At 43.5% G+C, this 57,671-nt stretch carries 56 protein-coding genes and 1 tRNA gene (2 of these 57 cut by a window edge); 18 read left to right on the forward strand and 39 right to left on the reverse strand.

Annotation, left to right across the window (positions count from 1 at the left end; genetic code table 11):
- Positions 1 to 310, reverse strand: the 5' portion of a protein-coding gene (locus G460_RS0112985) for a PhoH family protein (RefSeq protein WP_026955764.1). 680 nt of this gene lie to the left of the window's left edge; only the first 310 of its 990 coding nucleotides appear in the window; its start codon is at positions 308 to 310; its stop codon lies beyond the left edge, outside the window.
- A gap of 103 nt (positions 311 to 413) precedes the next feature.
- On the opposite strand from G460_RS0112985, the gene G460_RS0112990 reads away from it, so the two are divergent.
- The 3 genes from G460_RS0112990 (at position 414) to G460_RS0113000 (ending at position 1,653) form a co-directional block, all read left to right on the forward strand.
- Complete coding sequence (locus G460_RS0112990) at positions 414 to 1,184, forward strand: SAM hydrolase/SAM-dependent halogenase family protein (protein ID WP_026955765.1); 771 nt, start codon at positions 414 to 416, stop codon at positions 1,182 to 1,184.
- A gap of 3 nt (positions 1,185 to 1,187) precedes the next feature.
- The gene (locus tag G460_RS0112995) at positions 1,188 to 1,484 is read left to right on the forward strand and encodes a putative quinol monooxygenase (RefSeq protein ID WP_026955766.1); all 297 of its coding nucleotides are present in this window, start codon (positions 1,188 to 1,190) and stop codon (positions 1,482 to 1,484) included.
- 87 nt (positions 1,485 to 1,571) lie between these two features.
- Positions 1,572 to 1,653: transfer RNA gene (locus G460_RS0113000), tRNA-Leu, on the forward strand.
- Between the two features lie 95 nt (positions 1,654 to 1,748).
- Here G460_RS0113000 and G460_RS0113005 read toward each other — a convergent pair.
- Together G460_RS0113005 and G460_RS0113010 are read right to left on the reverse strand one after the other, a co-directional pair.
- Positions 1,749 to 2,444, reverse strand: coding sequence for an ABC transporter ATP-binding protein (locus G460_RS0113005; RefSeq protein WP_026955767.1), 696 nt, complete (start codon positions 2,442 to 2,444; stop codon positions 1,749 to 1,751).
- The gene (locus G460_RS0113010; RefSeq protein WP_026955768.1) at positions 2,441 to 3,928 is read right to left on the reverse strand and encodes a DUF5687 family protein; all 1,488 of its coding nucleotides are present in this window, start codon (positions 3,926 to 3,928) and stop codon (positions 2,441 to 2,443) included. Before G460_RS0113010 ends, G460_RS0113005 begins: the two co-directional genes overlap by 4 nt.
- 74 nt (positions 3,929 to 4,002) lie before the next feature.
- Between G460_RS0113010 and G460_RS0113015 the strand changes: the two genes are divergently transcribed.
- On the forward strand, positions 4,003 to 4,734 hold the full coding sequence (locus G460_RS0113015) for a nitroreductase family protein (protein ID WP_026955769.1): 732 nt from the start codon (positions 4,003 to 4,005) through the stop codon (positions 4,732 to 4,734).
- A 29-nt stretch (positions 4,735 to 4,763) separates the two neighbouring features.
- On the opposite strand, the gene G460_RS0113020 is transcribed toward G460_RS0113015, so the two are convergent.
- From G460_RS0113020 to truA, 4 genes are all read right to left on the reverse strand, one after another.
- A complete protein-coding gene (locus tag G460_RS0113020; RefSeq protein WP_026955770.1) occupies positions 4,764 to 5,759 on the reverse strand; it encodes an adenosine kinase in 996 nt (331 codons plus the stop codon).
- Between the two features lie 167 nt (positions 5,760 to 5,926).
- On the reverse strand, positions 5,927 to 7,090 hold the full coding sequence (locus tag G460_RS0113025; RefSeq protein WP_026955771.1) for a hypothetical protein: 1,164 nt from the start codon (positions 7,088 to 7,090) through the stop codon (positions 5,927 to 5,929).
- A gap of 124 nt (positions 7,091 to 7,214) precedes the next feature.
- Positions 7,215 to 8,528: a 30S ribosomal protein S12 methylthiotransferase RimO gene (gene rimO, locus G460_RS0113030; RefSeq protein ID WP_026955772.1), complete on the reverse strand. Its 1,314-nt coding sequence runs from the start codon at positions 8,526 to 8,528 to the stop codon at positions 7,215 to 7,217.
- A 171-nt stretch (positions 8,529 to 8,699) separates the two neighbouring features.
- A complete protein-coding gene (gene truA / locus G460_RS0113035; protein ID WP_084421301.1) occupies positions 8,700 to 9,605 on the reverse strand; it encodes a tRNA pseudouridine(38-40) synthase TruA in 906 nt (301 codons plus the stop codon).
- On the opposite strand from truA, the gene G460_RS0113040 reads away from it, so the two are divergent.
- The 3 genes from G460_RS0113040 to G460_RS0113050 are packed head-to-tail and all read left to right on the forward strand — an operon-like array spanning position 9,586 to position 10,977.
- Positions 9,586 to 10,170: a hypothetical protein gene (locus G460_RS0113040; RefSeq protein WP_026955774.1), complete on the forward strand. Its 585-nt coding sequence runs from the start codon at positions 9,586 to 9,588 to the stop codon at positions 10,168 to 10,170. The genes truA and G460_RS0113040 overlap by 20 nt on opposite strands.
- A gap of 37 nt (positions 10,171 to 10,207) precedes the next feature.
- Positions 10,208 to 10,423, forward strand: a complete 216-nt coding sequence (locus G460_RS0113045) for a DUF2442 domain-containing protein (RefSeq protein WP_026955775.1) — start codon at positions 10,208 to 10,210, stop codon at positions 10,421 to 10,423.
- 35 nt (positions 10,424 to 10,458) lie between these two features.
- On the forward strand, positions 10,459 to 10,977 hold the full coding sequence (locus G460_RS0113050) for a hypothetical protein (RefSeq protein WP_157366927.1): 519 nt from the start codon (positions 10,459 to 10,461) through the stop codon (positions 10,975 to 10,977).
- Positions 10,978 to 11,066: 89 nt separating this feature from the next.
- Here the strand turns inward: G460_RS0113050 and leuB are convergent, their stop codons facing one another.
- Genes leuB through ilvD form a run of 9 tightly spaced genes read right to left on the reverse strand, consistent with a single transcriptional unit; the run spans position 11,067 to position 22,248 of the window.
- Positions 11,067 to 12,134 carry a 3-isopropylmalate dehydrogenase gene (leuB, locus tag G460_RS0113055; protein ID WP_026955777.1) on the reverse strand — a complete coding sequence of 356 codons (1,068 nt, stop codon included), beginning with the start codon at positions 12,132 to 12,134 and terminating at the stop codon, positions 11,067 to 11,069.
- Entirely contained in the window at positions 12,103 to 13,689 is a 1,587-nt protein-coding gene (locus G460_RS0113060; protein ID WP_026955778.1) for an alpha-isopropylmalate synthase regulatory domain-containing protein, read from the reverse strand. Before G460_RS0113060 ends, leuB begins: the two co-directional genes overlap by 32 nt.
- A gap of 20 nt (positions 13,690 to 13,709) precedes the next feature.
- Positions 13,710 to 14,300, reverse strand: coding sequence for a 3-isopropylmalate dehydratase small subunit (gene leuD, locus G460_RS0113065; RefSeq protein WP_026955779.1), 591 nt, complete (start codon positions 14,298 to 14,300; stop codon positions 13,710 to 13,712).
- A gap of 43 nt (positions 14,301 to 14,343) precedes the next feature.
- Entirely contained in the window at positions 14,344 to 15,750 is a 1,407-nt protein-coding gene (gene leuC / locus G460_RS0113070) for a 3-isopropylmalate dehydratase large subunit (RefSeq protein WP_026955780.1), read from the reverse strand.
- A gap of 2 nt (positions 15,751 to 15,752) precedes the next feature.
- Positions 15,753 to 17,261: a 2-isopropylmalate synthase gene (locus tag G460_RS0113075; RefSeq protein ID WP_026955781.1), complete on the reverse strand. Its 1,509-nt coding sequence runs from the start codon at positions 17,259 to 17,261 to the stop codon at positions 15,753 to 15,755.
- Between the two features lie 18 nt (positions 17,262 to 17,279).
- Positions 17,280 to 18,323 (reverse strand): ketol-acid reductoisomerase, encoded by a 1,044-nt coding sequence (ilvC, locus tag G460_RS0113080; RefSeq protein ID WP_026955782.1) that lies wholly within the window; start codon positions 18,321 to 18,323, stop codon positions 17,280 to 17,282.
- Positions 18,324 to 18,362: 39 nt separating this feature from the next.
- The gene (gene ilvN, locus G460_RS0113085) at positions 18,363 to 18,863 is read right to left on the reverse strand and encodes an acetolactate synthase small subunit (protein ID WP_026955783.1); all 501 of its coding nucleotides are present in this window, start codon (positions 18,861 to 18,863) and stop codon (positions 18,363 to 18,365) included.
- Between the two features lie 6 nt (positions 18,864 to 18,869).
- Complete coding sequence (gene ilvB / locus G460_RS0113090) at positions 18,870 to 20,564, reverse strand: biosynthetic-type acetolactate synthase large subunit (protein ID WP_026955784.1); 1,695 nt, start codon at positions 20,562 to 20,564, stop codon at positions 18,870 to 18,872.
- Between the two features lie 4 nt (positions 20,565 to 20,568).
- A complete protein-coding gene (ilvD, locus tag G460_RS0113095) occupies positions 20,569 to 22,248 on the reverse strand; it encodes a dihydroxy-acid dehydratase (protein WP_026955785.1) in 1,680 nt (559 codons plus the stop codon).
- 530 nt (positions 22,249 to 22,778) lie between these two features.
- Between ilvD and ispE the strand changes: the two genes are divergently transcribed.
- The 3 genes from ispE to G460_RS0113115 all read left to right on the forward strand — a co-directional run bounded on the left by ispE (position 22,779) and on the right by G460_RS0113115 (position 24,215).
- On the forward strand, positions 22,779 to 23,585 hold the full coding sequence (gene ispE / locus G460_RS0113105; protein WP_026955786.1) for a 4-(cytidine 5'-diphospho)-2-C-methyl-D-erythritol kinase: 807 nt from the start codon (positions 22,779 to 22,781) through the stop codon (positions 23,583 to 23,585).
- A gap of 69 nt (positions 23,586 to 23,654) precedes the next feature.
- Complete coding sequence (locus G460_RS21860; RefSeq protein WP_245578733.1) at positions 23,655 to 23,858, forward strand: ribbon-helix-helix domain-containing protein; 204 nt, start codon at positions 23,655 to 23,657, stop codon at positions 23,856 to 23,858.
- Positions 23,859 to 23,882: 24 nt separating this feature from the next.
- Positions 23,883 to 24,215, forward strand: a complete 333-nt coding sequence (locus tag G460_RS0113115; RefSeq protein WP_026955787.1) for a type II toxin-antitoxin system PemK/MazF family toxin — start codon at positions 23,883 to 23,885, stop codon at positions 24,213 to 24,215.
- A 4-nt stretch (positions 24,216 to 24,219) separates the two neighbouring features.
- On the opposite strand, the gene G460_RS0113120 is transcribed toward G460_RS0113115, so the two are convergent.
- From G460_RS0113120 to tgt, 3 genes are read right to left on the reverse strand one after another with little or no spacing between them, the layout of a single operon-like run.
- On the reverse strand, positions 24,220 to 25,137 hold the full coding sequence (locus G460_RS0113120; protein ID WP_026955788.1) for a DMT family transporter: 918 nt from the start codon (positions 25,135 to 25,137) through the stop codon (positions 24,220 to 24,222).
- Entirely contained in the window at positions 25,138 to 26,211 is a 1,074-nt protein-coding gene (locus G460_RS0113125) for an LptF/LptG family permease (protein WP_026955789.1), read from the reverse strand. It lies immediately after the preceding gene.
- 2 nt (positions 26,212 to 26,213) lie between these two features.
- Positions 26,214 to 27,344, reverse strand: a complete 1,131-nt coding sequence (tgt, locus tag G460_RS0113130; RefSeq protein ID WP_026955790.1) for a tRNA guanosine(34) transglycosylase Tgt — start codon at positions 27,342 to 27,344, stop codon at positions 26,214 to 26,216.
- A gap of 77 nt (positions 27,345 to 27,421) precedes the next feature.
- On the opposite strand from tgt, the gene G460_RS0113135 reads away from it, so the two are divergent.
- The 5 genes from G460_RS0113135 to trxA all read left to right on the forward strand — a co-directional run bounded on the left by G460_RS0113135 (position 27,422) and on the right by trxA (position 34,948).
- Complete coding sequence (locus G460_RS0113135) at positions 27,422 to 28,603, forward strand: glycosyltransferase (protein ID WP_245578734.1); 1,182 nt, start codon at positions 27,422 to 27,424, stop codon at positions 28,601 to 28,603.
- Entirely contained in the window at positions 28,594 to 29,205 is a 612-nt protein-coding gene (locus G460_RS0113140; RefSeq protein WP_026955792.1) for an RNA polymerase sigma factor, read from the forward strand. Before G460_RS0113135 ends, G460_RS0113140 begins: the two co-directional genes overlap by 10 nt.
- Positions 29,205 to 29,849 (forward strand): 16S rRNA (guanine(527)-N(7))-methyltransferase RsmG, encoded by a 645-nt coding sequence (gene rsmG, locus G460_RS0113145; protein ID WP_026955793.1) that lies wholly within the window; start codon positions 29,205 to 29,207, stop codon positions 29,847 to 29,849. Before G460_RS0113140 ends, rsmG begins: the two co-directional genes overlap by 1 nt.
- A gap of 214 nt (positions 29,850 to 30,063) precedes the next feature.
- Positions 30,064 to 34,350: a DNA polymerase III subunit alpha gene (dnaE, locus tag G460_RS0113150; RefSeq protein ID WP_026955794.1), complete on the forward strand. Its 4,287-nt coding sequence runs from the start codon at positions 30,064 to 30,066 to the stop codon at positions 34,348 to 34,350.
- A gap of 277 nt (positions 34,351 to 34,627) precedes the next feature.
- Positions 34,628 to 34,948, forward strand: coding sequence for a thioredoxin (trxA, locus tag G460_RS0113160; RefSeq protein ID WP_026955796.1), 321 nt, complete (start codon positions 34,628 to 34,630; stop codon positions 34,946 to 34,948).
- 62 nt (positions 34,949 to 35,010) lie between these two features.
- Here the strand turns inward: trxA and G460_RS0113165 are convergent, their stop codons facing one another.
- Entirely contained in the window at positions 35,011 to 35,574 is a 564-nt protein-coding gene (locus G460_RS0113165) for a DUF502 domain-containing protein (RefSeq protein WP_026955797.1), read from the reverse strand.
- Positions 35,575 to 35,785: 211 nt separating this feature from the next.
- On the opposite strand from G460_RS0113165, the gene G460_RS0113170 reads away from it, so the two are divergent.
- Positions 35,786 to 37,441, forward strand: a complete 1,656-nt coding sequence (locus G460_RS0113170; RefSeq protein ID WP_026955798.1) for a hypothetical protein — start codon at positions 35,786 to 35,788, stop codon at positions 37,439 to 37,441.
- Positions 37,442 to 37,495: 54 nt separating this feature from the next.
- Here the strand turns inward: G460_RS0113170 and G460_RS0113175 are convergent, their stop codons facing one another.
- The 8 genes from G460_RS0113175 to cmk form a co-directional block, all read right to left on the reverse strand.
- Positions 37,496 to 38,122: a 3-keto-disaccharide hydrolase gene (locus G460_RS0113175; protein ID WP_026955799.1), complete on the reverse strand. Its 627-nt coding sequence runs from the start codon at positions 38,120 to 38,122 to the stop codon at positions 37,496 to 37,498.
- A 120-nt stretch (positions 38,123 to 38,242) separates the two neighbouring features.
- Entirely contained in the window at positions 38,243 to 38,854 is a 612-nt protein-coding gene (gene nqrE, locus G460_RS0113180; RefSeq protein WP_026955800.1) for an NADH:ubiquinone reductase (Na(+)-transporting) subunit E, read from the reverse strand.
- A 13-nt stretch (positions 38,855 to 38,867) separates the two neighbouring features.
- Positions 38,868 to 39,551, reverse strand: a complete 684-nt coding sequence (locus tag G460_RS0113185) for an NADH:ubiquinone reductase (Na(+)-transporting) subunit D (RefSeq protein ID WP_026955801.1) — start codon at positions 39,549 to 39,551, stop codon at positions 38,868 to 38,870.
- A 29-nt stretch (positions 39,552 to 39,580) separates the two neighbouring features.
- On the reverse strand, positions 39,581 to 40,345 hold the full coding sequence (gene nqrC, locus G460_RS0113190) for an NADH:ubiquinone reductase (Na(+)-transporting) subunit C (protein WP_026955802.1): 765 nt from the start codon (positions 40,343 to 40,345) through the stop codon (positions 39,581 to 39,583).
- Positions 40,332 to 41,531: an NADH:ubiquinone reductase (Na(+)-transporting) subunit B gene (locus tag G460_RS0113195; RefSeq protein WP_026955803.1), complete on the reverse strand. Its 1,200-nt coding sequence runs from the start codon at positions 41,529 to 41,531 to the stop codon at positions 40,332 to 40,334. Before G460_RS0113195 ends, nqrC begins: the two co-directional genes overlap by 14 nt.
- Positions 41,532 to 41,534: 3 nt before the next feature.
- Positions 41,535 to 42,887: a Na(+)-translocating NADH-quinone reductase subunit A gene (locus G460_RS0113200; RefSeq protein ID WP_026955804.1), complete on the reverse strand. Its 1,353-nt coding sequence runs from the start codon at positions 42,885 to 42,887 to the stop codon at positions 41,535 to 41,537.
- Positions 42,888 to 43,024: 137 nt separating this feature from the next.
- Entirely contained in the window at positions 43,025 to 43,924 is a 900-nt protein-coding gene (locus tag G460_RS0113205; protein ID WP_026955805.1) for a 4-hydroxy-3-methylbut-2-enyl diphosphate reductase, read from the reverse strand.
- Entirely contained in the window at positions 43,908 to 44,612 is a 705-nt protein-coding gene (gene cmk, locus G460_RS0113210; RefSeq protein ID WP_026955806.1) for a (d)CMP kinase, read from the reverse strand. Before cmk ends, G460_RS0113205 begins: the two co-directional genes overlap by 17 nt.
- 132 nt (positions 44,613 to 44,744) lie before the next feature.
- Here cmk and ade point away from each other — a divergent pair, with 132 nt between their 5' ends.
- A complete protein-coding gene (gene ade, locus G460_RS0113220; protein ID WP_026955807.1) occupies positions 44,745 to 46,367 on the forward strand; it encodes an adenine deaminase in 1,623 nt (540 codons plus the stop codon).
- A gap of 68 nt (positions 46,368 to 46,435) precedes the next feature.
- On the opposite strand, the gene G460_RS0113225 is transcribed toward ade, so the two are convergent.
- The gene (locus tag G460_RS0113225) at positions 46,436 to 48,016 is read right to left on the reverse strand and encodes a peptide chain release factor 3 (RefSeq protein ID WP_026955808.1); all 1,581 of its coding nucleotides are present in this window, start codon (positions 48,014 to 48,016) and stop codon (positions 46,436 to 46,438) included.
- 248 nt (positions 48,017 to 48,264) lie between these two features.
- Positions 48,265 to 49,500, reverse strand: a complete 1,236-nt coding sequence (locus tag G460_RS0113230) for a sensor histidine kinase (RefSeq protein WP_026955809.1) — start codon at positions 49,498 to 49,500, stop codon at positions 48,265 to 48,267.
- 143 nt (positions 49,501 to 49,643) lie between these two features.
- On the opposite strand from G460_RS0113230, the gene G460_RS0113235 reads away from it, so the two are divergent.
- Entirely contained in the window at positions 49,644 to 50,114 is a 471-nt protein-coding gene (locus G460_RS0113235) for a Dps family protein (protein WP_026955810.1), read from the forward strand.
- A gap of 119 nt (positions 50,115 to 50,233) precedes the next feature.
- Here the strand turns inward: G460_RS0113235 and G460_RS0113240 are convergent, their stop codons facing one another.
- The 9 genes from G460_RS0113240 to G460_RS0113280 form a co-directional block, all read right to left on the reverse strand.
- Positions 50,234 to 51,538 carry an ABC transporter permease gene (locus G460_RS0113240; protein WP_026955811.1) on the reverse strand — a complete coding sequence of 435 codons (1,305 nt, stop codon included), beginning with the start codon at positions 51,536 to 51,538 and terminating at the stop codon, positions 50,234 to 50,236.
- On the reverse strand, positions 51,531 to 52,424 hold the full coding sequence (locus G460_RS0113245) for an ABC transporter ATP-binding protein (protein WP_026955812.1): 894 nt from the start codon (positions 52,422 to 52,424) through the stop codon (positions 51,531 to 51,533). Before G460_RS0113245 ends, G460_RS0113240 begins: the two co-directional genes overlap by 8 nt.
- A 12-nt stretch (positions 52,425 to 52,436) precedes the next feature.
- Positions 52,437 to 53,324 carry a hypothetical protein gene (locus G460_RS0113250; RefSeq protein ID WP_026955813.1) on the reverse strand — a complete coding sequence of 296 codons (888 nt, stop codon included), beginning with the start codon at positions 53,322 to 53,324 and terminating at the stop codon, positions 52,437 to 52,439.
- Between the two features lie 78 nt (positions 53,325 to 53,402).
- Positions 53,403 to 54,515 carry a molecular chaperone DnaJ gene (gene dnaJ / locus G460_RS0113255; protein WP_026955814.1) on the reverse strand — a complete coding sequence of 371 codons (1,113 nt, stop codon included), beginning with the start codon at positions 54,513 to 54,515 and terminating at the stop codon, positions 53,403 to 53,405.
- Positions 54,516 to 54,517: 2 nt separating this feature from the next.
- Positions 54,518 to 55,081: a nucleotide exchange factor GrpE gene (locus G460_RS0113260; protein WP_026955815.1), complete on the reverse strand. Its 564-nt coding sequence runs from the start codon at positions 55,079 to 55,081 to the stop codon at positions 54,518 to 54,520.
- A 75-nt stretch (positions 55,082 to 55,156) separates the two neighbouring features.
- Positions 55,157 to 56,152: a GTPase ObgE gene (obgE, locus tag G460_RS0113265; protein ID WP_026955816.1), complete on the reverse strand. Its 996-nt coding sequence runs from the start codon at positions 56,150 to 56,152 to the stop codon at positions 55,157 to 55,159.
- 76 nt (positions 56,153 to 56,228) lie between these two features.
- Positions 56,229 to 56,801 (reverse strand): adenylate kinase, encoded by a 573-nt coding sequence (locus tag G460_RS0113270; RefSeq protein WP_026955817.1) that lies wholly within the window; start codon positions 56,799 to 56,801, stop codon positions 56,229 to 56,231.
- Positions 56,802 to 56,822: 21 nt separating this feature from the next.
- On the reverse strand, positions 56,823 to 57,356 hold the full coding sequence (hpt, locus tag G460_RS0113275; protein WP_026955818.1) for a hypoxanthine phosphoribosyltransferase: 534 nt from the start codon (positions 57,354 to 57,356) through the stop codon (positions 56,823 to 56,825).
- A 6-nt stretch (positions 57,357 to 57,362) separates the two neighbouring features.
- Positions 57,363 to 57,671 carry the 3' end of a M20/M25/M40 family metallo-hydrolase gene (locus G460_RS0113280; RefSeq protein WP_026955819.1) on the reverse strand. Its footprint extends 600 nt past the window's final position, so only the last 309 of its 909 coding nucleotides appear in the window; the start codon falls outside the window, past its right edge; the stop codon is at positions 57,363 to 57,365.

Raw genomic sequence — 57,671 nt, forward strand, 5'->3', positions numbered from 1 at the left:
GCCCCTTATTGCCAAATACAATCACCTGATCTCGATTGGCTTCCTCAAAAGGAACTCCTTCTACGTCAAGATAATCTTTGACATTTTCAGGTGTGAGATGCCCAAATCGATCCATGTGCTCCAGCAATAAATTGAGCACATTATTGATACGCAAGATTTCCGGAGCTCCTCCCTGAATTCGGATTTCATTGCCCCGAGAGATGATTTTTGATTGTGGAAAGGCTTGTGCCAGTTGCCGTATATTTTCATTGGCAGTCCCCAAAAACTCTGCAAGGGGCACATTTTCCAGTGTGATTACTTTTTCTACCAAACTTTTTCTTTGATTAAATCTGCTTGAATGGGATAGGATAAAATTTCTATTTTTGTCCTGAGCCCTCCTAACAAAAGTACATAATTTTAATTGACTTGCTTCTATGGCATTGGTGACATTCCTCTCAGATTTTGGGGACCAAGACTACTACGTACCTGCGGTGAAAGCCAAAATGTTGGCGATCAATCCGCAATTGAACATCATCGACATTTCTCACAGTATCGAGACCTTCGATCTAGCGCATGCTGCCTTTATTCTCCGAGCTACTTTTCGGGATTTCCCCAAAGGAACCGTCCACCTCGTTGCCATGAATACAACTGGAAACATGACGCAAGGTTATATCGGAGTGAAATTGGAAGAACATATTTTCATTGGTCCCAACAATGGAATTTTGAGTCTATTGGCAGACCAAGACCCCGGTATTTTGGTACAGTTTGCGGATATCCACCTGAAAGACACCTCATTTCCAGCCAAAGATATTTTAGCTCCGATTGCAGCAAAAGTAGCATCTGGAGCCGCAATCCATGATTTCGGAGGACCTTTGACAAATTTCAGGAAATTGATGCCTCGCAATCCCAAAGCCACTCGGGAGCTGATCATTGGCCATGTGATGCGGGTGGATCGCTACGGAAATCTAATCACGAATATCCGAAAGGAAGTTTTCGATCAGTTGAATCCCGGAAGTTTCTCCATTGAATTTGGCAGGGAAAGTCTCGACCGCTTGAGCGCTGGCTGCGATCAAGTCGAACCAGGCGACTGCTTTGCCTATTTCAATAGTCTAGGCCTATTGGAAATCGGGATCAATCACGGACATGGCGGGAATTTGCTCGGTTTGAAATTCGAAAGCGTTGTCTACATTCATTTCAACTCCTAAGCGATGTTGATCCGGGTAGTTCGTATGACATTTCAGGAAGAGAAAGTGGGCGATTTCCTCAGGATTTTTGATGAGAACAAGAAAAAAATCAGAAATTCCCCCGGATGCAGGCACTTAGAGCTATGGCAGGACGAAAATCAAAAAAATATTTTCACTACTTATTCCATTTGGGACTCCGAAAATTCACTGAATCAATACCGTGATTCTGAGCTTTTTAAATCCGTATGGATTCCTACGAAGACATTGTTTGGTGACAGGCCCTTTGCTTTTTCTTCAAAAAAAATAGACGAATTGGGATAGAGCTATTGGAGGATAAAAAAAATAGACTCATATTTGCATCCCGTTCGGAAAGGAACTGGATCAGGTCATCAAAAACCTGCTTGAAATGCCCAGGTGGCGGAATTGGTAGACGCGTTGGTCTCAAACACCAATGCCTTCGGGCGTGCCGGTTCGACTCCGGCCCTGGGTACAAAGGCTCACAGAAATGTGAGCCTTTTTTCGTTTGTAGGCAATAAAAAAACCTCTCCAAATTGAAGAGGCTTCTAAATCTACCTATTACCCTTTTTAGCCGGTGAAATAGGCTTCCAGTTCTGTCATCATCATAGCTTTGTCATGCATATCCCGGATTACTCTTCCTTTCTCTAGAAGGACAATCCGGTCACAAATCTCCGTCACATGATTCAAATCGTGAGAAGAAATCAGAAACGTCATTCTTGACTCTTCTTTCTCCTTCAGGATCAATTTTTTCAATCGGATCTGAGAACTTGGATCCAAATTTTCGAAGGGTTCATCCAGCAAAACCACTTCCGGATTTCCCATCATGGCAGCTGCGATCCCTACTTTCTTCAAGTTACCTTTCGATAGATCTCTAATATACTTTTTCTTCCCCCTTACTTCATCATTGAACAGCTCCGTAAACTTGGCCAAATGGGCCTCAAGATCTGCATCAGTCAAGCCGTATATTTTCCTCAAGGTCTGAAAATACTCATCCGGAGTCAGGTATGCCAGAAGCATGTGCTCATCCAGATAGGCTCCAGTGGTCTTTTTCCACTCCTCATCCTGAGTCACTTCCTTACCTCCGATACTTACCGAGCCGCTTGTCGGTCTTACCAGATCCAAAATCATCCGAAAAAGAGTGGTTTTCCCAGCTCCGTTATTGCCTACTAAGCCGAAACACTCCGAAGAGGGAATTTCCAAGGATTCCACATCCAGCACCACGGCTTCTTTGTATTGCTTTTTAAGGCTATCTATCTTGATCATAATTCTTGTCTAAAAGAGGAAGAAATCTCGTATTTATTATCGTAAACTCGTTTGATATTTATTTTGCTCAAAAGCTTAAAGCTCAAAATCCCAACTATCCCGCAAAGCGACAAAGCTATCAATCCGGCGTAATCGTTGATCAACAAGGAGAAAGGCAGGTAAATCAAATAAGGCAAAACCATCATCGGTACTACCATCAGCCATTGAGCCGCCCCTACTCCTTCGTAGTTAAACATGGCCCCTTTGTTCAGGTCCATTGGCTTGGGCTTCCACAGGGCCAAATAAATGATCGCATGAACCAGCACCCCGACATTGAACAAAAAGGTAGCCGCATGAACCGCCAAAATCTGCCATCCGAAGTAAACGTAAGGTACCGAAGCTAAAAAACACAAAATCGAAACTGAAATAAACAGCAAGTATTTTCCTTTGACCAGCTCTTCGACACCGCCCTTTTTGGATAGGTAAAAATCAAAGTTCTGCGAATTCCAGCTGAGGAACAATTGCCCATACTGGATCATGAAAATGCCGGTGATAAACACCCCTACAAAAATGAAAATTGGCGAAATCCCCTCGTCAGATGCATAGGCAGGATTGGTATAAAAGATCAAACCATACAAGAGAAAAAAACCCGTGAGCATCAAGTAAGTCCTACTTTTTTTATGCCGGATGATCAGCTTCCACTCTACATTGGCCATCTCACCTGCCTGACCAAATCTTGAGAAAAAGCCAATGGACTGATCCGTAAAGCGGACGTTTTCCTCCTCCGAAAGATCTTCCAAATAAGCATTGGATAGGTAATAAGAAAAGCACAAAAAGTAACTCCCAATCAAGCCTATCACCAAAACAATTACCGGAATCAGACTGGTCAATGCAAAGTCAAAGAGTGGCTTTATGATCTCGCCCAGATTATACCAACCCATGTAACTTGATCCAGAACCAAGAACAAGAACTGCCACCACGATGATCAAGCCCAGCGTGGAATCTTCAAACTTCTGTTTGAACCACAACATGAACCAATGCAAAATCCAGCTCATCAAGACGATGGACCCTACCCATCCCAGCACGCCTAGCATGCCGTATTCCGGCAATACTACCTGCACTCCAGATGGAAGAAATAGCAAAAGAGCGATGATACTCATCGGAGAGAAAAAGGACCTACCCAGCAGCATGTGCATGATTTTCTTTTTCCCGATCGGCAAATGCAGCAAACTCTCCAGATCCACCACAGGTAGCTGCTGGATGAAGTAGCGGTACATAAACTCAAAGAAAAAGAAGTAGATCAGGTAACTATTGAGCACCGACAAGGTGTCCTTAGAGCCTGTGATTTCCTGAATGATTTTGGGGAGAAATACTCCTGCCAAAACCACATAGGAAAGCAACAACAAAATGACCAGCCCCAAAACGATATTTGTAATTAAGCTTTTGGCAAAAGAGGTAGATCGAATACTTTTTAGAAATTGCAGTCGAATTAATTCGAAAAACATAGAATTGGTATTAAAAACTAATAAACTGTCTCAGGATAAATAAAGGAAGAATTCAGTTGACTAAAAAGTTACCCATGCATAAATCTGCACAAGAAACCGAATTTTATGATGTTGTTGAGGCCAGAAGGTCGGTCCGAATATTTGATCAAGAAGCTGCCTTTGATCACGACATTGTAGAAAAGGCCATTCAGGCAGCCATCCTGTCCCCCAACAGTTCCAATCTGCAGCTGTATCAATTTGTCCGAATACCAGAATCTTCCCCCAATAAAGATAAACTTGCTGAGCTCTGCATGCGCCAAAAAGCTGCAACAACTGCCCGAGAGCTTGTCATTGTCCTTACCAGAAGGGATCTTTGGAAATCCAGGGCAAACGCCAACTATGAGTTTATCCTTAACTCCAGACAAAATCAATCGGAGAAAAAAGTCAAACAGATAGGGAGTTATTACAAAAAACTGATCCCAAAACTCTTTGGAAAATTCCCCGGATGGACCTTGGTCAAGACAGCAATCGCTTGGTGGGTAGGTCTTCGCAGACCCATGGTTCGGGAAGTCAGCGAGACTGATGTCAGAATTTCCGTGCATAAAAGCGCCGCTTTGGCATCAATGACATTTATGCTGGCGATGAAAGCATCCGGCTATGACACCTGTCCCATGGAGGGTTTTGACTCCAAGCGTGTAAAAAAACTTTTAGATCTTCCTACTGCCTCAGAAATCTGCATGATAATAGGATGCGGAAACGGAAAGCCGGAAGGGATCTACGGACCTCGTTTCCGAGTTCCTTTTGAAGAGTTGGTGGTAGAAAAATAAAAGCCCGATAAATCGGGCTTTTTATCTCTTTAAGGATTCAATCTAGCCAAAATCTCTTTGGCTTCATGCCATTGTAATCTCGGACCAAATTGGCTGACAATTCTGGATGAAGCCATAGAAGCAAGTTTGCCACTCGATGCGTAGGAATGCCCATTGGTGATACCAAACAAGAAAGCTCCTGCAAACATATCTCCTGCACCATTGGAATCGATAGCAGTCGTCTGATAAGGCTCGATATCGATAAATGTATCCCCATCAAAGATCATCGCCCCGTTCTTACCCTGAGTGATCACGAAATGCTTCGCTACTTTTTTCATTTCTTCACGCGCATCCATCACATTGTCTGTACCTGTATAAAGCATCGCCTCTTCTTCATTGGAGAAAAGCAAGTCCACACTAGCACCGATCACATCATCAAAGTTTTCTTTGAAATACTTCACCATGGCCGGATCAGAAAAAGTCAAAGCCACCTTTGTACCTGCTTCTTCTGCAACTTTCTTGGCGTGGACCATCGCTTCTTTTCCGTTAGGAGAAGTCACTAGATATCCTTCTATGAATAGGTATTTGGAATCCTTGATCGCTGAGTCATGAATGTCTTTAGTCGAAAAATTTTGAGTAATTCCTAAAAAAGAATTCATAGTCCGCTCGGAGTCCTCGGTCACCATGACGAGACATTTCCCGGTCACACCATCTTCCAATGCCTCTTTTTTCAAGGCAATAGCAACTCCTGAGTCCACCAAGTCCTGCAAGTAAAAGTGTCCCAATTCATCATTTGCAACTCGGAAATTATAAAATGACTTACCGCCAAACTGACTTACCGCCACTATGGAATTGGCAGCTGAACCACCAGCTTGCTTTTTAGCCTCCTTGGTATTGATCACTGCCATCAAGGAGTTTTGGCGATCTTCATCCACCAAAGTCATCAGACCTTTTTCGACTCCATTGTCAGCAAAAAACTGATCGGTCACTTGAAACTCCATGTCCACCAAGGCATTTCCGATGCCTGTCACGTCGTATTTTTTCATTTTTTATGAATTGGAAAATTTTAAAATTGGTTTTGAAAGTGGGAAAGTTAGGTTCTATTTCACTATTCATTATTCCAGTTAAATCATTATTGTCAATTGAGAAATTCCGCTCTGAGGTTCAAAAGAGCCTCGTAAATCGTACTTCGAATTTCGTAAATCAAACTTCGTCAATCGAAAATCCGGTGTCTTTCAAATGGCTTATTCCTGTCGAACAAATAGCGATAAGTATGATGAGTCTTGTAGATTTCTGCCAAAAGCTGTTCACAAACACGCATCATTTTCGGGTTGAAATCACCGATCCAGTTCATCTCAATGGTTTTATAAGGGAAAGACGGCTTCCCGCTCATCTTATCATAAGAAATGATCATGGCGCTTTCCACACCCTTCCCCTGATGCTCAGGCACTACCCCGAAGACTAATCCTAGCATCTTATTGGGTGGAGAGAATGTCTTGTACCACAAGAATTTCAATTTCCCGATCAAATCCATCTTCCCATTGACATGCTTGAAAATCTGGTTGATCTCAGGTATCTGAATAAAGAACCCAACTGGATCTTCCTTGTGAAAAGCGAAATAAATCAAACGCTCATCGATGATAGGCTTCATTTTCCCAAACATCAACTTGGCCTCTTTCAAAGACAATGATTTCCCCATGTGCCTTGCCCAAGCTTTATTGTAGACGGTCATGAAATATTCCGGAGCTTTTTCCGCCAATTCTTTTCCTTTGATATATCTGAAAGAATAATCCGGATCAGCCATGATCTGATTGGCACGTTTGATCATCTTCTCATCAAATCCCAGATTCTGAACAGGCCTCATGTACGTGTACTGCTTGAAGTAAAGCTGAAAACCATAGTCCTCAAAAAACTGCTGGTAGTACTCAAAGTTCCAGGGCATATTGTAATTAGGCTCAGAAAAGCCATCAACAAGCAATCCCCACCATTTATCTCTCTCTCCAAAGTTGATCGGACCATCCATGGCCTCCATCCCTTCTGACTCCAGCCATTCTTTGGCTACATCAAACAACATAAAAGCCGCCTTCTGATCATTGATGCATTCAAAGAATCCAAGACCTCCAGTCGGCTGCTTTTCTTTCATTTTGGGATTGATGAAAGCGGCCACTCTTCCGATGCTTTCCCCTTTGTCATTTTGAAGCAACCAGCGCTTGGCTTTGGCTCCATTTCTAAAAAGCTTATTGGTTTCAGGGTGAAAAAGCCCTTCAATATCTGCGTCCAAAGGCCTGATCCAGTTCTCTTCATTTTTGTAAAGACGGACAGCCATCTGGATAAATTCCTTTTCCTGAGCAGGACTGCTAACTTCTACTAAGTTCATTGGGGAGATTTTAGTCCGCTAAAATACGGGAAGTGGTTGAAAGGGCAAAAATGAAAGCTATTCGTGAATTTGATCAAAAATAAAAAAGCTACTTCCAAAGAAGTAGCTTGTATTTTATAAGGCTTTACTCTACTACATCCCCATACAAATCAAACTCGGTAGCCTCGGTGATTTTCACATTTACAAAATCACCCACTCGGCAATAATCCTTGGAAGCGTCTATCAACACTTCATTATCTACTTCAACAGAATCGTATTCTGTCCGGCCTACGAAGTGACCCCCTTCTTTTTTATCAATTAAAACTTTGAAAGTCTTCCCAACTTTTTCCTGATTCAAATCATAAGAAATCTGCTCCTGAATTTCCATCAGATTGTTTGCCCGCTCCTGTTTCACTTCCTGAGGAATGGAATCTTCCATCGTGAATGCATGGGTGTTTTCCTCATGAGAATAAGTGAACACTCCCAATCGCTCAAATTTCATTCGCTCAACAAAGTCCACCATTTCTTGGTATTCTTTTTCTCCTTCACCTGGATGTCCAGCAATCAGGGTAGTTCGAATCGCTATATCTGGAAGAATATCTCGGATACTGTGAATTAAATCCTCCTGCTTCTGGCGGGTGGTTCCACGACGCATCGCTTTCAGCACATCCGTCGAACCGTGCTGCAAAGGAATATCCAAGTAGTTACAGATATTATCCCGCTCTTTCATCACCTCGATCACATCCATTGGAAAACCGGTTGGGTAAGCATAATGCAAACGGATCCAATCGATGCCATTCACATCAGAAAGTCTACGCATCAATTCAGCAAGATTTCTCTTTTTATAAATATCCAAACCATAATAGGTTGAATCCTGAGCAATCAACAAAAGCTCTTTGGTTCCTTGGGCAGCTTTATGCTCTGCCTCTTTCACCAACTCTTCAATAGGTCTGGAAATATGTCCGCCTCTCATCAAAGGAATCGCGCAAAAAGAGCAAGGACGGTCACATCCCTCTGAAATCTTCATGTACGCATAGTGAGAAGAGTGCGTCAACAATCTTTCCCCAACCAATTCATGCTTATAATCTGCCTTGAACTTCTTCAAAATCGCAGGCAAATCCCGTGTCCCAAAGAACGCATCCACCTGAGGGATTTCTTTTTCCAAATCGTCTTTGTAGCGCTGAGAAAGACAACCTGTCACATAGACTTTGTCCACCAACCCCTGCTCCTTGGCATCTACATATTGCAAAATCGTATCGATGGATTCCTGCTTGGCATTATCGATAAAGCCACAGGTATTGATGATAATGATGTTATTGTCATCCGTATTGGACTCATGGCTGGCGTTGATTCCATTTCCTTTGAGTTGGGTCAAAAGCACCTCAGAATCCACCAAGTTTTTGGAGCAACCCATGGTGATGATATTGACCTTGTCTTTTTTTAATGTTCTCGCTTTCACTGCTATTCGTCGATTTGGGAATGCAAAGGTAGGGAAAATAGAGTTGGAAAGTGAAAAAGTTGAAAGGTTGGAAAGTTCCCGACCCTCATAGTTTTGTTTCTAGGAAGTTGAAGGTCATCCAGAGATCAAGTTGCTGAATTTTTAAATTTTACAATTTTCAAATATTTCAATTCAAAAATCAGAAGGATTCTTGACATGCGTTTCCCACAAGAATAAGCCGTACGCCGGGGCGGCAGGAATTTTCTGCCAATCAGAATCTGGATTAGAAAGTCTGTTATGGATTTCTTCCAATTTCCATTCTCCAGACCCGACATACCAGATGGCCCGCATCATTTTCCGAACCTGGTGATGTAAAAAACCCTCTCCTTCCACTTCAAAACAATAAATTTCATCTTGCAGAAACTCTTTTGCCAAAACACCTTGATCAACTCGTATTTCACAGAAATTGATCTTGCGGGTAAAATCCGATTTGGTAGCGGAAGGAGTACAAAAAGCCTTAAAATCATGGCTTCCTTCAAATGCCTTTGCCGCCAGCTCCATTTGTTCCAACCTCAAATCCTTAAAAAGAGGTACTACAAATGAGGAAGCGAAGGCATGATTCTCATTTTCCGTGAAGTAATAACGATAGGTTTTTCTTTGGATTTGCTGGATCAAATTAAAAGATCGCTCCACTGGTTTGACCTCGTGAATGAAAATTTCTCCTCCCAAGTTTTCATTCAAAGCAGGGATCAATTGGATCCAATCGACTTCCTCTTTTAAGAAAATCTGGAAAAATCCCTGTTTACAACTAACTCCCGAGTCCGTTCTACTTCCACCCAGGACAGTGAAATCTTCATGCCCCAAAACAAACCGAATCACGCGTTCGATCTTCCCCTGAATAGTCGCTTGCCCTTTTTGGATCGCCCATCCTTTGTAGCGGGCTCCAAAATAGGAAATCGTAAAAAGATAGGAAAATGGTCTTGTTTGCACTGGTTGATTGTTAGAGTTTTGAGATTCTCCAGTCTCTTGGAGAGTTGGATCAGGTTGAGTAACTTGATACAAACCCAAAAATACTCTTATGAAAACATTTCTCAGCATACTACTGATTTTTGCAGGGATTTCTGCCTTTGGACAAAACCCTCCTTCAAAAGAAATTCAGATAAAAATGGCATTGCTAGCAGCTCCAGAGGATCAGCGGGAAAATGCAACAGTTTATGGATACGGCACAGATGGAGACATCATTCTTCTTCGACAAGGAAGTAACCAGACAGTTTGTTTGGGTGATGATCCGAGTAGAGAAGGACTGAGCATTGCGAGTTATCATATATCCGCACAACCTTTTATGGCAAGAGGCTGGGAACTCAAAAAAGAGGGAAAAACATTTAAGGAGATCTTTGACATCCGGGAAGCAGAATCCAAAGCCGGAAAACTTCAATTGCCTGATCAGGGAAGCGTTTTAAATGCATTGACTGCCGATGAAGCTGATGTGAATTGGACTACTGGAGAGGCAAAAAACACCTATACACGATCAGTGATTTATATTCCATGGGCTACTGCCGAAAGCACCGGACTTCCATTGAGTCCAGCTGGACCGGGCTTGCCTTGGATTATGGACCCTGGCACGCATCGTGCGCATATTATGATCAATCCGGCGAAGGATTGACCTAAAGTTTGAAATCTGAAATTAGAAATTTGAATTTATGGAAACTGAAATAACTTTCGTTGAAGACCGGATGATTATCTCAAGAAACGGGATGAAAGTGATTCAGGATGTAAGGGAAGTTTCCACTAGGCTTTTTGAAGCTTCAGAGGAAGAACGTATTAAATACAAAATTTCTCCTTCCGGCTATGGAATCCACTGGCCCTTAATAGATGAAGATATTTCGGTAAATGAGCTAGTAAAAAATCAGAAGTGACCTCAGGGAAAATAGAAAACTATTCAAATATTAAAATGAAACATCTTTTTTTTGTCATCCTTTTATTTTTTCATTGGAGTTATTCTTCTGCATGCGATTGTATAATGAACAAAAATTTAGAAGAAGCTCAGAAATTAAGTTTTGAGGAAAACGAATTAATCTTTGTTGGTAGAGTAACAGAAATAAGAAATGACGGAAGCTATGTATTAGAAATTATCGAGTTGTTTAAGGGAGAGATAATAGATTCGTCATTTGTTAACGGCATTTCTCACAATACTTGCTCAATGATCCCTCATAATCTCTATGAAACTTGGTTAGTCTACACTAATTTTAATAGCGAAGGAAATATATCAATTTCTCAATGCGGCCTTTCTAGAAGTTTTGAATCCCCATATTATTTTGGTTCAGGCTTTTTTCCTCCACCTCCTCCCGACATCAATAATCCAATAAAAATACTCGAATTGGAATCCCAAATTTTAGATATAAAGAAAAAAGCTTTGGAAGAATTAAAAAATGAAATTCTCTTACTAAGAAAAATGAAAAAAATCAGATGAAGTAAAAAAACCACCCCATTTCTGAGGTGGTTTTTAGATATATAGAATTCAAGATTACAAATCTCGAATAGATAGTCTTTTCGGTTTATTTACCCCAAAATCTTCGCAGCCAACCAATCGCCGACTTCTGAAGTTTTGTAGGCTTTTCCGCCTTCTGCGATATCTTCGGTCACCACTCCCTCGGCAAGTGAAAGATTCACCACGTCAGAAATAGCTTTCGCTTCTTCTTTCATATCAAAAGCGTACTCAAACATCATTGCAGCAGAAAGAACTGTTGCTAATGGGTTTGCGATGTCCTTTCCGGCAGCTTGAGGATAAGATCCATGAATCGGCTCAAACAATTTAACATTGGAACCCAAAGAAGCAGATGGCATCAAGCCCATAGAACCTGAAATCACAGAAGCTTCATCGGTCAATATATCACCAAAAAGGTTTTCAGTGATCAATACGTCGTACGCTTTTGGCCATTGGATCAACCTCATCGCCACAGCATCTACGAATTCGTATTCCACTTTCACTTCTGGATACTCAGCTGCCAATTCCTGCACAGTTTCTCTCCACAATCTGGAAGTTGCCATCACGTTAGCTTTATCCACACAGGTCAAAACTTTTCTTCTCTTTTGCGCAGCTTCAAAGCCCATTCTCGCCAAACGAGTGATTTCTTCTTTGCTGTACACATTGGTATCAAAAGCTTTGGTTCCTTGCTCATTACGACCTCTAGGTTCACCAAAATAAACACCACCGGTCAATTCTCTGAAGAAAACGAAATCAACACCTTCTACTCTTTCCAATTTCAAAGGAGACTTATGCACCAAAGAAGGAAAGGTAAAAGTTGGTCTCACGTTGGCGAACAAGCCTAATTTTTGACGCATTCTCAACAAACCCTGCTCAGGACGAACCTTCGCTTTCGGGTCGTTGTCATACTTCGGGTCTCCAATAGCACCGAAAAGCACTGCATCTGCAGCAGCGCAAACTTCGTGAGTTGCATCAGGATAAGGATCTCCGGTGGCATCGATTGCCGCAGCACCGACTACTCCTTCTTTGAAACTGATTTCATGGCCAAATTTCTGACCAACTGCTTTGACTACTTTGACTGCCTGAGCAATCACTTCTGGACCGATGCCGTCACCCGGCAACAGCGCGATATTCATTTCCATAGTAAGTGGATTCTTCTTTTTCTGGATTATAATTAATTGTTTCGATGATGTTGAGCATTTTTTCGGTAGCCATCATCGCAGCCACCGTCTGATCGGCATCTAGGCCTTTCGTTTTAAATATCTTTCCATAGTCCCAAGTGATGACCGTCTCTACAAAGGCATCAGTTTTTCCTCCCGGAGGAATGGACACATGGTAATCTGTCAACTTGGGAAGCTCTTTTCCCAGAGTTTTATAGATCTTTTTCAAAGCTTTCATGAAGGAGTCATACTGACCGTCTCCGGTAGCAATTTCATCATAAAATTTACCGTGAATCTTCATTCTCAGCTGCACAGTTGGCTTCAGGCCTTTGGAGTGCGTCATGTGATAGCCTTCGATGCTGATATCTTTGGAAATCGAGTTGTTTTGCAAGACATCAGAGATGATGTAAGGCAAATCCTCTGTGGTCACTCGCTCTTTTTTATCACCCAGTTCGATGATGCGCTGCGTCACTCGGGCCAGTTCATCTTTCTCCAATGAAATACCGAGTTCCTCCAAATTTTTGACAATGTTAGCCTTGCCAGAAGTTTTTCCTAAGGCATATTTTCTCTGACGACCAAATCGCTCGGGCATCAGATCATTGAAATACAGGTTCTTTTTGTTGTCTCCATCAGCGTGGATTCCTGCGGTCTGAGTAAAGACATTCTCACCGACTACAGGCTTGTTTGCAGGAATATGCTGCCCTGAAAACTGCTCCACTAATTTGGAAACACGGAAAATCTTCTGCTCCTGCACGCCAATCTCCAGGTCAGTGAAATCTTTGATCACAGCGATCACAGACTCTAAAGGAGCATTTCCGGCTCTTTCTCCCAAACCATTGATGGTCGTATGAAGTCCTGAAGCACCGTGAAGCAAAGCCTCCATGACATTGGCCACGGAAAGATCGTAATCGTTGTGCGCATGAAAATCGAAATGGGCAGTTGGGAATTTCTCTCTGATTAATTCAAAATAGGCTCTGACCTCATCTGGAGAAAGCAAACCCAATGTATCGGGTAGCATGATTCTCTCTACAGGCTGTTTGGTCAAAAACTCGATCAGGTTCAAGGTATATTCCCTTGAGTTCCTCATTCCGTTGGACCAGTCTTCCAGATAGACATTGACAGCAACTCCATTCTTTCTGGCGTAGTTGATTGACTCTTCTATCGCTGTGAAATGCTGCTCTGGAGTTTTTTTCAATTGATGGACCAAATGATTCAAAGAGCCTTTGGTCAACAAATTCAATACTTTGGCTCCCGCAGAAAGTATCCAATCCACAGAAGCAGGCGTATCTACAAAGCCCAATACCTCCACACGATCCAAATACCCCTTTTGGGCAGCCCATTGGGTGATTTTCTGAACACCTTCCAATTCCCCATCAGAAACACGAGCCGATGCCACTTCTATCCTATCGACTTTGAGTTCGTCGAGTAGTAGTTTGGCTATCTGTAGTTTTTCTGAAGGCAAAAAGGAAACTCCTGAGGTCTGTTCTCCATCCCTCAGGGTAGTATCCATGATTTCTATTTTGCGATTAGCCGTCATTCGAATTGGATTCGGGTCGCTTAGCGATCAGCTACAAATGCGTCGATTTCTGATGACATATTCAACAAGTAGTCGATGTCATCAAATCCGTTTTGCATGTTACTTTTCTTGTATTCGTTGATGTCGAAAGATTCAGATTCACCAGTTGACAAAAGAGTGATCTTTTGCTCCGGCAAATTAACCTCGATCTCGGTACTTGGATCTGCCTCGATGGCAGAAAGCAATTTGTCGGCGAATTCAGGAGACACTGTCACAGGTAGGACTCCAATATTCAGACAGTTATTTTTGAAAATATCTGCGAAGAAGCTGGAAACTACGCATCTGAATCCATAATCATAGATCGCCCAAACTGCGTGCTCGCGGCTGGAGCCAGAACCGAAGTTTTTGCCTGAAACCAAGATTTTTCCGCTGTAGGTAGGATCATTGAGCACGAAATCCGGCTTGGGATTTCCTTCCACGTCATATCTCCAGTCACGGAATAGATTATCTCCAAAACCAGCTCTTTCTGTTGCTTTCAAGAAACGGGCGGGGATGATTTGATCCGTATCCACATTCTCTGTAGGCAAAGGCACCGCAGTGCTGGTCAATACTGTAAATTTATCGTAAGCCATTTTTTATCGAATTGTAAAATTGAAAGATTGGAAAATTGAAAAATTAATTTTCAAATACTTCCCTTGGGTCAGTGATCTTTCCAGTTACGGCAACTGCGGCCACGGTCAGAGGAGATGCCAACATGGTTCTCGCTCCTGGTCCTTGACGGCCCTCGAAGTTTCTGTTTGAGGTAGACACTGCATATTTGCCAGCTGGGATTTTATCATCGTTCATCGCCAGACATGCTGAGCAGCCCGGTTGGCGCAATTCAAAACCTGCTTCTTCCAAGATTTTTACCAAACCTTCCTCGTGAGCCTGTTTTTCTACCTCTCTTGATCCCGGAACGATCCAAGCCGTGATATTTTCTGCTTTTTTGCGTCCTTTTACAAATTCCGCAACAGCTCGGATATCTTCGATTCGACCATTGGTACAAGATCCTACGAATACATAATCCACCTGCTTGCCTTTGACTGGCTCACCTGGCTGAAAACCCATGTAGGTTAGGGATTTCAAATAAGAAGTCTTGTTGGAACCTTCCATGCCATCTGTAGTAGGAATGCTGCCTACCACTTTGATTCCCATACCTGGGTTGGTACCATAGGTAATCATCGGCTCGATATCAGCAGCATCAAAGTTATATTCTTTATCAAAAGAAGCTCCTTCGTCAGTTTTCAAGGTTTTCCAATAAGCCACTGCCTTATCCCACTCTTCACCCTTTGGAGCATATTGCTTTCCTTCTAGGTAGTCGAAGGTAGTTTGGTCTGGAGCAATCAATCCTCCACGAGCCCCCATTTCGATGGACATGTTACAGATGGTCATTCTGGCTTCCATAGATAGGCTTTGGATCGCAGATCCAGCGTATTCTACAAAGTAACCCGTAGCTCCTGCAGCAGAGATTTTGGAAATGATATACAGGATAATATCCTTGGAGGTCACTCCTTTGCCAAGCTCACCTTCTACAGAAATCCGCATTTTCTTAGGCTTGGACTGCATGATGCACTGTGTCGCAAAGACCATTTCAACTTCAGAAGTACCGATGCCAAAAGCAATAGCTCCAAAAGCGCCGTGTGTAGAGGTATGAGAGTCTCCACAAACGATAGTCATACCTGGCTGGGTCACTCCCAGTTCAGGTCCGATCACGTGAACGATCCCGTGATGGGAAGTCCCCAAATCATGCAGTTCAACTCCATATTTATTACAATTTTCACGGAGCTTTTCTACCTGCATTCGAGAAAGCTTGTCCTTAATTGTCTGATCTTGGTCGATCGTCGGGACATTGTGATCAGGTGTAGCAATGGTACGATGCGGATATTTCACACCGATGCCTCTTTTCTCCAAGTTGAGAAATGCTACAGGGGAGGTCACTTCATGGATAAAATGCTTATCGATGAAGAAAACGTCTGGACCCGCAGGCACGGATTTGACCACGTGGGAATCCCAGACTTTATCAAATAATGTTGTCTTTTCCATAATTAGGCAGTCGCGTATTCTTTGACTGGTATTTTGTTCAATGCATCTACAAAGGCTTGTGCGGAAGCCAAGACGATGTCTTGGTTGGAAGCAAACCCATAATAAGGCTTCTCTGACTTGATCAATCTCATGTGGACTTTGGCCACATCATCCGAACCGTGGGTGATGGCCTGAATCAGGAATTCTTCCAAATCCACTTGTGGCTTAACTATCTGCTCGATGGACTTCAGCACGGCATCCACCGGACCCACGCCTGTGGAAGCTGCAGTATAAGAGTCGCTTCCGATTTTGAGAGATACTTCTGCTTTGATTTCACCATTGGAAGAGTAGGAAATTTCGCCCAATTCGATAAAATTGGATTCATCCATGTATTTCCCAACCAACTCAAGTAAATCTTTTCTTCCGATATCTCTTTTGGAATCTGCCAAAACCAAGAAAGCTTCATAAACTTCTCTCAGCTCTTCTCCTTCTAGTTCCACTCCCAATGCATCCAAGTGATGCTTCAAAGCAGCCCTACCAGAACGAGCAGTCAATACAATTGAAGATTCTTCAACACCCACTTCTTTCGGGTCGATGATCTCGTAGTTTTCTCGATGCTTCAATACACCATCCTGATGGATTCCAGATGAGTGAGCAAAAGCATTTCTACCTACGATTGCCTTGTTTGGTTGCACAGGCATATTCATCAACTTGGAAACCAAGCGGCTGGTATTGTAGATTTTTGGGGTCACGATATCTGTATGAACAGGGATGGATTGATGACACTTGATCGCCATCACCACTTCTTCCATGGAAGTATTTCCTGCTCTTTCACCGATACCATTGATGGTAACCTCCACTTGACGAGCTCCATGCTGCACACCTGCTACGGTATTGGCTGTAGCCATCCCCAAATCATTATGGCAATGTGTTGCGATGATTGCCTTGTCAATGTTAGGCACATTGTTTTTCAAACTGGAGATAATCGCACCGTATTGCTCCGGAAGACAATAGCCCGTCGTATCTGGAATATTGACCACGGTAGCTCCGGCTTTGATCACCTCTTCGATGATTTTGCAAAGGAAGTCCGGCTCAGATCGGCCTGCATCCTCTGCGTAGAATTCCACATCGTCTACAAAGTTTCTGGCAAACTTGACCGCTGCTACTCCCCGACGAATGATCTCATCGGGGGTAGAGCGCAATTTGTACTGGATGTGATACGGTGAAACACCAATCCCTGTGTGAATACGCCCTTTTTTGGCGTATTTGAGAGCTGCTGCTGCGACTTCAATATCCTTTTCTACTGCTCTGGAAAGGGCACAAATAATAGGATTAGAAACCGCTTTTGATATTTCCTGAACAGAATTAAAATCACCTGGACTGGAAATTGGAAATCCAGCCTCGATGATATCTACTCCCAGTTCTTCCAAAGCTTTCGCCACCACTATTTTTTCCTGGGTGTTCAATTGACATCCCGGCACTTGCTCCCCGTCTCTTAGGGTCGTATCAAATATCCACAGCTTGTCACTCATAATCTTAAGGTTTGGGTTTTAGTTATTTTCTGGTCTCAACTGACGGACGACCGCACCGGCCTGCCACATTTCAGACTCTCTCAATTCTTTCAATTCTTCTTCCAACTTCTCTCTGTAATCAGTTTTAGAGTTGGAGTCGATAGACTTTTGAGCTTCTTTACCAGTTTTCACAGAATCATACAATTCTTCAAATACAGGCTTGGTTGCATCTCTGAAAGGCTTCCACCAATCCAAAGCACCGCGCTGAGCTGTCGTAGAGCAGTTAGCATACATCCAGTCCATTCCGTTCTCAGCTACCAATGGCATCAAAGACTGAGTCAATTCTTCAACAGTCTCGTTGAAAGCCTCAGATGGAGTGTGACCATTTGCTCTCAATACTTCGTACTGTGCAGCAAAGATTCCTTGGATAGCACCCATCAAAGTACCTCTTTCACCTGTCAAATCGGAAGTCACCTCACGGTAGAAGTCAGTTTCGAACAAGTATCCCGAACCAACACCGATACCCAAAGCAACAACTCTGTCTTTGGCTTTTCCAGTTCCATCTTGATAGATAGCGAAAGAAGAGTTCAATCCTCTACCTTCTACAAACATTCTTCTCAAAGATGTACCAGAGCCCTTAGGTGCAACCAAGATCACGTCCACATCTGCTGGAGGAATTATTCCGGTTTTCTCTTTGTAAGTCACGCCAAATCCGTGAGAGAAATACAAAGCTTTGCCTGGAGTCAGGTGCTTTTTGACAGTTGGCCAAAGAGAAATCTGACCAGCATCAGAAAGCAAATACTGAAGGATGGTGCCTTTTTCACAAGCTTCCTCCAATTCAAACAGGGTCTCACCTGGTACCCAGCCATCAGCGACAGCTTTGTCCCAAGTTTTGGAGCCTTTTCTTTGGCCCACGATGACGTTGAAGCCATTGTCCTTCAAGTTCAGAGCTTGACCTGGACCTTGTACACCATAGCCCAGCACGGCGATCACTTCGTCTTTCAATACTTCACGTGCTTTTTCCAGAGGAAATTCCTCTCTGGTCACTACGTTTTCTTCAACGTTACCAAATTTCAATTTCATAAGATAGGTATTAATATTAAGAGTTTGATTTTCAATAATTTACTTCACAAAAGAATCAATTGTCAGCATGCGCTTGGCGACAGCGACCCGACCTGACCTGGCAAATTCCAAGAGATCATATTCTTTCAAGATTTCCAGCAGCTCTCGGGTTTGCTCTTTATGCCCTGTGAGCTCTAGGACGACAAATTCCTTTTCGGCAGCGATGATCCGTGCATTGTGTTGGCGGATGATTTTCTCCAATCCTCCGTCAAGTTTGGCCACAGGAATCTTGTAAAGTGCGATTTCCTGATAGACCACGGCATCGTCTTCGTGATGAAAGGCCTTGATCACATCGATGATTTTTTCGATTTGATTGACCAGCTGGATGACGGTCTCTTCTGTAGCCGTCACCTCGATCGTGATACGATGGATGCCCGGAAGTCTACTTTCTGAGGCCGTGAGTGCATCGATATTGATCCCCCTTCTGGTGAAAATAATGGTGATGCGATTGAGAATACCGATGAAATTTTCGGTAATAACAAAGATGGTATAACGCTTCATAGGCTTTTAGCTTAATCTGACTTCCTCCACCGAACAGCCGGTGGCGATCATAGGAAATACATTATCTTCTTTTTCCACAACTACTTCCAAGAAGTATGGTCCGTCATGGATCAACATATCTTCGATAGCTTCTTTGAGACCTTCACGGGCAGACACTTTCTGAGCTGCTATGCCGTAGGCTTCTGCTATTTTGATAAAATCAGGATTGTCTAATTCGGTAAAAGAATAGCGCTTATCAAAGAACATCTGCTGCCATTGTCTTACCATTCCGAGGTAATTGTTATTGAGCAAAACGACTTTGACGGGGGCCTTAGTCTGCATGATGGTACCCAGCTCTTGAATCGTCATCTGGATCCCGCCATCTCCTACCACACAGACTACTTGTCTGGAATAGTCATACATCTGAGCTCCCAAAGCCGCCGGAAGTGCAAATCCCATCGTTCCCAAGCCACCAGAGGTCACTTGAGTTCTGGTCTTTTTATAGTTGAAATACCTCCAGGCTATCATCTGGTGCTGCCCTACATCGGTGACCAAAACAGCATCATCCGCTTTGTATTGATTGACCTGATTGATTACTTCACCCATCGTCAGTCCATTTTTGGTCGGGGTGATATCATGCTGCATGACGGCATCCTTCTCCATTTTTTCAAGGTCTCGGAATTTGCCGATCCACTCATCATGGGTCTTCGCTTCCACTTCTGCTGTCAGCATGGATAGACTTTCTTTGCAATCCCCATGTACAGGGACATCTGCCTTCACATTCTTATTGATCTCTGCTGCGTCTAGCTCCAAGTGAATGACTTTGGCCTGCTTGGCATATCGCTTCAGATCACCCGTCACCCGATCGTCAAATCTCATCCCAACCGCTATCAATACATCGCATTGATTGGTCAGCAGATTGGGTGCGTAGTTACCATGCATTCCTAGTTTCCCTACATAATTTGGGTGATCCTGAGACAATGCTCCAGAACCCAACAAAGTAGAAGCTGCAGGAATGCCAGATTTGTCGAGGAAAAACTTCAATTCCGCTTCTGCTTTCCCCAAAACAACCCCTTGCCCAAACAGGACATAGGGACGCTCTGCTTGATTGATCAATTCGGCAGCTTGCTGGATTGCTGTCTTTTCGACAGGTATATGGGTCTTGTATGATCTAAAACCTAAACATGGCGCGTAATTCATCTCCCCAAAGTCAGTCTGGGCGTTTTTTGTAATATCGATCAGGACTGGACCTGGCCTACCGGAGCGGGCGATAAAAAAGCCTTTGGCAATAGCTGGAGCAATGTCTTCTACACGCTGCACCTGAATATTCCATTTAGTGCCAGGCATAGACATGCCTACCACGTCTGTCTCTTGAAATGCATCAGTCCCCAATAGATGAGCTGCCACTTGTCCGGTGATACAGACCAATGGCGTGCTATCGATCAAGGCATCAGCCAAACCGGTGATCAGATTAGTCGCACCTGGACCAGAAGTTGCCAGACAGACACCGACCTTGCCGGAGACTCGCGCATAGCCTTGCGCCGCATGGATTGCTCCTTGCTCATGGCGCGTCAGCACATGTTTGATTTGTTCATGATAGTCGTACAATGCATCATAAGTAGGCATAATGGCTCCACCGGGGTAGCCAAAGATGATTTCCGCCTGCTCAGCAATCAGGGATTGGACAATAATATCCGCTCCTCTGGTCATTGTTCCCTTCATAGGCTTAGAATTTATCTGTCACACAGCCTTCAGAAGCTGAGGACACTAGTTTGTTGTATTTTTTTAGAGTTCCCTGAAGTGCAGACATATCTGGCTGCTTCCAGGATTTTCTTCTTTCTGCCAATTCATCATCGCTGACATCTACCGTCAGCTGGAGATTGTCTGCATCGATGGTGATCTTATCTCCGTTTTGGATCAAGCCAATAGGTCCGCCGCTGTATGCTTCCGGAGTCACATGACCTACTACAAATCCATGCGTCCCACCGGAAAATCTACCATCTGTGATCAAAGCCACATCGGATCCCAGACCTGCCCCGATAATCATGGAGGTAGGCTTTAGCATCTCTGGCATTCCCGGCCCACCCTTTGGACCGATATTACGGATCACAATCACTTCACCTTTTTCGATTTTATGATCGCGGATAGCATCATTCGCCTCTTGCTCCGAGTCAAACACATGAGCCGGGCCTGTAAATGAACTACCTTCTTTTCCGGTGATTTTAGCTACCGCGCCTTCTGGAGCTAGATTTCCAGACAATACACATAGGTGACCAGTTGCCTTGATCGGTGTTTCCAAAGGATGAATCACATTCACCATAGAAACGGTCACAGGCTCTATGTCTTTTAGATTTTCTTCCAAAGTTTTTCCGGTAACCGTCAGGCAGTCCCCATGAAGGAATCCATTCTGAAGCATGTATTTCATAAATGCAGGCACTCCACCTTGCTCGTGAAGATCCTCCATCATGAACTTACCAGATGGCTTGAAGTCACCTAGCATCGGCACTCTTGCATTGATTTCTTTGAAATCTTCGATAGTGAAATCCACTCCGGCAGTTCTTGCTATTGCAATGATGTGCATGACTGCATTCGTACTTCCACCCAAAGCGATTGCCACTACCACAGCATTTTCTATACTTTTTCTGGTGATGATATCGCTTGGCTTGATATCCTTTTCCAAAAGGATCTTCATGTACTTATTGACCTCACGGCATTCTCTCAGTTTCTCAGGAGAATTCGCAGGATAAGAGGAAGAGTAAGGCAGAGACATTCCCATTGCTTCGATAGCCGAAGACATGGTATTTGCAGTGTACATCCCGCCACAGGCCCCTTTTCCTGGACATGCATTACGGATGACACCGTCATAGTCCTCATCGGAAATATTTCCGTTGACGCGCTTTCCGAATGCTTCAAATGCAGAGACGATATTGAGTTTCTCTCCTTTATAATGTCCAGAAGCGATCGTCCCCCCATAGACCATGATTGCAGGTCTATTGGTTCGGATCATTCCCATGAGTGCTCCCGGCATGTTTTTATCACATCCAGCGACAGCTACCGTACCATCGAAGGAGTGGCCGATGATAAAGGATTCAATGGAATCTGCGATAATTTCTCTGGAGACCAAAGAATAGCGCATACCCAAGGTTCCCATGGTCGTACCATCCGAGACTCCAATGGTATTAAAAATTAAACCGGTCAGATCGTGCTCTTGTGAGGAAGCTTTGATCAGACCGGCAAAGTCATTCAGGTGCATATTGCAGGGATTACTTTCATAGCCGCAACTGGCTATCCCTACAAATGGCTGTTTCATCTTTTTATCACTCAAACCAGTAGCATACAACATCGCCATCCCGGCAGGATGCTCTTGATTGTCACTGATCTCCCAACTGTACTTTTTCAGGGTCATAATTAGTTTTTGGGGTATAAAAAAAGTGCCTCATTGGGCGAGGCACTTATGTTTTTTATTTGATTTAAGATAATAGTCTAGTGCCTCACATTAACATCCAATGAGAATAATAAAGCTCAGCAAAAAGACCACTCTGTTCATATTTTTTAATTTGATATACCAGTCCCAAATGGAACGGTGACCCAAACTTAAACCTATAAAATCAATCTTACAATATTTAATTCTCCTTTTTGCTCTGAAGGCAAAATATAAAGTGTTGCGAAATAAATATTTTCAGAATTATCTACTTTAATAAAGTCAAAAAATTCCCATTCCCAAGATCAAGATTTCATTTTTTTTTCAAAATCAAAATTAAATACTGATTTGCTTAAATTTCAATTTTCTTCAATAATCTTTTCCTTTTTTTTAAGAAAAAATTCCCTAAAAACATCTTCCTCAATAATAAGTTCGATTTCTTGAAGAATCATCAATTAATTTTTAAAACTTTTAAGATTGGATTTTCCCTCTATTTTTGCCTCAAAGCTTTTCAAATGATCTCTTTCCCAAACGCCAAAATCAACCTAGGTCTGCATATCACCTCTAAGAGAAAGGACGGCTACCATGAAATAGAAACCTGCATGGTCCCTATCCCGCTTTTCGATGCGCTGGAAATGATCCTGGACAAAAAGGCAAGTTGGGAGAGTACTGGCACTCCGATTCCAGGAGAACCTAAGGACAACTTGATCCTACAAGCCCAACAATTACTCCGAAAAGATTTCCAAGGCCTTCCCAATCTCAAAATCCATTTGCACAAAAACATCCCGATGGGAGCAGGTCTTGGAGGCGGTTCGGCTGATGCCGCTTTTGCTTTAAAACTGATGAGTAACTTGTACGATCTTCACTTGGAAGATTTTTTTCTAGAGGAATATGCCGCCCAACTCGGAAGTGATTGTCCATTTTTCGTAGAAAACACTCCCAAAATCGCCAGAGGAAGAGGAGAAATCCTAGAGCCAATTGATATCTCTCTGAAAGGAAGTCACTTGGTCTTGATCAATCCGGGAATCCATATTGGCACCAAAGAAGCCTATGCAGGAGTCACTCCGGCAATGCCCAAAGTAAAACTGGAAGAAGTATTGGCTGATAGATCCAGATGGAAGGAAGAACTGGTCAATGACTTTGAAGTCAGTGTTTTTGCCAATCATCCAGAGGTCTCAGAAATCAAAGAAAAACTCTATGCAGCAGGTGCATATTACGCTTCTATGTCAGGTTCAGGCTCTACTGTCTTTGGACTTTTTGAGGAGCAGCCATCAACGATTGAATTTCCGGAAGACTATTTCCACTTTGAAACCCTTTTATAAAACACTAACAGCAAAGAAGTTGAATTCGATAATTATCATAGATATTTACAATCTATAAATATAAATGATATGGCCACATTCACTAGCACACTTCCAGACGATCTCCTACAAAGGCTGGCAGAGTATGCAAAGAAGCTTTCGCTTCCTAAAAATAAGTTGATGGAAAATGCGCTGAACCTTTACCTCGACCATCTCAAGAGAGCGGAATATGTCAAATCATACAGGCAGTCTGCCAGGATGAAGACATACTTTTGGTCGCAGAAGAGGGGATGAATTCTTATCTCAAGCAGATCGAAGATGAAGCAAGGTGAAATCTGGATGTCAGATCTCAATCCTGCCCTTGGGTCAGAGCATGCTGAAAGAAGACCTGTGGTCATCTTAAGTGGGAATCTGATGAACAAATATCTGCAAGTGGTAATCACAGCACCCTTGACTTCCAAAATCAAGAATTACCAGGGGAACCCAATCCTTAAACCTTCCCTTAAGAACGGTCTGAATGCAGATTCAGAATTGATGATTTTCCATATCCGATCTATATCCAAAGCTAGATTGATCGAAAAAATCGGAGAGATATCAAAAGAAGAGCTTGCTGTTGCCCTGGAAACATTGAAAGATCTGACCACTCTTTAATGGGTCAACCTAACGTCCTTATAGCCTTCTTTCTTCTTCGGTTCCAATAATTCATAACTGGATAAAGCAAGACCGAAATCAGAATAATCAGCGTCCCATAATAAAACTCAGGAGTCATTTTTTCACTTTCTCCAAAAATCAAAACAGCGAGGACAATGCCATAAACCGGCTCCAGATTAACCGTCAAATTGATCGAAAAAACGCTGAGCCTTTTCATCAAATCTACTGATACAGAAAAAGCATAGACGGTACACACTCCTCCTAGCAAAAATAGCCAAAACCAATCCATCCCCTCCCAAGCCCACTGAATCGGAGCGCCTTCATTCAGCAGCAAAGAGTAAATCGGTAGAAAAAGCAGGGTAAAAAGACATGCTCCGGCCATTTCATAAAAGGTAATCTGATAGGGGCTATGATGCTGTGTGAGTCGCCCATTGATCACTGAAAAACAGGCAGCCAAAAAAGCAGAGGCTAGCGCCATCGCTAATCCTAACCAATAACCAGATTCAAATTTGAAAATCACAAGCAAGCCCGATATAACCAATAAACCCAGCCCCACTTCATACCACTTGATTTTGGTACGATTGAAGAAAGGCTCCACAAATGCAGTCCATAGGGATGTCGTAGCCATTCCTGCCAAACACACTGAAGCCGTAGAAACTTTGGCTGACCAGAAAAACAAAATCCAATGTAATGCGATCAAACATCCTGTACCTACTACTTTCCAAACTTGGCCGATTGGAATCTGAATTGGCTTTTTCCAAAACCAAAGCAAAGCCCATACTCCAATAGAAGCAATTAGTGTCCTATAAAACACCAACTCCAAAGCAGGAAGAGAAATCAGCAAACCCAAAATCGCAGTAAAACCCCAGATCAAGACGATCAGGTGAAGCATCAAATAATCTTTGATAGAAGCTGACTGCATTTAGCGAGGGACTGTTTTATACAGCAAAAGCCCGGTCAAGCCAAAAACAATATTGGGCATCCAAACTGCCAGAATAGGATATTCTGCACCATTTTCAGCAAATGTTCTGGAAAGTATAAAGAGGAGAATGTAAATAAATGCCAGCAAAAAGCCCATGGCAATCTGAAACCCAGAACCACCTCTAGTTTTGCGTGAGGACATGATCACTCCTATAAAAGTCAGAATCATCGCTGCAAATGGAGACATATACCGCACATAGCGCTCAATCCTGTAAAAATCCACATTATCCGCACCCCTTGCTTCCAGCACTCTGATCTGACGGCTTAGCTGAGGAAGCTTGAGCGTCTCATGGTGGTTTTCGGGCACCCCAAAATCATCTGGCACAATCGAGAGAAGTGTATCTCTCTCTGTACCGACTGACCACACTTCTTCTCTGTCCTTAAGCTCACGCAACCTCCAGTTTCTCAGCGTCCACGTATTTTTTGCAGTATCCCACTCGATTCGGTCTGCAGATAGCTTGGCCTTGAGCTCTCCATTTTCTATGGTTTCCAAGGTAAACTGGTAGCCTTGATTGCTTGATTTGAAAAACCTACTTAGATAGGCAAAGCTATTATCGCCTACTTGAATATGAATGTTCTGCTCTGTATTTGGTGCTCCTTTTTCTAGGTAAAGCAATTTGAAGACCGTCATGTTTTCAGTAGCAGATGGCAAGATCCAGCCATTGAGAAAAAAACTGGCAGCTCCGATGAGCATTGCCCCCATCAAAAATGGCCTCAACAACCTGACAAAGCTCACGCCGCTACTCAGAATTGCAACGATCTCTGTCCGCCCGGCCATTTTGGAAGTAATAAAAATCACGGAAATAAATACCGTAATCGGAGTCAGAAGATTATTGAGATACAAGCCGTAATTCATCATATAGCTCAGGATCTCCCCTGTCGGCACCTGATTAGAGATATATTTGTCGTTTTTCTCCGTAAAATCCAGTACCAGCACCACCAAGATCAGCATCAACACTACGAAAAAGTAGGTTTTCAAAAAATCCTTGATGATGAGTTTGTCGAGTAGCTTCATACTTAGAGTCTAGTGCTCACTTTTTTGACCATGTGATCTTTCCAAACGGCAAAGTCACCTGCAAGGATATGTTCTCTTGCCTGACCTACAAGCCATAGATAAAAAGCCAAGTTATGAATACTTGCTATTTGGGCAGCCAAAATCTCCTTGGAAATAGTCAAATGGCGCAGATACGCTTTGGAATAGAAGGTACTTGCATAGTTGCCAATCGCCGGATCAATCGGACTAAAATCATCCTTCCATTTTTCATTACGGATATTGATGATTCCCTCAGATGTGAACAGCATCCCGTTTCTTGCATTGCGGGTAGGCATCACACAGTCAAACATATCCACCCCCAAGGCGATGCACTCCAGTATATTGGCTGGAGTTCCCACTCCCATAAGGTAGCGAGGCTTGTCTTTTGGCAAAATATCTGTCACCAACTCAGTCATTTCATACATCATCTCTGCCGGCTCCCCTACAGAAAGCCCACCGATAGCATTGCCTTCCCGCCCTCTGGAAGCGATAAACTCAGCACTTTTCACACGCAGATCTTTGTAGACAGACCCTTGCACAATCGGGAAGAGCGTTTGCCCATAGCCATATTTCCCCTCAGTCGCATCAAATCGATCTATACATCTATCCAGCCATCGATGAGTCATCTCCATGGATTTTCTCGCGTAGCCATATTCACAAGGGTAAGGAGTACATTCATCAAAGGCCATGATGATATCCGCCCCTATCGACCGCTGGATATCCATGACATTTTCTGGTGTGAAGTGATGCTTTGACCCATCGATATGTGACTTGAACATCACTCCATCTTCCTTGATCTTACGAGTACCCGAAAGAGAAAAGACCTGATATCCGCCACTGTCTGTCAATATCGGACCGTCCCAGCCATTGAATCGATGAAGCCCACCTGCTTTCTCCAGCACATCCAGTCCCGGCCTCAAGTAGAGATGATAGGTGTTTCCCAAAATAATCTGGGCCTTGATATCTTCTTTAAGCTCTCGCTGGTGAACAGCCTTGACACTGGCCGCCGTCCCTACGGGCATAAAAATCGGAGTTTGAATGGTCCCATGATCTGTTTCTACCTGCCCAGCACGGGCTTTGCTCTGGGGATCAGCATGCTGTAGTGTAAACTTCATTTTCTGATTTTTCTTGTCTGTGGAAAAACTCCACGAAATGATGGACTTGACCTGCAAAAATATCCACTTATTCTTAAATGAATGCTCAAATTGATTTTATATTTGCCCAGCGTAATCGACCTATGGGCCTATTTTTACTTTGGTTTCTTTTTGGAATTGGATTGATCATCCAAGCCGTCTATCTCTTGGTGATATTTGGAAGAACTGCCTTTTTCAACAGTCCAAAAACCAAGCCTGCCTTGGGCGAAGAAGAGCCTGTCACTGTGGTCATCGCCGCTCACAACGAGTTTAAAAATCTCAAAACACTGATTCCCAAACTGTTTGAGCAGAACTATTCCAAGTATGATGTGATGATCATCAATGATCGAAGCACTGACCGGACCAAGCGGCTACTGGAAGAAATGATGGCCATCTACCCTAAGCTTCGGTCGGTCACCATCAAATACACCCCTGATCATGTCACTGCAAAGAAATTTGCGCTGACATTGGGTATCAAAGTAGCTAAAAACGACGTCATTCTATTGACAGATGCAGATTGCGTCCCTGCCTCTGACCAATGGATCCGCAAAATGACCCAACCTGTTCGTGAAAATTCTAAAACTTTCTCCATCGGCTATTCCGGCTACGAACTAGCAAAAGGATTTCTCAACCAATGGATTCAGTTTGAAACTTTGCAGACGGCATTGTACTACGTTTCATTTGGGCTGTGGAAAGCGCCATTTATGGGAGTAGGGAGAAACCTCTGCTATCGCCGGAGCTTTTTCATGGAAGCCAAAGCTTTCAAAGGGATCTGGCATATCGAAGGAGGAGATGATGATCTTTTTGTCAATAGATATGCTTCAGGAAGGAATACTTCGATTGTTTTGGATCCCGAAGCTAATACCATCTCCAAACCCAAGGAGACCTGGAAGGAATACAAAACTCAGAAAAAGAGGCATTTACACGCTGGGAAATATTATCGAGGAGAAGACAAAAGAAAAATCGGTTTTTATACACTTTCCCATGCTCTCTTCTGGATTGGAGGTTTTGGATTATTGATTTATTTTGGACTTGAGAAAAGCTGGGAACAATTTCTGATCATTTTCGGTATTATTCTAGGAAGGTCTCTTCTGCTGCTCGGGATATTCTCCTCAGCGAGCAAAAAAATAAACGGTACTAAAATCCCTTCAAATTTCCTGATCAACGATTTCTTGTATTTGGGATATTTTTGGATTTTAGGGTCGATCTCTCATCAGGCTAAAGACATTCAATGGAAGTAAACGAACGAGGATTTTCTAACAAGGCTCTGGAAGACTTTGATCTGATCGACAAAGCTGTCGAAGACAAAGATCAGCAGGCCTACGCTACTCTGATGAAGCGTTACAAAAAGGCCGTGTTTTTCATGATCCTTAAGATGATCCGGGATGCCGATGATGCAGAGGATCTGACAATGGAGGCTTTTGCCAAAGCTTTTAAAAATCTACACCGATTCAAGAAAGACTATACTTTTTCCACGTGGCTCTTCCGGATCGCGACTAATAATACGATTGATTTTATCCGAAAGAAAAAGCTCAAAACCATGAGTTTGAATAATACGCTCTCGGATGACAGCGGCAATGCAGTCAATATCGATGTGGAAGATGATGACAACAATCCTCAGGACGAGTTCATCAAATCGCAGCGAATCGAGATGGTTCGGATTTTTGTGGACAAGCTTCCAGCAAAGTACCGCAAGCTGGTTCAACTGAGATATTTTGATGAGCTATCCTATGAGGAAATAGCCCAAGAACTCGAAAAGCCACTGGGAACCGTCAAGGCTCAACTTCACCGTTCCAGAGAATTACTATACGAAATCGCCGCCGGCAAAGAAAAACACATCTGATGAATTCAGGAACCCAGCTGATCCTTTCCTATTTTCCGGAATTGACCGACAAGCAAATCGAACAATTGGATCGATTGCAAGACCTCTATGCTGACTGGAACTCCAAGATCAACGTAATCAGCCGCAAGGACATGGATCAGTTTTATATCCATCATGTTCTACATTCTTTGGGTATAGCCCGGGTGATGGGTTTTCAGCCAGGCACTAAAATCTTGGATATCGGGACAGGAGGCGGTTTTCCGGGAATTCCTTTGGCGATTCTTTTTCCGGACACTCATTTTCATTTGGTGGATTCGATAGGCAAAAAGATCACGGTGGTCAAGGATGTGGCCAAGCAGCTAAAACTATCCAATGTCGAAGCTCAGCAAGCCAGAGCTGAATCACTTGTACGCAAATACGATTTCGTAATCAGCAGAGCCGTCACTCGGATGATCAATTTTTATCCTTGGGTCAAAGGGAAAATCAAAAAGGAGGATTTCAATGAATATCCAAACGGCATCCTCTACCTCAAAGGTGGAGAGGTCGATGAGGAAATGGAAGAAACCGGCAAGTCTTATGTGACCTATCACTTGGAAGACTATTTCAAGGAAGATTTTTTTGAGACCAAAAAGGTGGTCTATATGCCTTGGGAAGACAAGAGGTAAGGTTGAAGTTCAGAATCAAATCCAATTTGATCTTATTGTCCTGTTTGGACTAGTTGACCGTACTTGCCTTTCTATCCTACTACTGAAAAAGTTCTAAATCGATCAGGGACTGAATCGGCCTTCAGTTCAAAAATTTTCTTTGACAATTACCTTCAAGGGAATTGGCAGCTTTGCTACTTTACCCCTAATTTGAAGCCTCAATTTTCGTAGCTGTATGTATTTAATATTCGATACCGAGACCACGGGTTTGCCCCGCGATTACAATGCTCCCATGTCCGATGTGGACAATTGGCCTAGGCTAGTTCAGCTAGCGTGGCAGTTGCATGATTCCAAAGGGAAACTGATTTCGAATCACAACTACATCGTCAAACCAGAGGGTTTCACAATCCCATACAATGCCGAAAAAGTCCACGGAATCTCGACCAAAAGAGCTTTGGCCGAAGGACATGATCTTGCTGAGGTGCTGGCGATTTTCGAAAAGGACGTTGCTCAATCCAAGTATCTCGTAGGCCACAATGTAGAATTTGATGTCAACGTAGTCGGCTCGGAATATTTCCGGATAGAAACTGAAATGCCTCTTACGGCTCAGCAGCTTGATACCAAAGACATCTCTACTGAATTTTGTGCTATTCCTGGAGGCAAGGGAGGTAAATTCAAATGGCCGACTCTGACCGAACTCCACCATAAACTCTTTGGTGTTGGTTTTGATGATGCTCACGATGCAGCCTATGACGTGGATGCTACAGCGCGATGTTTCTTCGGTTTGATCACTCAAAATGTTCTAAAACCAGAAGAGGGAATCGCTGTTTCAGAAGTCATTTACGAAGCTCCAAAACTGGCTGAGGCTAACTTTGCACAAGCAAAAGACACCCAAAAGACTGCTGCGAAAGACGTCTTAAAACAAGCTGGAAAAGCGGACATCTCAGACTTGGTGGATGTGCCTTTTACGCATCTTCACGTTCATACGCAATATTCCGTTTTACAGGCTACCTCCGAAATCCCGGCTTTAGTCGCAAAGGCAAAATCACTGAACATGCCAGCTATCGCCATGACCGATCATGGCAATATGATGGGAGCTTTTCACTTTGTGAAAGCGGCTATGGGCGCAGAGATCAAGCCTATTGTTGGTTGTGAATTTAACCTTTGCCGAGACCGAAAAAACAAAGCCCAAAAGGACGATGGCTATCAGACCGTCCTCATTGCCAAAAATAAAGCAGGCTATCATAATCTGGCCAAACTCGCCTCCTTCGCTAATATTGAAGGATTCTACTATCTCCCAAGAATTGACAAGGAATTGCTCGTGCAGTACAAAGGAGACCTGATCGCCACTACAGGAGGACTTTGGGGAGAGATTCCATTTTTGATTTTGAATGTGGGTGAAACCCAAGCCGAGGAGGCTTTTGTCTGGTGGAAAGAGCAGTTTGGAGAGGATTTTTATGTAGAGCTCAATCGACATGGAATTCCAGAAGAAGAAAAGGTCAATGAGGTCTTGCTGGAGTTTGCCAAGAAATACGATGTCAAATATTTCGCAGCCAACAACAGCTATTACAATGATAAAGCAGACGCCAAGGCGCATGACATTTTGATCTGTGTGAAAGATGGCGAGCTCGTAGAAAAACCGAAAAAATACATCGGAAAAAGAGGACGGGAATTTCGCTATGGTTTTCCAAATGATGAATTCTACCTGAAGTCTCCAGATGAGATGAAGAAGCTTTTTGCCGATTTGCCAGAAGCCATCGAATGTACTCAGGAGATCGTCGACAAGGTAGAAGCTTACAAACTTGCCCGAGAAGTACTTCTTCCAAAGTTTGACATCCCCGAACAGTTCAAGCATCCTGAAGATGAAGTGGATGGAGGAAAGCGTGGGGAGAATGCTTTCCTGAGACACCTGACCTATGAAGGTGCCAAAAAGCGCTATGAAGAAATCACACCGGAGATCCGGGAGCGCCTGGACTTTGAGCTGGCGACGATTGAGAACACAGGATATCCGGGTTACTTTCTGATTGTCCAAGATTTCATTGTAGAAGCTAGAAAGCTGGGAGTTTCCGTGGGACCTGGACGTGGATCTGCTGCGGGATCTGCCGTGGCATACTGCACCGGAATCACCAATATTGATCCGATATCCTACAATCTCCTTTTTGAGAGATTCCTGAATCCGGACCGGGTTTCACTTCCCGATATTGATATTGACTTTGACGACGAAGGTCGGGGCAGAGTCATCGACTATGTGATCAAAAAATACGGTTCCAATCAGGTAGCCCAGATCATCACCTACGGTACGATGGCGGCAAAATCCGCCATCCGAGATACGGCAAGAGTGCTTAATTTACCGCTTCCTGAGGCTGGTAGATTGGCTAGTTTGGTGCCAGACATCAAACTCAAAGCACTCTTCAGTTTGGCAAAAGATCGGGCTGCACTTTCTGATAAACTGAAAGGTCAAGGAGAGCTGATCCAAAAGGCTGAGGAGCTTATAAAAATCGCCCAGGGACAAGACGAGTCCGCCAAGACGGTCAATCAAGCTACTGTATTGGAAGGATCTGTACGAAATACGGGTATCCACGCTTGTGGTGTGATCATCACTCCAGACGACATTACCAATTTCGTTCCGGTGGCTTTGGCGAAAGATTCAGACATGGTTTGTACCCAGTTTGACAACTCGGTGGTAGAATCTGCCGGTTTGTTGAAGATGGACTTTTTGGGACTGAAAACCCTGACTCTGATCAAAGACGCCTGCAAAATCGTCAAGGAGCGACATGGAATCGAGCTTGATCCGGATAATTTCCCCATCGATGATCAAGAAACTTACGAATTGTTTCAAAGAGGTGAAACGGTCGGCATCTTCCAGTATGAAAGTGCCGGGATGCAGAAATACATGCGGGAACTGAAACCAACCGTTTTTGCAGATTTGATTGCCATGAACGCCCTCTATCGTCCGGGACCTCTAGCTTATATTCCTTCCTTTATCAAAAGGAAACACGGAACAGAGCCGATCACCTATGACCTCGACGATATGAAAGAGTATCTCGAGGAAACCTACGGGATCACGGTGTATCAGGAACAGGTGATGCTTTTGTCCCAAAAACTCGCTGGCTTTACCAAAGGTGAGGCTGATGTCTTGAGAAAGGCAATGGGTAAAAAGCAAAAAGACGTATTGGATAAAATGAAGCCAAAATTCGTCGATCAAGCCGTAGCTAAAGGACACGATGCCAAAAAGCTTGCAAAGATCTGGACGGACTGGGAAGCCTTTGCATCCTATGCTTTCAACAAATCCCACTCTACCTGCTATGCATGGGTAGCCTATCAAACTGCCTACCTCAAAGCACACCATCCGGCAGAATACTTGGCGTCAGTTCTGAGCAACAACATGAATGATATCACTCAGGTGACATTTTTCATGGAAGAGTGTAAGCGAATGGGAATTCCGGTTTTGGGTCCAGACGTCAATGAATCCAAAAACGGATTTACAGTAAATGCCGCAGGAGAAATCCGATTTGGGATGGCCGCTATCAAAGGAGCGGGATCCGCGGCTGTGGATGAAATCATTAAAGAGCGGGAGAAAAACGGTCCATTCAAAAACATCTTTGACTTTGCGAAGCGAGTCAATTCCCGAGCACTCAATAAGAAAACGATGGAGGCTCTGGCCATGGCTGGAGGCTTTGATTGCTTTACCGAGCACCATCGCCGTCAATATCTAGAAGCTGCTGATGGAGACGTGACGCTGATCGAAAAAGCTGTGAAATATGCGCAAAAAGTGCAGCAGGAAGAAGAAAGCTCCCAAGTCAGTCTATTTGGCGGAGGGAGTGGCAGCATGGCTATTCCTATGCCTTCGATCACACCGATGGAGCCTTTTTCACAGCTACAGCAGCTGAACATCGAAAAAGAAGTAGTAGGCCTCTATATCTCAGGGCATCCATTGGATCAATACCGATTGGAAATAGAGAATTTCACCAATGCCGCACTTCCTGATCTGAATGATCTGGAAGCCATCCGCAGCAAAAGTGAAATCCGGTTGGCAGGGTCAGTTTCTTCTTTTGCTCATCGAACTACCAAAAACGGCAAACCCTTTGGCACGCTGAGCATGGAAGATTATCAGGGCGGTTTTACCTTTTTCCTATTCGGAGATGACTATATCAAGTACAAAGAGTACTTTATGACAGGATGGTTTCTCTACATCAAAGGAAAAGTGGGTTCTAAAAAATGGAACGAGCATGAACTGGAGTTCAAGATCGACAGTATTTCGCTGTTGTCCGAAGTCCGATCCAAAATGGTCAAGGGTCTTCGGGTCAACATTGATCTGGATGATCTGAGTCTGGATCTGATGGAAAAGCTGGAAGCCATCACTGAGAAGTATAAGGGAGAAGCCAAGCTCTACTTTGATGTGATCGATCGAAAAGAAAACATCAGCCTAGAGCTTTTCTCTAAGCGATTTGCCATCGATCCCAGTGCAGAGATGATCAAAGAACTGAAAGAAATCCCTGAGGTAGTCTACAAGGTGATTTGATTTTCACTATATACTTGTTCTATACCAAAAGCCCATTTGGCTTTGATTTCAGGGCTGGAAGACTAATGCAGACTCTTCTGTCTTCTGTCTTCCCGCTTCAGTCTTTGCATCTGGTCAAGGTCAGGATTCCAATGATTACTTACTATTATTTCCCATTCGAAAAAAGACTCCATCTATCCCTCATAGACAAAAAAAATAAGTCCCTAGGAACTTATTGCCAGATGATTCACTTTCTCTCATATATTTGAAATCCGAAAAAAACTAAACACAGATAAAAATGGCAAAAGCAATCGAAATCACTGACGCAAACTTCGAAGAAGTAATCAAATCAGAACAACCTATTTTGGTGGACTTCTGGGCAGAATGGTGCGGACCTTGTAAAATGATCGGTCCAGTGGTAGAAGAATTGGCTGGTGATTACGAAGGAAAAGCAGTCATCGGGAAAGTAGATGTAGACTCCAACCCTGGAGTGGCGCAAGCTTTCGGGATCCGTTCTATCCCTACTCTTTTATTCTTCAAAGGAGGCGAAATCGTAGACAAGCAAGTTGGCGCAGTACCTAAAGCAGTACTAGCTCAAAAATTGGATGCGCAACTGTAAGTAAATCCTTTACTATACAATACAAAAAACCCGCAAGAAGCTAACTCTTGCGGGTTTCTTTTTTAGACTATACTTTTCAAATCAGACACTCCCCCCGACACCATAAACTTCATCACATCCGCACTCTTAATACCTTCGAGTCTCTTGACTTTTTCACGCGGCACTAGAAATACATTGCCCGAGACATTGTAGCTATGCGGGAAATATACCGCCACCAAATCAGCTTCCCCTATTCCTGCCATATCTTCCTGCGTGATAAAACCCAATCTGGAAAGCGTATCCGACACCTGAACGATGACAGGCGAGCTGAATTTTTTCTTTTCTCCCACAAAAGCCCCCATCAAATCCTTGATAGAAGTATACAGTAAGTTGACCAGAGGAATACGTACCAAGCCCCGCTCAAACCAGTCAAAAAACCTTCTGGTGAAGAATAGACTTGCCAGATATCCGATAAATGTAATCAATCCCAAAACCATCAGTATCCCAATACCTGGAATGGGAACCGGGATCAAATTGTCCAAAAAGACAAAAATCGCATAGATCACATAGACTGTGACTGCTATCGGTGTCAAAAACAAGAGTCCTCGCAGAAAGTAGGACAGGATTCTTTTGTATGTAAATGCCATAGCTTACTTATTGATTCTAGATTAAAATCTTCTTACTGTAGAAGCCGTCTACCAGAAGGTAAATGACCGATCAGCGCTGATCAATATCTGTGCAAATCACGGTAAATTAATCAGGATCGTGAATTTAGCCCATCAAAAAAATATTTTCTCCTATTTTTAGCTTTTTGGATGGTTTTACTAAACCATCTTTCACATCCCAAACAACAATCTAATGGCAAAACCCCTCCGATTCTTTCTAGTTCTACTATTCATTTGCAGCTTTGATCTTTTAGCCCGACAAAAGTCCTCCCAGGAAAAAATCCAACTTCTATATGATCAAGCAACCACCAGCATAGCTGAAAACGAAGAAGGATTTCTTGTTGTTTCTATTTCTACATCTGACCTCAGCAGATTCAATAGACAGGGTTTTATACAATACAGCGATTTTGGAGCCGCAGGTGATGGGCAATCCGATGACCAATTAAATATCGTAGCAAGCCATGCTGTGGCTAATGACACGCAACTTCCTGTCATAGCAGATAAGGAAGCTACTTATTATATCGGAGGTAAGGATCGTAAAGCCATCATTCAAACGGACACGGATTTTGGTAAGGCAAAATTCATCATTGATGATAGGGATGTAATCAATCGGAATGCGCCAATTTTCGAAGTGCAATCTGCGCTAGCTCCCATCCAAGTAAATGGACTATCAAAACTCCAAAAAGGACAAGCAAAGCTGGGAATTTCACTTCCTCAAGAATGTTTGATCACAGTCAAAGACTCCACCGTGAGGCGATACATTCGCTTCGGACTCAACCCAAATAGTGGGTATCCTCAGACGGATATTTTCAAAACGGACAGACAAGGCAATATAGATCCTGCTAGCCCCATCATTTGGGACTTTGATCAAATCACTGAAATCATCGCCCTTCCGATTGATTCAAAACCCTTGAAAATCACAGGAGGCGTATTTACGACTCTGGCGAATCAGGAAGAGTCCAAATACAACTACTATAGTCGCAATCTCCTCATCCGCAGATCAAATGTCACCATAGATGGTATCCAGCACTTTATCTCGGGAGAAGGTGATCATGGTGCTCCATACAGCGGATTCATCACGATTCAAGACTGCGCAAATGTCACAGTGATCAATGGGCTATTCACAGGACATAAAACTTACAGTACGATCGGAAGAGCCGATAAACCAGTCAACATGGGATCGTATGATCTCACCGTCAACCGATCGTTGAATGTTTCTTTCATCAATTGCCGTCAAAGCAACGATATCAACGACCGTAAATTTTGGGGGATCCTAGGATCAAACTATAGCAAAAACCTACTGTATGACAACTGCACCCTTTCTAGATTTGATGCTCACATGGGTGTAGCCAATGCGACGATCCGCAATTCACATCTCGGACACATGGGGATCAATGCAATCGGAACGGGGACATTTTTGGTAGAAAACACGACGATCTCCAGCAATCGCCTGATCAATCTTCGTTCTGATTACGGTAGTACGTGGGAAGGCGAGTTTATTATCAAAGACTGCGTCTTCCGACCTAGCAATGGACAGCCCAGTCAAGCAGCTTTAATCGGAGGCTATAACTCAGGGCAGCATGATTTTGGGTATGTGTGCTATATGCCGGAAAAAATAACAATCGAAAATCTCACCATAGAAGATGCTGAACACACATCTGACTATACAGGGCCAGAATTATTTGGAAATTTCAATCCGCAAAGGAAAGATGAATCTTATGTAGAACCATTTCCCTATCAAATAACCAAAAAAGTGACCCTAAAAAACATTCAAATTGAAAGTGGGTTCAAGCTTGACCTCAGTAAAGATCAATACATGTTTCGCCAGGTGGAAATTGCAGAAAAATAGAATGAAAATTAAAGAAGCCTTGATCGGACGACCAAGGCTTCTTTAATGATGCTATTATTTTTTAAATTTTACTTTCACACTTCTATAGTAGATCACAGACTCCGGATCATGGGCCTGCAGTGCAATCGTCCCGCTGCTGAGTTTTTTCGTCCCCAAATCACCCGCTTCTCTATCTTTTGATTCGTCAAATTTATTGATGGTCTTCCCATTTACTTTCACCGTCACTTTATCTCCTTTGACGATGATATGCTCGGTGTACCATTCTCCATCTTCCACATAGACTTCTTTTACATCTTTGAAAGAATAGACACTCCCGGTTTTTCTCCAGTCTCCATGGCTTTGATTCACTTGAATTTCATAGCCGATGTTTGGCCAGCCAGTTTCTTGATATTGAGTATGGATAAAAATCCCAGAATTTGCCTTAGGCATTGTTTTGACCTCAACGATGAGTTCAAAGTCCTTGAAATCATGATCTCCGACAGGGCCATCATAAAACAAATGAGCTCTTGGTCCGGCTACTTTGATCTCGCCATCTACGACTTGGAATGAAGAAGGGCTATCGGTGGTCAACTTCCATCCGTCCAGATCTTTTCCATTGAAAAGTTCAATCCACTCACCGGATTGACCATAGGTAACAGTGGCTATCAGGGTCAGGATAAATAATGAAAATATTTTTTTCATGTTCGTGAAATTAGGTTTGAATGCGAAATTTAGGCCTTTCTCCTTTAGAAATCCTACCGCTAAAAAAAGAAAAAGGGCTTTGAATTTCTCCAAAGCCCTTTTGAGTATAGTTTATCTTGATTACAGATCGATGCCCATAAAGGACATAAATGCGATCCCCATCAAACCGGTCAATAGCATGGTAATTCCCAAGCCTTTCAGGCCATTTGGCACATGTGAATATTTCAATTTCTCACGGATAGCTGCCAAAGCAACGATGGCCAAACAGAAACCTGTACCTGAACCGAAGCCATAGACTGCAGATTCTGCAATGGTATAATCTCGCTGAGCCATGAAAAGAGATCCACCCAAGATCGCACAGTTTACAGCGATCAAAGGAAGGAAGATACCCAATGCACCATAAAGAGCCGGAGCAAACTTCTCAACCACCATCTCTACCAACTGTACCATCGCAGCGATGATCGCGATAAACATGATAAATCTCAAGAATGTCAAGTCGATACTTGCCAAATCAGCACTGATCCAAGCCAAAGCACCTTCTTTCAATACATATTCATTCAATAGCCAGTTGACAGGCACGGTCACAGTCAATACAAAGATAACTGCTGCGCCAAGTCCGATAGCTGTACTTACTTTTTTGGAAACTGCCAAGAAAGAACACATCCCAAGGAAGTAAGCGAAAATCATATTGTCGATAAAGATCGACCGAATACCTAAGTTAAATAATTCCATTTCTTCTACAGGATTAATGTTCTACATAGCCAGTTTTGGTACGCTGTACCCAGATGATCAAGCCTAGGATCACAAATGCTCCTACAGGGGAAACCATCAGGCCATTGGTAGCCAATTTAAAATCTGGACCGAAGATACCAGAGATATAGTCAAATACTGGGATTCCAAAGACAGATCCTGATCCCCACAGCTCTCTAAAGAAAGCAACGGTCAGGATGATCCAGGAATATCCAAGAGCAGATCCGAAACCATCCAATACGGAATCGTACGGCTTATTACCCAAGGCAAATGCTTCCAGACGTCCCATTACGATACAGTTGGTAATGATCAGGCCGATGAATACAGAAAGCTCCTTGTACATATCATATGCAAAAGCTCTCAATACTTCGGAAACCAGAGTTACCAAAGTCGCAACTACAGCCAGCTGCACGATGATACGCACTCGGCTAGGGATGGTATTTCTCATCAAAGAGATCACCAAGTTGGACATCACGACCACAAAAATCACAGAGATAGCCATCACAAGGGTAGGCTTCATCTGCGTGGTCACCGCCAAGGCAGAGCAGATCCCCAATACCTGGATGGTAATTGGATTGTCATCTACCAAAGGGTCAGATACTAATTTTTTCCGGCGCTTGGAAAGAAATGCCTCGGCTGGCTTCTTTTCAATTGCTTTTTCTACTGTTTCAGCACTCATATCGATTAGATTCTGTGAGTTGATTAAAATTAAAGAGCGGCTACAGCCTGATTGGATTTCTTGGATTCAATGTAGGCCTGATAGTGACCTAGATAGTCCTTCAACATATTGTTGACACCTTTTCCGGTGATGGTAGCTCCAGACATTCCGTCAATTTGATGCGGCTGGGAAGAGTAATCTTTCCCCTCACCCTTTTGCATCTCCACAGCAACCAAGTCTCCAGAGTCATCGAAGATCTCTTTGCCTACATAGCGTGCCTGCACACCTGGCTCGGTGATTCGAGCACCCAGACCAGGGGTCTCACCAGCGTGAGCCAAGGTAATACCTCCTACAGTGTTCATATCAGTATCCAAAGCGATAAAGCCCCAGATCGCATCCCATAGACCTGCTCCGTAAAGCGGGAAGATGTAAGATTCTACCTTATCAGAACTTCCTTCTGCGTGATAGATAAATACTGGATATAATCTTTCTTCAGCTGGTTTCTTATAGTTTTTTGCAATATCTACAGTTTCAGCAGTCACAGCAGCACCATTTTGCTCAGTGACTTCCTCTCCATTGATATCCACTACGACGGAAGAGATTCTGTTGGTGTAGTACTCATTGACTTCTTGAGGAGTCATAGCAGCGATTTCCTCGCCAGAGATCACAGCACCCAGAATTTGTTTTTTCTTATCCAAAGCTTCTGCTTCACGCTGCATTGGTCCCAAAACCTGAGACGTACCTGATAAAAGCAAGCCAAGAACGACGGTCAAGATGACCGAAAATGTGATAATATATGCGTTAGACTGTTGCACGTTGTAACCTCCTTGTTTTATTGGCTTTTACTACATAATAATCGATCAGAGGAGCAAATACGTTCATCAAAAGAACAGCTAGCATGATTCCCTCTGGATAGGCTGGGTTAGTCACTCGGATTACCACGGTCATCACACCGATCAAAATCCCATAGATCCATTTCCCAGTCTCAGTTTGTGCGGCAGATACCGGATCTGTAGCCATAAAGACCACACCGAAAGCTAGACCTCCCATCACCAAGTGATAATGTGCTGGCATCGCCATATATTCGTTTACAGCAAGTACGTTCATCAACATACCCATTGCGTATGCTCCGCCAAAACCACCTACGATGATCTTCCAGCTTGCCACTCCGGTATATACCAAAATCACAGCGCCGATCAAAGCCATCAAGGTAGAAGTCTCACCAATAGAGCCTGGGATCCAACCCATAAACATATTCATGAAACTAAAGTCTGCTCCTAAGCCGGCATTATGCGAGGCCAAGGCATCTACTACTGGTGTACCTTCAGCACTTGCATTATAGGCTACGCCTAGTGCAGTAGCTCCTGAGAATCCATCCACAGCAGCTTTGTCTCCCAACCAAGTCCAAACTTGATCCCCAGAGATCTGAGCAGGATAAGCAAAATAAAGGAATGCTCTCGCAGTCATAGCGACGTTGAGGATATTCATCCCTGTACCTCCAAATACTTCTTTACCGATCACTACCGCAAAGATGGTAGCCAAAGCTACTTGCCAAAGTGGCACATGCGGAGGCATCACCAAGGCGATCAGCATCCCTGAAACCAGGAACCCTTCAGAGACAGGGTGATTTCTGACCACGCAGAAAACAAACTCAGTAGCCAAACCAATGGCGTAAGAGACAATCAGGATAGGAAGTACGGAAATCAAGCCGAACAAAGCCTTGTCCAAGAAAGTAGCGCTTTCGCCTACTGCCAAGAAATGCTGCTCACCTACATTGAGGATACCGAAAAGCAATGCAGGAATCATCGCCAATACGACGGTGATCATCACACGCTTTAGATCTGCTGCATCCTTGATTTGCGCACCTTTGGATTTGGTCACCAAGTCCGGTGCGAATACGATCGTTCTATGTCCTTCATAAAGGGTATAGAACTTTTCCCATTTGCCGCCCTTTTCAAAGTTTGGCTTAATACTATCGAAGAGATTTTGTAATGCCTTCATATCTTAGCTATACATTAATAATTCGATCCCACTTCTAACCAACTCCTGCAGTTCATTCTTCGAAGGATCCACAAATTCACAAAGAGCTACGTCTTCCTCGATGATTTCATACAATCCCAACTCTTCCATTTCGTCAAAGTCTTCAGCGATGATCGCTTTGAACAAATAGGTAGGAAGGATGTCCATCGGAAGGACTTTTTCAAATACTCCGGTCACCACAAAAGGTCTTTCTTCCCCATGCGTATTGGTATCTACTTTGAACTCGCCCTTGTTGAGGAAAGAGAACAAACCAATCGCTTTGTGGAAGCTCAATTTTTTGGCGCTTGGCTTCAGCCATCCCAAAAATTCTTCCTGATCTCCCTCAGGGATCACAGTGATTTGGCTATGGTAGAATCCCAAATAGCCTTCCAAAGAGATTTTCTCACCAGTCAAGACATTGCCTGAGATCACTCTGACATGTCCAGAATTAAGATTTCCTTTGACAAAAGAGGTCACTGACGCGCCGCCTAATGTTTTCACATAGCCAGTTTTAGTCAGTTCAGAACCAGTCACTGCGACCACTTTGCTTGCATCAAATACACCATTGACTACCAACTTACCGATCTGAACCACTCCAAATGGAGAGATAGTCCATGCTAGATCTCCTTTATTGATAGGATCTAGGTGATGGATCTGCACACCGACATTACCTGCAGGATGTGGACCGGAAAATTTGTTGATCACTACTCCTTTGGCATTGGAGAAGATACCTGGTACTGACTTGGATCCATCCACATTGAGATGAACTTTGCCATCAGTCAATTTCACCAAGGCATCCAGCCCAGCTTGGAAATAGGATTCTTCACCCTGTAGGGTAAAGCCATAGTCCGGTGCAAGAGGATTGGTATCAAAAGCAGAAATGAAAATAGCTTTTGGAGTTTCCGCCGGATTGGCGACTACCCCGTAAGGTCTCTGAATCAAGTGAGGCCAAACCCCGCCAGCGGCAAGTTTTGATTTCAAAGTATCACGATCTACGGAGCTCAGGTTGATTTTACCATGATCTTCGTAGCTGATCTCTTTGTCAGCCAAGATTCTGATTTCGAGCAGTTTTCTTTTTTCTCCTCTTTTGACTTCGACGATTTCGCCGGATACTGGAGCCACATACATGACTTGGTCCATGGCTTTGTCGAACAGGATGGGAGTACCGGCCTTGACGGTATCTCCTTCATTGACAAGGACTTTTGGTCGTTGAATACCAAGAAAGTCAGTCGGCTTAATGGCGAAGGTCTGAGCGGCTGCTAGATCGGCAAACTCTTGAGCTGCCTTTCCTGCCAGATTGATGTCAAAACCTTTCTTAAGCTTCACTATTTTAGACATATCTGTTTTTGAACTATGAGCTTTTGAAAAACGCCCCAAATCTAATAAATAACCTTTTTATTTTAAGACTATCGGGAAGTTTATGTTTGATTTTCTCCGAAATGAATTTCCTCCATTTCGAATGGTTCTATTTGGGTTTAAGCCGGAAGCGTACTTGCTTCCAGAGATTCGAGGTAATTTTTGACCTGCTCCATCAACCACATCGGAGTAGAGGTCGCACCGCAAATACCTACTTTGTCACTGGAGTGAAACCATTCAGGGTTCAGTTCCGACTCACTTTCGACAAAATAACTGCGGGGATTTTCACTGAGGCAAACTTGATACAGGGCCTTGCCATTTGAGCTTTTTTTACCAGAGACAAAGACTATCACATCATTCTCCTGAGAAAACTTCTGGAGCTGCGGCTCACGATTGGATACTTGTCTACAGATGGAATCATTGGCATTGAAATCCACCGTCTCTACCGGAGCGCCTTTTGCAGCTTGGATGCGATCTTCTATTTTTTTAGAAAGCTCGTAAAAGCCTTTCGTACTTTTGGTCGTCTGGCTAAAAAGCGTCACGGGTCTGGCAAAATCAATTTTCTCCAAATCTGAATCTTCCATCACCACGATGGCCTTTTCCAAGGTCTGACCTGTGAGACCGATGACCTCGGCATGGCCTTTTTTGCCATAGATCACGATCTGGCCTTCCTCACGCTCCATCTTATCAAAGGCTGTCTTGACCCGATGCTGCAACTTAAGCACTACGGGACATGAGGCATCGATCAGTTCGATGTTATTTTCTATTGCAACTTTGTAGGTCTCAGGCGGTTCACCATGCGCACGGATTAGCACTTTGCAATCATGCAGATTTTCCAGCTCTTCCCGATCGATTACCACCAGACCTTTGGCCGCCAATCGATTGACTTCCATGTCATTGTGCACGATGTCTCCCAAGCAATACAGCTTGTCAGATTGCTCCATTTCGTCCTCGGCCATCTTGATGGCAAATTCTACTCCGAAGCAGTAACCCGAATTTTTATCAATGCTTACCTGCATAGCTTGATTCTTTTTCTATGATTTCTCTCGCCTTTTGCACGATCTGTCCCACCTGCTCTGCGAAAGTAATATGACTCGTATCGATCTCGATGGCATCAGCCACTTTGATCAGAGGTCCTTCAGATCGGGTAGAGTCGATACGATCGCGCTCAGCCAGATTTGATTTAATGTCTTCCAAAGGCACCATTTCGCCCTTTTCCAAGAGTTCGGCCTGTCTCCGCTCTGCCCGAGTGTTCAGATTTGCACTCATGAATATCTTGAGCTCTGCCTCCGGAAAAACCACCGAACCTACATCCCTGCCATCCATGACCACTCCTTTTTTCTTGGCCAATCGCTGCTGCTGAGCGACCAGATCCTTACGAACAGCCGGAACAGCTGCTATCTCAGACACCTTACTCGTCACGCGCATCGTGCGAATCTCATCATCCACATGCAAGCCATTGAGATAGGTTTCCTGTAGTTGTGATTCCGGATTGAGGTGAAAACTGATATCCAAGGTCTTCAATGCTTTTTCCACGTCATGTGGATTAGCCGGAGAAAGATAATTGTTCAAAAAATGGAGCGTCGCCGCCCGATACATGGCCCCGGTATCTATGTAGGTATAGCCTAGATCCTTTGCCACTGCTTTGGCCGTGGAGCTCTTTCCACACCCAGAATATCCATCGATAGCGATGACGATTTTATTCATTCAAAAAACCGGCTTAGTTCGTTTTTTTATTCCTGCGCAAATATAGTAGTTTTAATCTAAACCAATCTCCCAGATCAAGATGCTTCTCCCATCAGCGGCAAAAGGCATCTCGTATTTCAATTCTTTTTTAACATGCAGCTCCAAGGACAATTCGTAGATATCCCAAACAGACAAATTTATTCTGTAGAGATCGAAGTGCAAGACGGAAAAATCTCTCAAATCAGTAAGATCCCAGACAATCCCTCGCTTCCATTTTTGATGCCGGGATTTATTGATGCACATGTCCATGTGGAAAGCTCCATGTTGGTCCCCTCGGAGTTTGCCAGGCTGGCAGTATGCCATGGGACAGTGGCCACCATCTCCGATCCGCATGAGATCGCCAATGTCTGCGGTGTCAAAGGAGTCGATTACATGATCGAAAACGGAAAACAGGTTCCTTTCAAATTCTACTTCGGAGCACCTTCCTGCGTTCCTGCCACTCCATTCGAAACGGCCGGAGCAGAAGTAGATGCTCAGGATATAGAAAATCTGATGTCCCGCCCTGAAATCCACTATTTGGCTGAGATGATGAACTGGCCAGGCACAGTCAATCGTGATCCACTGGTCATGGAAAAAATCAAAATCGCTCAAAAATATGGCAAACCAATCGACGGTCATGCTCCTGGACTCAAAGGAGAACTGGCTGAGAAATATGTAAGTGCCGGTCCCAGTACCGATCATGAATGCTTCACTTATGAGGAAGCTTTGGACAAAGTCAAACTGGGAATGAAGATCGCCATCCGGGAGGGATCCGCTGCCAAAAACTTTGAGGCGCTAATTGATCTGATCGATGAATATCCAGAAATGATCATGCTCTGCTCAGACGATAAGCATCCGGATAATCTGGCCATTTCACATATCAATGAACTGGCCGCACGGGCTGTCGCAAAAGGGAAAGATGTTTTCGACGTCCTTCAAGCCGCATGCCTGACTCCTATTTCACATTATTCTTTAAAGGTCGGCCAACTGAGACCAGAGGATCCGGCCGACTTTATTCTGGCCAAGGATCTCAAAGACTTTCAGATCCTTGCTACTTATATCAATGGAGAAAAGGTAGCCGAAAATGGAACAACGCTTATCCCCTCTATCAAAAATGAGGTCATCAATAATTTTGACACAGATTTGAAAAGCCCGGAAGACTTCAAACTGGAGGCTAAGGGAAATCAAGTACGTGTGATCGAAGCGCTGGATGGACAGCTGATCACTCCCGAAATCTCTGGAGAAGTTCTAATAATCGATGGATTTGCGGAATCCAATGTAGCCAAGGACATCCTGAAAATCACCGTGGTCAACCGCTATCAGAATTCGGATCCAGCAGTTGCCTTTATCAAAAATTTCGGATTGAAAACAGGAGCCATCGCTTCCTCAGTCGGACATGACTCACATAATATCATTGCCGTAGGAGTGGATGATGAATCTATTTTCAAGGCGGTCAACTTGATCATTCAAGCCAAAGGTGGAATATCTGCTGTTTCAGGAAATCAGGAAGAAATTTTACCACTTCCTGTCGGAGGAATCATGTCTGCTTCAGATGGTTATGAAGTGGCTGACGCCTATACCCAAATAGACAAAATAGCAAAAGAAATGGGTTCCAAACTCAATTCTCCATTTATGACTTTGAGTTTTATGGCTTTGCTAGTGATCCCGGATCTGAAGCTGAGTGATAAGGGATTGTTTGATGGACAGAAGTTTGAGTTTACCGAGGTATTTAAATGAGACAACTATATCCAAAAAGAAAAAACCCTCGAAGAGCTTGAAACTCTTCGAGGGTTCGTTACATCCCGTTAAAACTCCGAAGTAAAGTGGAATTCAATATCCGGGTAATTATCTTGCACCATCTGAAGCCAGGCTTTGGACTCGGCCATAAAGACTAGCTTTCCATCCTTGTCATGAGCAATATGACGATTTTTGGAGCGGACAAACTCATCCAACTGTTTTTTATCCTTGCTGCTGATCCAGCAAGCTTTGTAGAGATTCATCGGATGAAACTCCACCGTCGCATTGTATTCGTTTTTTAGTCGGAATTGGATCACCTCAAACTGCAATTGACCTACGGTTCCGACTACCTTTCTGGATCCCATGTCGAAGGTAAATAGCTGAGCCACTCCTTCTTCCATCAACTGCTTGAGACCTTTTTCCAATTGCTTGGTTTTCATCGCATCTTTGTTGACTACCTCTCGAAAGATCTCCGGTGAGAAGCTCGGAATCCCTGTGAAGACCATCTCTTCTCCATCCGTCAGCGTATCCCCGATCTTCAGATTTCCAGTATCATAGAGACCGATGATATCCCCAGGATAAGCAGCATCAATGATTTCTTTATCCTGAGCCATAAACTGCGTCACATTGGAAAAGCGCAGGGGTTTCGGACCCAAAACATGCTTGTAAGGTTTATTTCTCTGAAATTCCCCAGAGCAAATCCTCAAGAAAGCAATTCGGTTTCGGTGGTTGGGATCCATGTTGGCGTGGATCTTAAACACAAAGCCTGAAAATTTATTTTCGCTCGGTAAGACTTCTCTTGTGTCCGTATTTCGACTTTTGGGAGCAGGAGCGATTTTGATAAAAGTATCCAACATCTCATTGACACCGAAGTTGTTCACAGCCGAACCAAAGAATACCGGAGCCACTTTGCCTTCCAGATACTCTTTTGGGTCAAACTCAGGGTAAACACCATCGATCAGCTCCACATCCTCCCGGAGTTGATCAGCCATATTTTGCCCGATCAATTTGTCCAATTCCGCATCTTCCAGATTTTCAAAGGTCGTACGGTCATCGGAAAGCTTTCTTTGAGAAGGAGTGAAAAGATTCAGCTTCTGATCGTAGAGATTGTAAACCCCCTTGAAGCTTTTTCCCATCCCAATCGGCCACGAAAGTGGTCGGCACTGAATGTTGAGTTTGGACTCCACTTCGTCTAGCAAATCATAAGGATCGCGTCCTTCCCGGTCCAATTTATTGATAAAGCAGATCACAGGCGTATTTCTCATCCGGCAGACTTCCATCAGTTTTTCAGTCTGGATCTCCACCCCTTTTACACAGTCAATGACCATAATCACCGAATCGACCGCAGTCAAAGTACGATACGTATCCTCCGCAAAATCCTGGTGACCCGGAGTATCTAGCAAGTTGATCTTAATGTCCTTGTATTCAAAGCCCATCACGGAAGTCGCCACCGAGATCCCTCTTTGCTTCTCGATTTCCATCCAGTCGGATTTGGTCGCCGTGTCGATTTTATTCGACTTGACCGCGCCGGCAGTGTTGATCGCACCTCCGAAAAGGAGCAATTTTTCCGTCAGGGTTGTTTTACCGGCATCCGGGTGGGCAATGATGGCAAATGTTCTTCTCTTATTGATTTCCTGGGTCAAACTCATAGGATGTGATTTTCAGGCTGCAAAGGTAAGGAAATTTAAGCGAAAAGGTTGGATGGGAAGGTTGGACAGTTTGAAGGTTGAAAGGTGCTAAAGTTGAAAAGTTAGACCCTACTTCATAATTCCAGGTTCGAAATTAAAAATGCCTCAACCTATCTCTGCCCCTCGTAAATCGTAATTCATCAATCCAAAATCAAGAAATAAATCCCCGTTCCTATTTCAGACTTCTCACTTCACATTTCGAACTTCCCCTAGTATTCAAGGATTCCTTCTGTCACAAACTGCTCGGCTCCTTCCAAGGTACTATGCAAGATGATCCGAAAGGTCGTTCCTCCACCCAGCTCTGAGTTTTTAACAAAGATTTTCCCGCCGTGATAGCTTTCGATGATCCGCTTGGCGAGTGTCAGGCCTAGCCCCCAGCCTCGTTGCTTTGTAGAAAAACCGGGATTGAAAACACGCCGATACATCTTTTTCTCCATGCCCTTACCTGTATCCGTGATATCCACGATCACAAACTTGTCACTATCCTGAAGCAACTCAATCGTAATGGACCCTTTGCCTTTCATTGCATCCACAGCATTTTTGCAGATATTTTCCACCACCCATTCGAGCAGGGGCTTATTCATCATTGCATCCAAATCTCTGGAGTCAGCCTTGATGCTCAAATCTACTTTGGTAGAGATTCGCGGACGAAGATAGTTGATCGTCTCCTCGATTACTTGATATAGGTTTTCTGCCTGGATGACTGGTTTACTTCCTATACTGCTAAATCGCTCTGTCACCATTCGTAGCTTGACGACATCTTTGTCCATTTCGGAAATGATCTCTTTGTTTTCTTCCCAGACTGGAGAATTTCTCAGGTAATCGATCCAAGCCATCAGTGATGCGATGGGAGTTCCGAGCTGATGGGCTGTTTCCTTGGTTAGTCCCGCCCAAACTCGATTCTGCTCGGCAATTTTGCTTTGATTGAAAAGCATATAGGCCAAAGCTCCAAAGATCAAGATCACCGCCAGCTGGATATAAGGGTAATACTTCAGATTGAGCAGCAACTCAGAATTGCGGTAATACACATGGATATCTGCCTCTTGAAGAAGGATGGGCTCATACTCTGCCTTCATCTCGATGAGTTCGAGCTCCAAGGTCTTCGATGAATCGGCAGCTGTTGCATTTTTTTTGAAAGCAATATTTCGAAACTCAATCGGAGCTCCCTGCCCATCCACCATGATGATGGGAATAGAGTAATTTTGCTGGATAATCTCCTGATTGATAAAGGTCAGATTTTCGGCGGTCGAGGCGGCATATTCCAAAGCGCTGGAAAGCAACTCAATCTGTCTCCGCTCCCGATCCCGCAATTCCTCCACCAGACTATTGGTATACCAGATCGATCCAGCACCAATAGTCAAAGAGACCAGAACCAAGAGCCATTTGACTTGTTTTCGGTTTTGATAAAAATCAATAGAGGTGAGATCTTGAAATCTGTTTTTCATGAATTGTAATACAGCTACTAGGCTATTAACTGAGCAAAGTCATAGATAGTATATCTGGCTTATAGATATTATCAGTTGGCTTTTCCGACCGCCCTGTCGTAAATTTATGGTATTAAAAGTAAGACCAAAACAAAACAATGAATATGAAAACGAACGACATCGGATTAGAAGTAAAAGAAAGCAATGTATTGGTAGAAAAGCTAAATGGACTCTTGGCAAACTATCAGGTTTACTATCAGAATTTGAGAAACTTTCATTGGAATGTCTCTGGCCCAAACTTTTTTGAGCTTCATGCCAAGTTTGAGGAATTGTACAATGAGGCCAACGTTTCCGTGGACGAATTGGCAGAGCGAATTTTGACGCTGGGAGGCAGACCACTGTCTTCCTATCAAGAATACATCGAAACTGCCACCATCCAAGAGGCCAAAAAAGTAGATGAGCCTGTGAAAATGGTAGAAACTATCAGAAGTAACATGACCACGCTTTTGGAACTGGAAAGAGAAACTCTGGAAGCGGCCGGCGACTCGAACGACGAAGGAACTGCCTCTCTGATGAGCGACTACATCACTGCGAAAGAAAAGGTAGTTTGGATGCTTTCTGCTTATTTGAGATAAATTCCAATCGAACACATATCAAAAATCCCGACTATCACGGTCGGGATTTTTTGCTTTTTAATCGTTGCTTCTTGACTCTTGTTTCTTATCTCTTGCCTCTTGAATCTCGTTTCTTAGCTCTAATTATTTGTCTTGATCCACTTCCAAAGTGTTTTGTAGCTAGGCTTGGTACCATGCATCAGGATTCCGATTCGGTAGATTTTGCCAGCCACCCAAGTAGTACCTAGGAAACCCAAAATCAATAAACTCATAGAAAGGGCCAATTCCCAAAAAGGAACTCCATAACTCACGCGGCCCATCATCGCTATCGGGGAGGTCAAAGGAATCACCGATAGCCAAAAAGAGGTCGTACTGTTAGGGTCCTGCAAGATGAATACAAACAAGCCCATATAAGAAACTATCAAGGGAACCGTCACGGGGAGCATAAACTGCTGCGCATCAGAGGGTGTCTCCACTGCAGATCCTATCCCTGCAAACAAAGCTCCATAAAGAAGATATCCGCCTAGAAAATAGAAGACAAAACAAGCTACGAGAGTCACAAAGTCTATCCCATTGATCACTTGTAAAATCTCTGCCACTCCGCTGTCAGGCACTTGTTCCATGCCAGCTTGAGCCATTTCCATTGCTTGCTGCTGAGGCATCTGCATCCCAAGATAGCCGGTGACGATCGTAGTCAGCCCCCCTATCAACACTATCCAAATCAATAGTTGAGTCAAACCTACTCCAGCGATTCCCACGATTTTCCCCATCATCAGCTGAAAAGGCTTCAATGAAGAAACCAAAATCTCGACGATCCGACTGGATTTTTCTTCGATGACACCCTGCATGATCTGATTGCCATAGATGAAAATAAACATGTAGATCAGGATCCCAGCGACAAAACCTATTGCATAGTTGACAGTTGCGTTAGACACTTTCTCTCCTCCTTGCTCATCCAGCATAATGGACTTGATATCCACAGAGGTCCTGATATCAGTGATGATTTTGGGATCTATCCCCGTTTCGTAGAGACGCTGATCTTCAATCTTTTTTTTGAGACTTGACTCCAGATAGGACATCAGGTTCATATTGGGATTTTCCTCTCCATAGAAGGTGATACCTTGAGGACTTTTCAGGTCAAAGGATGGGATATGCAAAAACCCATAACGATCGCCATTTTTGACCAACTCTTTCGCTTCATCTATACTCCGATCCGAAAAAGAAAACGCGTATTGTTCAGAGCTTTCCAAAAAGAAAAGCTTGTTGTCATCCACCACTTCAATGATCCGTAGGGATTGATTTTCTTTTTCCTCCACGGCTATCCATACAAAAATGGCCATGATCGCAGGGAATATCAGTGGAGTCAGCAATGTTGCCAATAGAAAAGATTTCTTCTTGACTCGTGCCAAATATTCACGCTGTATGACCAACCAAATCTTATTCATGCTTTGTGGATTTTACTTGGTGAATAAAAATCTCTTCCATACTTGGAATTACTTCCTGAAATCTTGAAATCTGCCCATAAGGCATCAACTCTCCCAAAAGTTCATTGGGAGTCTTCCCGCTCAGAGGAAGAGTAAAATGATAAGAACCGTCTTCTTCGTGCGCGATCCATTCTGCAGGGATAGGCTTCACAGGATGATCCACGGTCACCTGAAACACCTCCGGTCTATAGCTATTCTTGACTTGGCGGATCGTGCCGTCCAATATTTTTTGGGAGCGGTTGATCATCGCCACTTGATCACAGAGGAGTTCCACAGATTCCATTCTGTGTGTACTGAGGATCACAGTCGTTCCTTGGGATTTCAGCTCCAAAATCTGATCCTTGATGATTTCGGCATTGACAGGATCAAATCCTGAAAACGGTTCATCTAAGATCAATAAGGGAGGGTTATGTATGATCGTCGAGATAAACTGAACTTTCTGGGCCATCCCTTTAGAAAGATCTTCGATTTTCTTTTCCTTCCAAGTGGACATTTCCATTTTGTCGAGCCAGAGATTGATCCTTTTTTTAGCGTCGATCTGGGAGAGTCCTTTGAGTCTGGCAAAATAGAGCATTTGATCCCAGACTTTCATTTTTTTATACAGACCTCTTTCTTCTGGCAAATACCCTATCTGACTGATATGATCTGGAGCCAAAGGTCTGCCATCTATGAAAACCTGGCCTGAGTCAGCATCGATGATCTGATTGATAATGCGGATCAATGTAGATTTGCCTGCGCCATTGGGCCCCAGCAATCCAAAAATCACTCCTTTATTCACCTTTAGATCCAAATCGGTCAAAGCCCGATTGGTCCCATAGGATTTATTGAGTTTTTGGGTTTCAAGCATGTAATGAAAAACTTATTCAACTTTGAGAGAACCCACGCCCACATCCACGGTGAGTTCTAGGAGCTTGGGATCATCCGCTTGATATCCTTTGGTCACGTAGGTTTCTTTGTCTAAAGAACGCAAATATTTTGGGATTGAAACCCTACACATGGCCGTTGTTTTCATTTTTATCTTGACCGGATAAGTGTCAGATGGCAATTTTAAATTTAAAGTACCAGCACCAACGGCGGCGATCACTTGGGAGGAAGTGGCCATCCCATCATCAAAGGACAGGTTAATATTCCCATAGTTGACCTCAAAAATCATCTTCTTGGCATTGGTAAAATTAGCAGACTGAATATCTACCGTACCCATATTCAAAGTCACTAGCAAGGTGTCCATTTGCACTTTGTTGGGATCATCAGTCCCATAATGGATGTGAACGTCAGCACTTGCGCTGCGCACCTTCATCTGACTGACAGGCAGCATCGCCAAATCAAATTCAGCTTGCCCCACCCCTAGGTTAAACTCTAAGTGGTATAAAAAATTAGATGCCAAGCCCACATCCCAACTGTGAGAAAAGCCTTCTTTTCCACTGGAAAAAAACTTGGAGGTAATACTTTTACCGAGATTGTCCGACTCGATATTTTTATGAGACAGCGATGACCAGAGGATGTTGTCTTTGACTTCGTGATAAAATGAAGGCAATATATTGGTCTGCTCAAGATGTCCATGAATATAGATAGGCTCCATGGATCTGACTCTTTTGAGATGGGTGGCACTCTTATAAGATGAAAACTCCAAGATCACCAGATCAAAGCCTTCTCTTTCAGGTGTCCGATATTCCTTGACCAATTGCGCATGGGCATCAGCCCAACCATAGCAACTCACCAATAGAAACAGACATAATTTTCTCAGCATACGGTAAGATTACGACTTGACCCGAAAAAGGTTCTAAAAATATAAAAAAAGCCAGAATTGCTTCTGGCTTTGGATTTTCTAGAAAAACTCTTTCATCTTATCAAAGAAAGACTTGTCTGCTTTGCCTGGGTCCGGCTTGAAATTCTCCGAATCTCTCATCGCTTCCAGAGTTTGTTTTTCCTCTTTGGAAAGTTGTGTAGGAGTCCAGACGTTGACCATGATCAATTGATCTCCCTTGGAATAGCCATTGATATCTTTGATCCCTTTACCTTTCAATCTGAGCACTTTTCCAGATTGGGTGCCTGGATCGATTTTTATTTTCACTTTACCATCTATGGTTGGCACTTCTACGGAAGCTCCTAAAGCGGCGTCTACAAAAGACACATACAGGTCAAAAACTACATTGTTGCCATCTCTCTGTAGTGTAGTATCTTCCACCTCCTCGATGACGATCAACAAGTCCCCAGCAATTCCTCCTGGGATTTCATTCCCTTTGCCTGACATGCTTAGTTGCATACCCTCTGCTACACCACCTGGTATATTGATAGAGATTACTTCTTCTTTGACTACCAAGCCTCTTGCATCGGCCTCGGCTGGTTTTTTGTCCACTATCTGGCCACTACCTCCGCAGACTCCACAGGTGCTGGCAGAAACCATCTGACCAAGCATAGTATTGACCACCTTCTTGATCTGGCCGCTGCCATTACAGGAAGTACAGGACTTGAAGGTCACTCCCTGAGCGACCACATGTCTTTTAACTTTGATCTTTTTCTCTACACCATTGGCAATTTCCTGCAAGTTGAGTTTCAACTTCACACGGAGATTGGTGCCTTTTTTAGTGCGACGGCCACCACCACCGCCTCCGCCACCGAAGAAAGAGGAAAATCCGCCGCCACCGAAGATATCTCCAAACTGAGAGAAAATATCGTCCATGTTCATACCGCCACCACCATAGCCGCCATTTCCACCTAGTCCTTGATGGCCAAACTGATCATAGCGCTGCTTTTTCTCTGCATTGCTGAGCACCTCGTATGCTTCGGCTGCTTCTTTGAACTTCTCTTCAGCTTCCGGATTGTCCGGGTTTTTATCGGGGTGGTACTGGATCGCCAGCTTGCGGTAGGCCTTTTTGATCTCATCAGCTGAGGCCGATTTACTGACTCCTAATACTTCGTAATAGTCTCTTTTAGCCATAATTATGCTCCTGTCACTACTTTGGCAAATCGAACCACCTTATCACCTAAGGTGTATCCTTTTTCTACCACGTCAATTACTTTCCCTTTCATTTCTTCATTTGGTGCAGGGATCTGGGTGATCGCCTCTTGGGTATCCGCATCAAATGGATTGCCGATTAGGTCCTCCATCGGCTTTAGGCCTTTGTTTTCGAGGATTTTCATCAGCTTATTAAAAATCAACAGATTTCCTTCTCTGATTTTTTGCGCATCTTCTTCTGCCTCGTTGGCTTTGGAAGCACGTTCAAAATCATCCACCACTGGAATCAAGTCTCTCAACACTTCCTCTGAAGCAGTCTTGATCAAATCCAGTCTTTCTTTAGCATTTCGCTTTCTGAAATTTTCAAAATCGGAGTAAAGTCTCAAATACTTATCCCGAGTCTCAGCGACTTCGGCTTCCAGTTTTGCCAATGGGTTTTCCTCATTTTGAACTTCAGTGGCTGTCTCTTCAGCTTTCACTTCTTTTTCAGCCGATTCTTCCACGACTTCCTGTTGGTTATCTTTCACTTCTTTGTCCTTATTTTTCATTTGAATAAATCAATAGCCGGTTTTCACTGCTTCATCAATATGTTTGCCACAGACAGAATCCTGACAAACTGACACTCAATCTGCATGGATTGCCTGCCAAATCATATCTTTCAGTTGATCCAGATTGGTCTGAGCTACTGCCGAGATAAAAACAGATGGTAGCTCCTGAGGCAATTCGGCTTGCATCTCAGCCATCAGTTCTGCATCCAGCATATCCGATTTGGATATTGCCAGAAGCCTTTTCTTGTCCAACAACTCCGGATTATATTTTTCCAACTCGCCAAGCAAGATCTGATATTGCTCTTTGATGCTAGTGGCATCGGCGGGAATTAAAAAAAGTAAGATTGAATTTCTTTCGATATGTCTCAGAAACCGGATCCCCAAACCTTTCCCCTCAGAGGCACCTTCAATGATCCCTGGAATATCCGCCATGACAAAGGATTTGTCATCCCGATATCCTACTACACCGAGATTGGGAACTAGAGTAGTGAAAGGATAATCTCCAATTTCCGGTTTGGCAGCAGAAATAGATGACAGAAGTGTGGATTTACCTGCATTGGGGAATCCTACCAATCCGACATCCGCCAAAAGTTTGAGCTCCAAAATAATCCACTCTTCGATCCCTGCCTCTCCTGGCTGTGCATAATGCGGAGCCTGATTTGTAGCTGATTTGAAATTGTGGTTTCCCAATCCACCTCTTCCGCCTTTGGTCAGAATAACTTCCTGTCCATCTTCAGTGATCTCAAATCTTTTCTCTCCGGTTTCAGCGTCCTTGGCAACAGTACCAAGAGGAACGTCCAAGATAATATCTTTCCCATCGGCACCTGTACGCCTACCTCCTTCACCACCTTTTCCAGCTTCAGCGATCACATGCTTTTTATATTTGAGATGAAGTAGAGTCCAATGCTGCGCATTGCCTCTCAGGATAATATGTCCCCCTCGACCACCATCTCCTCCATCGGGTCCACCTTTGGGCACATGCTTTTCTCGCCTGAAGTGAAGAGATCCGGCACCACCTGCGCCAGAACGTGAACAAAACTTCACGTAGTCTATAAAGTTAGAATCTGCCATGGGATTTAATTAATAAAAAAGGCTAAGCAAATAGCCTAGCCTAGTTGAGTTTGCAAAATTAGCAAAATATGCCAAATCAATAAGAATCTATCACTGCCGCGATCTCCTGAAAGATCGAGTCGATCTCTCCCACCCCATTGATTTTTTGAAATTTACCCTGTTTCTCATAATAAGAAGCCACAGGCAATGTCTCATCCAAATAAACCTTGATCCGAGTATTGATCTTTTCATCATCCTGATCATCTACTCGACCCGAGGTCTTGCCTCTTTCTTTGATACGAGCTTTGAGAATATCTTCCTCTACATCTAACGCAATCATGCCTGAAATACTCATATCATGCTTAGCAAGCATGACATCAAGTGCTTCCGCCTGAGCAGTTGTTCGAGGGAATCCATCAAAAATGAAGCCTTTGCTATCTTTTGTTTCCTCGATCTTCTCCTCGACCATTCCGATCACCACTTCATCAGGTACCAATCGGCCTTCATTCATATATTTCTTAGCTAGTGTCCCTAGCTCAGTCCCTTCTCCCAAGTGTTTTCTGAACAAGTCACCTGTAGATAGATGAGTCAAGCCATATTTTTCAATAAGTTTTTCACTTTGGGTACCTTTTCCTGCACCCGGAGGGCCAAATAATACGATATTATGCATTCTGATTTTTTTGTGTTATGACTACGCCAATTGGTAAATATCGGGAAGTTCCCTTCCCATCCCATCGTAATCCAATCCGTATCCTACGACAAATTTATTGGGAATTTCAAAACCCACATAATGAATGGGGTAATTATAGCGAAATGCTTCAGGTTTGTAAAGCAAAGTAGCAATAGAAACTGATGCTGGACTTAGCCCTTTGAGCTTTCCCAGTAAATAGTTCATGCTTTCTCCAGTATCGACAATATCTTCTACGATAAGAATATTTTTTCCTTTCAGATCAGAGGAAAAACCCATTTCCTCCTTGATCACACCCGTACTATGAGTCCCGGAATAAGAAGAAATTTTCAAAAACTTAATTTCCTGCGAAGCCACCTTTATTTCTCTGCACAGATCTGCCATCACAATAAAAGAGCCATTCAATACTCCTATTAATACTAGATTCTGCCCGTCAAAGTCTTTCGAAATTTGAATCCCGAGCTCTTTGAGTCTTTTCCTGATTTGATCTTTGGAAATGAAAACTTCAAATTCCTTGTCTTTAATCTTTATTGCCATCTATTATTAAAGGTTTTTCATCAAATATTGATGCAGTTCGATCATTGCTTCCAAGTCAACCAATGCTACCTTTTCATCAGGACTATGGACATTTTCTTCTGCCGCCCCTACAAAACACCAATCGATAGCGTAGGGTGAAAACTGAACTTCTCGTCCATCGCTTCCCCCGGAGGCTTCCACCTCAAGTTGGTAGGGGATCCCACTTTCTTCAGCTAGTCCGATGACTCTATCTAAGAACTTTTTCCGCGGAATAAATTTATCTCGAATTGAAATCACTACGCCTTCTTTTGGTAAAACCCCATCTGTCACCCAAGT

This window comes from Algoriphagus vanfongensis DSM 17529 (assembly GCF_000429465.1).
Taxonomy (GTDB): domain Bacteria; phylum Bacteroidota; class Bacteroidia; order Cytophagales; family Cyclobacteriaceae; genus Algoriphagus; species Algoriphagus vanfongensis.

Excerpts from the sequence above, each read along its gene's own strand:
- leuC (WP_026955780.1), bottom strand. The coding sequence starts at position 15,750 with ATGGAAAAGACAACATTATTTGATAAAGTCTGGGATTCCCACGTGGTC.
- leuD (WP_026955779.1), bottom strand. The coding sequence starts at position 14,300 with ATGGCTTACGATAAATTTACAGTATTGACCAGCACTGCGGTGCCTTTG.
- G460_RS0113075 (WP_026955781.1), bottom strand. The coding sequence starts at position 17,261 with ATGAGTGACAAGCTGTGGATATTTGATACGACCCTAAGAGACGGGGAG.
- dnaJ (WP_026955814.1), bottom strand. The coding sequence starts at position 54,515 with ATGGCTAAAAGAGACTATTACGAAGTATTAGGAGTCAGTAAATCGGCC.
- ade (WP_026955807.1), top strand. The coding sequence starts at position 44,745 with ATGCAGCTCCAAGGACAATTCGTAGATATCCCAAACAGACAAATTTAT.
- dnaE (WP_026955794.1), top strand. The coding sequence starts at position 30,064 with ATGTATTTAATATTCGATACCGAGACCACGGGTTTGCCCCGCGATTAC.
- G460_RS0113010 (WP_026955768.1), bottom strand. The coding sequence starts at position 3,928 with ATGTTTTTCGAATTAATTCGACTGCAATTTCTAAAAAGTATTCGATCT.
- G460_RS0113135 (WP_245578734.1), top strand. The coding sequence starts at position 27,422 with ATGAATGCTCAAATTGATTTTATATTTGCCCAGCGTAATCGACCTATG.
- trxA (WP_026955796.1), top strand. The coding sequence starts at position 34,628 with ATGGCAAAAGCAATCGAAATCACTGACGCAAACTTCGAAGAAGTAATC.
- G460_RS0113125 (WP_026955789.1), bottom strand. The coding sequence starts at position 26,211 with ATGAAGCTACTCGACAAACTCATCATCAAGGATTTTTTGAAAACCTAC.
- leuB (WP_026955777.1), bottom strand. The coding sequence starts at position 12,134 with ATGGAAATGAATATCGCGCTGTTGCCGGGTGACGGCATCGGTCCAGAA.
- nqrE (WP_026955800.1), bottom strand. The coding sequence starts at position 38,854 with ATGGAATTATTTAACTTAGGTATTCGGTCGATCTTTATCGACAATATG.
- G460_RS0113040 (WP_026955774.1), top strand. The coding sequence starts at position 9,586 with ATGAAAACATTTCTCAGCATACTACTGATTTTTGCAGGGATTTCTGCC.
- G460_RS0113025 (WP_026955771.1), bottom strand. The coding sequence starts at position 7,090 with ATGAACTTAGTAGAAGTTAGCAGTCCTGCTCAGGAAAAGGAATTTATC.
- G460_RS0113185 (WP_026955801.1), bottom strand. The coding sequence starts at position 39,551 with ATGAGTGCTGAAACAGTAGAAAAAGCAATTGAAAAGAAGCCAGCCGAG.
- G460_RS0113045 (WP_026955775.1), top strand. The coding sequence starts at position 10,208 with ATGGAAACTGAAATAACTTTCGTTGAAGACCGGATGATTATCTCAAGA.
- G460_RS0113230 (WP_026955809.1), bottom strand. The coding sequence starts at position 49,500 with ATGAAAAACAGATTTCAAGATCTCACCTCTATTGATTTTTATCAAAAC.
- G460_RS0113235 (WP_026955810.1), top strand. The coding sequence starts at position 49,644 with ATGAAAACGAACGACATCGGATTAGAAGTAAAAGAAAGCAATGTATTG.
- ilvD (WP_026955785.1), bottom strand. The coding sequence starts at position 22,248 with ATGACCCTGAAAAAGTACAGTTGGGAGATCAGTGACAATCAAGAGCAT.
- ilvN (WP_026955783.1), bottom strand. The coding sequence starts at position 18,863 with ATGAAGCGTTATACCATCTTTGTTATTACCGAAAATTTCATCGGTATT.
- G460_RS21860 (WP_245578733.1), top strand. The coding sequence starts at position 23,655 with ATGGCCACATTCACTAGCACACTTCCAGACGATCTCCTACAAAGGCTG.
- G460_RS0113195 (WP_026955803.1), bottom strand. The coding sequence starts at position 41,531 with ATGAAGGCATTACAAAATCTCTTCGATAGTATTAAGCCAAACTTTGAA.
- G460_RS0112990 (WP_026955765.1), top strand. The coding sequence starts at position 414 with ATGGCATTGGTGACATTCCTCTCAGATTTTGGGGACCAAGACTACTAC.
- G460_RS0113170 (WP_026955798.1), top strand. The coding sequence starts at position 35,786 with ATGGCAAAACCCCTCCGATTCTTTCTAGTTCTACTATTCATTTGCAGC.
- G460_RS0113270 (WP_026955817.1), bottom strand. The coding sequence starts at position 56,801 with ATGCATAATATCGTATTATTTGGCCCTCCGGGTGCAGGAAAAGGTACC.
- cmk (WP_026955806.1), bottom strand. The coding sequence starts at position 44,612 with ATGAATAAAATCGTCATCGCTATCGATGGATATTCTGGGTGTGGAAAG.
- G460_RS0113205 (WP_026955805.1), bottom strand. The coding sequence starts at position 43,924 with ATGCAGGTAAGCATTGATAAAAATTCGGGTTACTGCTTCGGAGTAGAA.
- ilvC (WP_026955782.1), bottom strand. The coding sequence starts at position 18,323 with ATGAAATTGAAATTTGGTAACGTTGAAGAAAACGTAGTGACCAGAGAG.
- hpt (WP_026955818.1), bottom strand. The coding sequence starts at position 57,356 with ATGGCAATAAAGATTAAAGACAAGGAATTTGAAGTTTTCATTTCCAAA.
- G460_RS0113260 (WP_026955815.1), bottom strand. The coding sequence starts at position 55,081 with ATGAAAAATAAGGACAAAGAAGTGAAAGATAACCAACAGGAAGTCGTG.
- G460_RS0113020 (WP_026955770.1), bottom strand. The coding sequence starts at position 5,759 with ATGAAAAAATACGACGTGACAGGCATCGGAAATGCCTTGGTGGACATG.
- G460_RS0112995 (WP_026955766.1), top strand. The coding sequence starts at position 1,188 with ATGTTGATCCGGGTAGTTCGTATGACATTTCAGGAAGAGAAAGTGGGC.
- G460_RS0113175 (WP_026955799.1), bottom strand. The coding sequence starts at position 38,122 with ATGAAAAAAATATTTTCATTATTTATCCTGACCCTGATAGCCACTGTT.
- ispE (WP_026955786.1), top strand. The coding sequence starts at position 22,779 with ATGATCTCTTTCCCAAACGCCAAAATCAACCTAGGTCTGCATATCACC.
- G460_RS0113240 (WP_026955811.1), bottom strand. The coding sequence starts at position 51,538 with ATGAATAAGATTTGGTTGGTCATACAGCGTGAATATTTGGCACGAGTC.
- G460_RS0113060 (WP_026955778.1), bottom strand. The coding sequence starts at position 13,689 with ATGACGGCTAATCGCAAAATAGAAATCATGGATACTACCCTGAGGGAT.
- G460_RS0113120 (WP_026955788.1), bottom strand. The coding sequence starts at position 25,137 with ATGCAGTCAGCTTCTATCAAAGATTATTTGATGCTTCACCTGATCGTC.
- ilvB (WP_026955784.1), bottom strand. The coding sequence starts at position 20,564 with ATGAAGGGAACAATGACCAGAGGAGCGGATATTATTGTCCAATCCCTG.
- truA (WP_084421301.1), bottom strand. The coding sequence starts at position 9,605 with ATGCTGAGAAATGTTTTCATAAGAGTATTTTTGGGTTTGTATCAAGTT.
- obgE (WP_026955816.1), bottom strand. The coding sequence starts at position 56,152 with ATGGCAGATTCTAACTTTATAGACTACGTGAAGTTTTGTTCACGTTCT.
- G460_RS0113115 (WP_026955787.1), top strand. The coding sequence starts at position 23,883 with ATGAAGCAAGGTGAAATCTGGATGTCAGATCTCAATCCTGCCCTTGGG.
- G460_RS0113050 (WP_157366927.1), top strand. The coding sequence starts at position 10,459 with ATGAAACATCTTTTTTTTGTCATCCTTTTATTTTTTCATTGGAGTTAT.
- tgt (WP_026955790.1), bottom strand. The coding sequence starts at position 27,344 with ATGAAGTTTACACTACAGCATGCTGATCCCCAGAGCAAAGCCCGTGCT.
- G460_RS0113015 (WP_026955769.1), top strand. The coding sequence starts at position 4,003 with ATGCATAAATCTGCACAAGAAACCGAATTTTATGATGTTGTTGAGGCC.
- G460_RS0113165 (WP_026955797.1), bottom strand. The coding sequence starts at position 35,574 with ATGGCATTTACATACAAAAGAATCCTGTCCTACTTTCTGCGAGGACTC.
- G460_RS0113140 (WP_026955792.1), top strand. The coding sequence starts at position 28,594 with ATGGAAGTAAACGAACGAGGATTTTCTAACAAGGCTCTGGAAGACTTT.
- G460_RS0113225 (WP_026955808.1), bottom strand. The coding sequence starts at position 48,016 with ATGAGTTTGACCCAGGAAATCAATAAGAGAAGAACATTTGCCATCATT.
- G460_RS0113245 (WP_026955812.1), bottom strand. The coding sequence starts at position 52,424 with ATGCTTGAAACCCAAAAACTCAATAAATCCTATGGGACCAATCGGGCT.
- G460_RS0113005 (WP_026955767.1), bottom strand. The coding sequence starts at position 2,444 with ATGATCAAGATAGATAGCCTTAAAAAGCAATACAAAGAAGCCGTGGTG.
- rsmG (WP_026955793.1), top strand. The coding sequence starts at position 29,205 with ATGAATTCAGGAACCCAGCTGATCCTTTCCTATTTTCCGGAATTGACC.
- G460_RS0113200 (WP_026955804.1), bottom strand. The coding sequence starts at position 42,887 with ATGTCTAAAATAGTGAAGCTTAAGAAAGGTTTTGACATCAATCTGGCA.
- G460_RS0113250 (WP_026955813.1), bottom strand. The coding sequence starts at position 53,324 with ATGCTGAGAAAATTATGTCTGTTTCTATTGGTGAGTTGCTATGGTTGG.